The 57,671-nt window shown below is 34.5% G+C and carries 40 protein-coding genes and 1 pseudogene (2 of these 41 cut by a window edge); 33 read left to right on the plus strand and 8 right to left on the minus strand.

Annotated elements, in window-relative coordinates; genetic code table 11:
* The 4 genes from BB050_RS15850 to BB050_RS15865 form a co-directional block, all read right to left on the minus strand.
* On the minus strand, window positions 1-1,129 hold the 5' portion of the coding sequence (locus BB050_RS15850; protein WP_066034225.1) for an amidohydrolase. 659 nt of this gene lie to the left of the window's left edge; only the first 1,129 of its 1,788 coding nucleotides appear in the window; its start codon is at window positions 1,127-1,129; its stop codon lies off the left edge, out of view.
* Window positions 1,130-1,301: 172 nt separating this feature from the next.
* On the minus strand, window positions 1,302-1,991 hold the full coding sequence (locus tag BB050_RS15855; RefSeq protein ID WP_008467690.1) for a hydrolase: 690 nt from the start codon (window positions 1,989-1,991) through the stop codon (window positions 1,302-1,304).
* Between the two features lie 224 nt (window positions 1,992-2,215).
* Window positions 2,216-2,530, minus strand: coding sequence for a hypothetical protein (locus tag BB050_RS15860; RefSeq protein WP_066034226.1), 315 nt, complete (start codon window positions 2,528-2,530; stop codon window positions 2,216-2,218).
* 1,116 nt (window positions 2,531-3,646) lie between these two features.
* Window positions 3,647-4,678 (minus strand): helix-turn-helix domain-containing protein, encoded by a 1,032-nt coding sequence (locus tag BB050_RS15865; protein WP_066034227.1) that lies wholly within the window; start codon window positions 4,676-4,678, stop codon window positions 3,647-3,649.
* Window positions 4,679-4,785: 107 nt separating this feature from the next.
* Here BB050_RS15865 and BB050_RS15870 point away from each other — a divergent pair, with 107 nt between their 5' ends.
* The 3 genes from BB050_RS15870 to BB050_RS15880 all read left to right on the plus strand — a co-directional run bounded on the left by BB050_RS15870 (window position 4,786) and on the right by BB050_RS15880 (window position 9,953).
* The gene (locus BB050_RS15870; protein ID WP_066034228.1) at window positions 4,786-7,176 is read left to right on the plus strand and encodes a TonB-dependent receptor; all 2,391 of its coding nucleotides are present in this window, start codon (window positions 4,786-4,788) and stop codon (window positions 7,174-7,176) included.
* A 26-nt stretch (window positions 7,177-7,202) separates the two neighbouring features.
* A complete protein-coding gene (locus BB050_RS15875) occupies window positions 7,203-8,435 on the plus strand; it encodes a DUF4374 domain-containing protein (RefSeq protein WP_066034229.1) in 1,233 nt (410 codons plus the stop codon).
* An 81-nt stretch (window positions 8,436-8,516) separates the two neighbouring features.
* Window positions 8,517-9,953 (plus strand): PepSY-associated TM helix domain-containing protein, encoded by a 1,437-nt coding sequence (locus BB050_RS15880; RefSeq protein ID WP_206352856.1) that lies wholly within the window; start codon window positions 8,517-8,519, stop codon window positions 9,951-9,953.
* A gap of 81 nt (window positions 9,954-10,034) precedes the next feature.
* Here BB050_RS15880 and BB050_RS15885 read toward each other — a convergent pair whose 3' ends face one another.
* Window positions 10,035-10,973, minus strand: a complete 939-nt coding sequence (locus BB050_RS15885) for an alpha/beta hydrolase (protein ID WP_066034230.1) — start codon at window positions 10,971-10,973, stop codon at window positions 10,035-10,037.
* 407 nt (window positions 10,974-11,380) lie between these two features.
* Here BB050_RS15885 and BB050_RS15890 point away from each other — a divergent pair, with 407 nt between their 5' ends.
* From BB050_RS15890 to BB050_RS15925, 8 genes are all read left to right on the plus strand, one after another.
* Window positions 11,381-12,973, plus strand: coding sequence for an MFS transporter (locus tag BB050_RS15890; protein WP_066034231.1), 1,593 nt, complete (start codon window positions 11,381-11,383; stop codon window positions 12,971-12,973).
* A 96-nt stretch (window positions 12,974-13,069) separates the two neighbouring features.
* Window positions 13,070-13,909 carry a 5-dehydro-4-deoxy-D-glucuronate isomerase gene (gene kduI / locus BB050_RS15895; RefSeq protein ID WP_083219853.1) on the plus strand — a complete coding sequence of 280 codons (840 nt, stop codon included), beginning with the start codon at window positions 13,070-13,072 and terminating at the stop codon, window positions 13,907-13,909.
* Between the two features lies 1 nt (window position 13,910).
* A complete protein-coding gene (locus tag BB050_RS15900; RefSeq protein ID WP_066034233.1) occupies window positions 13,911-14,702 on the plus strand; it encodes a gluconate 5-dehydrogenase in 792 nt (263 codons plus the stop codon).
* A gap of 24 nt (window positions 14,703-14,726) precedes the next feature.
* The gene (gene uxaC / locus BB050_RS15905) at window positions 14,727-16,127 is read left to right on the plus strand and encodes a glucuronate isomerase (RefSeq protein ID WP_066034234.1); all 1,401 of its coding nucleotides are present in this window, start codon (window positions 14,727-14,729) and stop codon (window positions 16,125-16,127) included.
* Between the two features lie 125 nt (window positions 16,128-16,252).
* Window positions 16,253-17,272, plus strand: coding sequence for a sugar kinase (locus tag BB050_RS15910; protein WP_008467674.1), 1,020 nt, complete (start codon window positions 16,253-16,255; stop codon window positions 17,270-17,272).
* A gap of 11 nt (window positions 17,273-17,283) precedes the next feature.
* Window positions 17,284-17,952, plus strand: coding sequence for a bifunctional 4-hydroxy-2-oxoglutarate aldolase/2-dehydro-3-deoxy-phosphogluconate aldolase (locus BB050_RS15915; protein WP_008467672.1), 669 nt, complete (start codon window positions 17,284-17,286; stop codon window positions 17,950-17,952).
* Between the two features lie 219 nt (window positions 17,953-18,171).
* Window positions 18,172-19,620, plus strand: coding sequence for a tagaturonate reductase (locus tag BB050_RS15920; protein WP_066034235.1), 1,449 nt, complete (start codon window positions 18,172-18,174; stop codon window positions 19,618-19,620).
* A gap of 223 nt (window positions 19,621-19,843) precedes the next feature.
* On the plus strand, window positions 19,844-21,466 hold the full coding sequence (locus BB050_RS15925) for a UxaA family hydrolase (RefSeq protein WP_008467667.1): 1,623 nt from the start codon (window positions 19,844-19,846) through the stop codon (window positions 21,464-21,466).
* A 257-nt stretch (window positions 21,467-21,723) separates the two neighbouring features.
* Here BB050_RS15925 and BB050_RS15930 read toward each other — a convergent pair whose 3' ends face one another.
* Complete coding sequence (locus BB050_RS15930; protein ID WP_008467665.1) at window positions 21,724-22,752, minus strand: LacI family DNA-binding transcriptional regulator; 1,029 nt, start codon at window positions 22,750-22,752, stop codon at window positions 21,724-21,726.
* Between the two features lie 288 nt (window positions 22,753-23,040).
* Between BB050_RS15930 and BB050_RS15935 the strand changes: the two genes are divergently transcribed.
* From BB050_RS15935 to BB050_RS15990, 12 genes and pseudogenes are all read left to right on the plus strand, one after another.
* The gene (locus tag BB050_RS15935; RefSeq protein ID WP_066035193.1) at window positions 23,041-24,480 is read left to right on the plus strand and encodes a glycoside hydrolase family 28 protein; all 1,440 of its coding nucleotides are present in this window, start codon (window positions 23,041-23,043) and stop codon (window positions 24,478-24,480) included.
* A gap of 30 nt (window positions 24,481-24,510) precedes the next feature.
* Window positions 24,511-27,612 carry a SusC/RagA family TonB-linked outer membrane protein gene (locus BB050_RS15940; protein WP_066034236.1) on the plus strand — a complete coding sequence of 1,034 codons (3,102 nt, stop codon included), beginning with the start codon at window positions 24,511-24,513 and terminating at the stop codon, window positions 27,610-27,612.
* Between the two features lie 12 nt (window positions 27,613-27,624).
* Window positions 27,625-29,298 (plus strand): RagB/SusD family nutrient uptake outer membrane protein, encoded by a 1,674-nt coding sequence (locus tag BB050_RS15945; protein ID WP_066034237.1) that lies wholly within the window; start codon window positions 27,625-27,627, stop codon window positions 29,296-29,298.
* A gap of 100 nt (window positions 29,299-29,398) precedes the next feature.
* On the plus strand, window positions 29,399-30,337 hold the full coding sequence (locus BB050_RS15950) for an alpha/beta hydrolase (RefSeq protein WP_066034238.1): 939 nt from the start codon (window positions 29,399-29,401) through the stop codon (window positions 30,335-30,337).
* 12 nt (window positions 30,338-30,349) lie between these two features.
* Window positions 30,350-31,315, plus strand: coding sequence for a DUF4861 family protein (locus BB050_RS15955; protein ID WP_066034239.1), 966 nt, complete (start codon window positions 30,350-30,352; stop codon window positions 31,313-31,315).
* Between the two features lie 296 nt (window positions 31,316-31,611).
* On the plus strand, window positions 31,612-32,811 hold the full coding sequence (locus tag BB050_RS15960; protein WP_083219854.1) for a glycoside hydrolase family 88/105 protein: 1,200 nt from the start codon (window positions 31,612-31,614) through the stop codon (window positions 32,809-32,811).
* Window positions 32,812-32,833: 22 nt separating this feature from the next.
* The gene (locus BB050_RS15965) at window positions 32,834-34,057 is read left to right on the plus strand and encodes a glycoside hydrolase family 88/105 protein (RefSeq protein ID WP_066034241.1); all 1,224 of its coding nucleotides are present in this window, start codon (window positions 32,834-32,836) and stop codon (window positions 34,055-34,057) included.
* A gap of 154 nt (window positions 34,058-34,211) precedes the next feature.
* Entirely contained in the window at window positions 34,212-35,801 is a 1,590-nt protein-coding gene (locus BB050_RS15970) for a glycoside hydrolase family 43 protein (protein WP_066034242.1), read from the plus strand.
* Window positions 35,802-35,808: 7 nt separating this feature from the next.
* Complete coding sequence (locus BB050_RS22085; RefSeq protein WP_236940340.1) at window positions 35,809-36,072, plus strand: pectate lyase; 264 nt, start codon at window positions 35,809-35,811, stop codon at window positions 36,070-36,072.
* A gap of 32 nt (window positions 36,073-36,104) precedes the next feature.
* A pseudogene (pelA, locus tag BB050_RS22285) lies at window positions 36,105-37,805 on the plus strand (pectate lyase); the annotation flags it as partial.
* A gap of 393 nt (window positions 37,806-38,198) precedes the next feature.
* A complete protein-coding gene (locus BB050_RS15985) occupies window positions 38,199-39,554 on the plus strand; it encodes a glycoside hydrolase family 28 protein (protein ID WP_066034244.1) in 1,356 nt (451 codons plus the stop codon).
* 306 nt (window positions 39,555-39,860) lie between these two features.
* Entirely contained in the window at window positions 39,861-40,604 is a 744-nt protein-coding gene (locus BB050_RS15990; RefSeq protein ID WP_066034245.1) for a rhamnogalacturonan acetylesterase, read from the plus strand.
* Between the two features lie 1,310 nt (window positions 40,605-41,914).
* Here BB050_RS15990 and BB050_RS15995 read toward each other — a convergent pair.
* The gene (locus BB050_RS15995) at window positions 41,915-43,099 is read right to left on the minus strand and encodes a sensor histidine kinase (RefSeq protein ID WP_066034246.1); all 1,185 of its coding nucleotides are present in this window, start codon (window positions 43,097-43,099) and stop codon (window positions 41,915-41,917) included.
* A 962-nt stretch (window positions 43,100-44,061) separates the two neighbouring features.
* On the opposite strand from BB050_RS15995, the gene BB050_RS16005 reads away from it, so the two are divergent.
* A complete protein-coding gene (locus BB050_RS16005; protein WP_066034248.1) occupies window positions 44,062-44,499 on the plus strand; it encodes a hypothetical protein in 438 nt (145 codons plus the stop codon).
* Window positions 44,500-45,162: 663 nt separating this feature from the next.
* Window positions 45,163-45,339 (plus strand): histone H1, encoded by a 177-nt coding sequence (locus BB050_RS16010; protein WP_008467640.1) that lies wholly within the window; start codon window positions 45,163-45,165, stop codon window positions 45,337-45,339.
* Window positions 45,340-45,559: 220 nt separating this feature from the next.
* Here the strand turns inward: BB050_RS16010 and BB050_RS16015 are convergent, their stop codons facing one another.
* Entirely contained in the window at window positions 45,560-46,600 is a 1,041-nt protein-coding gene (locus BB050_RS16015) for a GntR family transcriptional regulator (protein ID WP_066035194.1), read from the minus strand.
* Window positions 46,601-46,987: 387 nt separating this feature from the next.
* Between BB050_RS16015 and rhaT the strand changes: the two genes are divergently transcribed.
* The 8 genes from rhaT to BB050_RS16055 all read left to right on the plus strand — a co-directional run.
* Window positions 46,988-48,037 carry an L-rhamnose/proton symporter RhaT gene (rhaT, locus tag BB050_RS16020; RefSeq protein ID WP_008467632.1) on the plus strand — a complete coding sequence of 350 codons (1,050 nt, stop codon included), beginning with the start codon at window positions 46,988-46,990 and terminating at the stop codon, window positions 48,035-48,037.
* Window positions 48,038-48,063: 26 nt separating this feature from the next.
* Entirely contained in the window at window positions 48,064-50,208 is a 2,145-nt protein-coding gene (locus BB050_RS16025; RefSeq protein ID WP_066034249.1) for a bifunctional aldolase/short-chain dehydrogenase, read from the plus strand.
* Window positions 50,209-50,525: 317 nt separating this feature from the next.
* Complete coding sequence (locus tag BB050_RS16030; RefSeq protein WP_066034250.1) at window positions 50,526-51,800, plus strand: sugar isomerase; 1,275 nt, start codon at window positions 50,526-50,528, stop codon at window positions 51,798-51,800.
* 51 nt (window positions 51,801-51,851) lie between these two features.
* A complete protein-coding gene (locus BB050_RS16035) occupies window positions 51,852-53,213 on the plus strand; it encodes an FGGY-family carbohydrate kinase (RefSeq protein WP_066034251.1) in 1,362 nt (453 codons plus the stop codon).
* 93 nt (window positions 53,214-53,306) lie between these two features.
* Window positions 53,307-54,047: a (Fe-S)-binding protein gene (locus tag BB050_RS16040; RefSeq protein ID WP_008467628.1), complete on the plus strand. Its 741-nt coding sequence runs from the start codon at window positions 53,307-53,309 to the stop codon at window positions 54,045-54,047.
* Between the two features lie 178 nt (window positions 54,048-54,225).
* Window positions 54,226-55,626, plus strand: coding sequence for a lactate utilization protein B (locus tag BB050_RS16045; protein WP_066034252.1), 1,401 nt, complete (start codon window positions 54,226-54,228; stop codon window positions 55,624-55,626).
* Complete coding sequence (locus BB050_RS16050; RefSeq protein ID WP_066034253.1) at window positions 55,619-56,206, plus strand: LutC/YkgG family protein; 588 nt, start codon at window positions 55,619-55,621, stop codon at window positions 56,204-56,206. The genes BB050_RS16045 and BB050_RS16050 overlap by 8 nt, the downstream gene beginning before the upstream one ends.
* Window positions 56,207-56,438: 232 nt before the next feature.
* Window positions 56,439-57,671: the 5' end (the start) of a hybrid sensor histidine kinase/response regulator transcription factor gene (locus BB050_RS16055; RefSeq protein WP_236940341.1), read on the plus strand. 2,754 nt of this gene lie beyond the right edge of the window; 1,233 of the gene's 3,987 nt are visible here — the first part of the coding sequence; the start codon lies at window positions 56,439-56,441; the stop codon falls past the right edge of the window.

Below are 57,671 nucleotides of genomic sequence, written 5' to 3' on the forward strand. Positions count from 1 at the left end.
TTTCATTGTAAGTAGCGTGAATTCTGAACGGCCATCTATTTTTCACTAATAAAGATAACACTTCTTTTAATTGTCCTTCCATCGCTGGACTTAGTTCTGGTCTTGGTTTGTCAAAGTTTTCAAAATCTCCTGCGCTCATTACCAAATTTTCTCCAGCACCCTGAACGTGATATTCTACTTTATCCGAATGATGATCGTCATCACAGCCTTCGCCAATTTCAACGGTTTGCATCCATTTGGTGTAATCGTTTAATTCTGTACCTGCTTTTTGCGCAAACAAATAATAAGGCATTCTAACAGTTAAATCGCTGTCTTTGCATAAACCATTGGTTACACCATAATCATCAGGAAAATTTTGAAATCCGCCTCCAGCATCCATAATTGCAGTTACGCCAAGACGATTCATTTCGGTCATAAATTGTTTAGTCGAATTTAATTTTTCTTCTTGAGTCAATTCGGGAAGTTTGGCAAGAGTCGAATATAGAATGAAAGCATTTGGTTCTGCCACCAATAATCCTGTTGGATTTCCGTTTGGATCTTTTTCAATCAATCCTGCATTTGGATTTGGCGTGTTGGAATCAATTTTCAAAGCTTCTAAACCTGCTTTGTTCAAATAAGCATGTCCATATAAATGAAGAATAAACGTTGGAACCTCGCCCGTTGCATCATTGATTTCTGCTAAAGTTGGAAGTCTTTTTTCTTCAAATTGATAAGCATTCCACCCACCAACAACACGCACCCATTGTCCTTTTGGCGTTCTTTGTGCCTGTTCTTTCAGCATAGCTAAAGCTCTTTTTAGAGAGCGAACACCATCCCAACGCAATTCTGTATTGTAAAATCTTCCGCCTCGGATAATATGCATATGAGAATCGAATATGCCAGGAATAATCGTTCTTCCTTTGGCATCGATTATTGTTGTTTTTTTGTCTTTTAATTTTAAGATTTCACTGCTTTTGCCCGTTTTTAGGATTTTTCCATCTGCAACAGCCATAGCTTCAACAACTGTATTTTTATTGTCCAGAGTATGAATTATGGCATTATGAACAATGAGTGTAGCTTTTTTATTTTGCCCAAAAACAGGGAGGGAAATGATTAAAAGAAAGACTATTAGTTTGAAAGAGAGTTTCATGATTGTGGTATTTTTGGTTTGGTAGATTTAATTAAAAATTGAGAATTAAAAATTAAAGGTTAAGTAAAATATCTTTAAAAAAGAGATTCAAACTTTTAGTTTTTCACGCAGGTTTAGCGGATCTAGAAGATTTTTTAATTTTTAATTCTCAATTTTTTAATTTCTAAAATTATTAGTGTTTCAACATTTCGTGCGCATATTGAACACCTACACCATAAGCTCCGCCGTATTTTTTAACTAAATCAGTTACAGGTACATAAGTTTCCTGACGAGCCCAGTCACGCTGTAATTCTAATAAATATTGCAATGAGGTTATAGGATGTGCACCAGCCTGAACCATACGAGTTACAGCCATTTCATGAGCTTCTTTAGAAACGTCACCGCTTGCATCTGTAATTACATAAACATCATATCCTTCGTTGATAGCTGATAAAACTGGTCCAACAATACAAACACTTGTCCACAAACCGCCAAATACGATTTTCTTTTTACCAGTTGCAATGATTGCTTTGCGTGCAGGAGCGTCTTCCCAAGTATTCATTGTGGTACGGTCAATATAGTTTGAAGTTTTTTGTGGGTAGAATTCTTCAATTTCTCTAAAAACAGGTCCGCTAAAAGATTTTTCGGCAACAGTTGTAACGATAGTCGGTACTTTGAATATTTTTGAAGCCCCAGCAACTAGAGCCGTGTTGTTGCGCAATTGGTCGATTGGAATGTTGCTTACTGCAAATGCCATTTGGCTTTCGTAATCTATTAAAACTAGACTGTGATTTGTAGGGTCTAAAAGTGACGGACTTGGTTTTTGAGCGAATCCGATAAAAGTTACTAAAGATAAAACTGCTGTAAGGATTAATTTTTTCATGATAATTTGATTTTGTTGTTAAATAAAGGTTTTAAATATTTTGTATTTGATTTTCAGTGTCTTGCATTCAAAATAAATGCCTTGTTTGTAATGTATTGATTTTAAAAGGTTTTTCAGAAAAGGCAATAGTGATCCTAGCGATATATCGTTATTAAAAATTGGATATTCGTTAAATGATATTCGTTAAGCTTTTAATGAATTTTTAAAAGAGAAAAATACGGTACCTAAATTTTTCCTTTTAGATGCAATCGATGAAGGATTTCGGACTTTAATAATCCGCTTCCGCCGCCAAAATGTTCAATTACTTCTACGTCTGGCTGTTGTTGTAAGCAAAATAAAGTAAATGCTTTTTCGACATGGTCTTCGATTCCGGAGCTGAATAGCACAACGTCGATTTTGTGATTCTGAAAATAGTCCTGAGCTTCTATTTCGTTGCTAAATGCGACTGCATTCCAGTCTTCATAAGCATTTACAAGGCGAAGTAAAATGGCCAGAATCGCTTCGTTTTTTCCAAGTAATAAGAATTCAAGTGTTTTCATTTTCTTTTTAGTTTCTGAGGTTCTGAGGTGCTAAGATTCTAAGTTTTTTTATTTTAGAATTTCAGTTTCACAGACCTTGTGATTTTACTTTACAAATTTATTGCTTTCATTATTGCTTCAACTTAATCTAGAATAAGAAAAGATTTTTTAAGTTTCTAAGATGCTAAGATGCTCAGATACTGAGTTTTCTTCTTGTTTTTGATTTCAGTTTTTGACAGAACTTGTAATTTATATTGCAAATGTATTAGTTCCCATTTTGCTTCAACTTAATCTAGAACAAGAAAAGATTTTTTTAAGTTTCCAAGATGCTAAGATGCTCAGATACTGAATTTTCTTCTTGTTTTTGATTTCAGTTTTTGACAGAACTTGTAATTTATATTGCAAATGTATTAGTTCCCATTTTGCTTCAACTTAATCTAGAACAAGAAAAGATTTTTTTAAGTTTCTAAGACACTAAGATGCTCAGATACTGAGTTTTCTTCTTGTTTTTGATTTCAGTTTTTGACAGAACTTGTAATTTATATTGCAAATGTATTAGTTCCCACTTTGCTTCAACTTAATCTAGAATAAGAAAAGATTTTTTTAAGTTTCTAAGATACTAAGATGCTCAGATATTAAGTTTTTCTTGTTTTCGATTTCAGTTTTTAATAGAACTTCTAATCTACATTGCAAATGTATGCGATGAAGACAAAGAGAGCTCTTAATCTAGAATAAGAAATATAATTTTAGAGGCCATCTAGTTTAGAAACTAGTATTTTATTTGACAAATTTACGTTAAATAGAATTTTGTCAATGTTTTGCGGTACAGTAACTTAAGCTTTTAAGTTAAAGTTAAGAATGTTAATTTTTTCACACAATGAGGAAAACCGTAAGGTTATCTATTTTGCGAATTTTAATTTTGGTTTGTAGAAATTTGAAAACGGTGATGGCCTTTACCTTTTTGGGAATCATTTAATTTCTATAAAAAACTGTTTTTGGAGAAACGTTTTTACATTGAAATTTTGACATATTCATTTGATCGTGGGTATTTGTATATAAGTTTGCAATATACATTAATGTCTAATTTTTTTAGGGTTTTAAGATTAAGTCGACGGACGTAATTTTAAGACCCTTTTTTTACCACAATAATGAAAAGCCAATTAGCCAAAATTGAATACTATCGGTATTGATTTTGAACTTTTGAGGCGAGAAACCGTAATAGCTTTTAAATGCTGCCGAAAAATGCGAAACGTCTTTGTAGCCGCATTTATAGGCCGCTTCGCTTACCGTAGCGGTTTTGCTTTGAAACAATTCTTTGGCATGTTCCATTCTCAATTTTATGATATAGCTTTTGACAGTTATGCCAAAACAAGCTTTAAAACCTTTTTTGAGCTTGAATTCGTTTAACGAAATAAGTCTCGAAAGTTCAGGTAGAGTAGGTGTATTTCTATAATCGTTTTCTAATATTTCTTTGGCTTCCAAAAGTTTGCCGTATTCTTCTTGGTTTATATTTTCGGTTTGCAAAGGTTTAATAGTTAGAGCCTCAAGCTGATGAATAAGAAGTTCCTTAATTTTACTTTCGATATAAATTCTTTTTAATAAGCCTTCGCGAGAGCAGTTTTTTATTTCGGATGTTACCCACTGAATTGCAGGTGTAAAAGGAAGGTATTTTGAGGTTAAATAAGTAGATTGTTTATTGAGTATTTTTTTTGAAAATTTCTCATGAAGCTGCCAATCTTCATTAATTATATTATAATAAAATTCTTTGGAAAGAATAATAGACATGTAATTGATGTTTGTGAGGGCTGGTATTGTAAAGAAACCTTTAAAATTATTGGTATAAAAAATATTATGCGTGTTTTTTTTAGAATACTTTTCGCTTTCCAATTGATCAATATGAGTCTCTACATTACTGCTGTAAATAAAATTCATCACAACCGATTCTTCATCAATTTCAAACATTACGGTTCTAGGAGTTGAATAATACATCTGAGTATCAAGGAGAACTAATCCTTCGGTGATGAGATGACGGCTTATAATTTTTTCAGAATTTCCATTTTGAATGTTGATATTTTCTTCTTTTAAAATACTTTTTGGATAATATTTATCTCCAATTTGAATTTTAATGATTGGCGTTTCAGAGGTTAGAAGTGTGGCTTTGATTTTCAAAATATAATCCGTTTTTACAAAATAATAATCCGTTTTTCCCTATCTTTTTTCAAGACGTTGATGGTATTTTTGCAGCAAAGTTATTTATAATTAGTCTAATTAAACATATGTCAACTCAAAAATTTTTATTTGCCACTTTATTTTTTCTAACTACGTTCTTATTATTTTCCCAGCAAAATCAAGGTTTTACGGTAACTGGCAAGGTGGTCGAAAATTCTGGAGAAACAATACCGTTTGCAACAGTCATTATCGAAAAAACTGGTTTGAGTGTTATTTCGGATGAAAACGGAAATTATATTTTAAAAAATGTACCATCAGGAAAACATATGCTGAAAATCTCTGCAATGGGATTTGCGGTTCAGAAAAAACATATTGAAGTCTCAGGTAATTTAGAGGTTTCAATTACAATGGACAGCCAATTGCAAGAGTTAGAAAGTGTAACTGTTCTAGGAAGATCGCAAACTGACAAGGTAAATAAACAAGCTTACAGTGTAACAGCTATTGATGCTAAAAAACTTCATAATTCAACTCTAGATTTATCGCATGCTTTAGACCGTGTTTCTGGTGTTCGCAACCGTGAAGCGGGCGGAGTGGGTTCAAGATCAGAGCTTTCTATCAACGGATTCTCAGGAAATCAGATTAAGGTTTTTATTGACGGAGTTCCGATGGATAATTTTGGATCCTCTTTTCAAATGAATAACATTCCGATCAATCTAGCCGATCGTGTAGAAGTGTACAAAGGCGTTGTGCCAATTTGGCTTGGCGGAGATGCTTTGGGAGGAGCGATAAACATTGTTACGAACAGCAAACCAAGAACTTTTGTAGATGCTTCGTATTCTTTCGGATCTTTTAATACGCATCGTTCAAGCATCAACGCTGGTTATACTGCTAAGAGTGGTTTTACTACAGAAATTAATGCCTTTCAGAACTACTCTGACAATGATTATTGGGTAAATGTTGATGTGGCCGATTTAAATACGGGAGCTTATTTTCCGAATCAGAGAGTGCGACGTTTTCATGATAAATACCGCAACGAAACAGTGATTTTAAATGTCGGAATAACTGGGAAAAAATATGCCGATAAATTGATGATCGGTTTTACGGGAGGGGAAAATAAAGCCGATATACAAACAGGTGCCAGAATGGTTAGCGTGTTCGGACAGATTTATAGAAAAGGCAGCATTGTAATGCCAACTTTAAAATATCAGGTAAAAGATCTGTTTACAAAAGGATTGAACGTAAATGTTACGGGTAATTACAACTTTGGTTACGAACAGAATATCGATACCGTTTTTAGAAGATACAATTGGTTTGGCGATTACAAACAGTATGAAGGGGCTGGGGGAGAAAGAAGCCGAACGCTTCGTAAGTTCTATAACAACAATGGTATAGCAACAGCCAATGCAACTTATACACTTAACGAGAGACATTCTTTTATGGTCAATAACACGTTTAATACGTTCGATCGTAAAGAAAGTGACGAATTGGTTCCAGAATCTTTGGTTTATAAACAGCCTAAGAAAACACAAAAAAATGTTTTAGGTTTGGGGTATAAATTAGATTATAATGATAAATGGAGCACTTCTCTATTCTTAAAAGATTATTCATTAAAAACTACCTATTCAAGAAGTTATAATCCGTCTGGAAACGCTGGAGATATTGCCTATCAGAAATATGTAGACCATACTTCCACAACTGGATATGGGGCTGCTACGAGCTATTATCTGAAACGTAATCTGCAGATAAAGGCTTCTTATGAAAAGACTTATAGATTGCCAACTCCAGAGGAAATATTTGGTAATGTGAATGATAATTTAGAGGGAAATCTTTCCTTAAAACCAGAATCAAGCAACAACTATAATTTAGGAGCAAGTTTTCAGACGAGTTTCCGCGAAAAAAATGCTTTATCATTTGATGTGAACCTTTTGCATAGAAATGCAGTCGATTTTATTCGTCCAACGCTGAATAATAATCAGACGATGACTACCAATGTCAATCAGGGAAAAGTGACCAATTATGGTATCGATGGTGAGATTAGATACTCGTATGGGAGTCGTTTTACGGCTGGTTTTAACGCAACGTACCAGAATATTAGAAACAAAACAATGTACGAGCCAAATCAAAATTATGTGTCTCCATTTTATAATGACCGAATTCCAAACATGCCATACCTTTTTGGAAATGCAGATGCTACAATGTTCTTTAATAATGTTTGGAAAAAAGGAAATAATCTGTCTGTTGGCTATAATCTGCTTTATGTCCATACGTATTATTTGTCTTGGCCAAGTATGGGAAGTAGGGACAGTAAACTAGAAATTCCGCAGCAGTTCAGCCACGATTTAAATGCTGTTTATACCATGGCAAATGGGAAATACAATATTGCTTTTGAATGCAAAAACTTTCTTGACAACAAGCTTTATGACAATTTCTCATTACAAAAACCTAGCAGAGCTTTTTACATCAAGTTGAGATATTATTTCAGCAAATCAAATAATTAAATTTTTAATACAAACACCATAATACAATGAAAAAAAGTACAACATTAGCTTTATTATCAGCGGTTTTAGCCTTTACAGCTTTTTCTTGCAGCAGTGATTCAGATAAATCAGGAGGAGAAACTGGCGGCGGAACTGATACAGGAAAAACGAAATATATTATTACTGCAACAACTGGAGCAGCGGGAATTGCAGATTATTTATTAACTGCAGATGATGTGTCTACAGGTTCTATTACCACCACAGGAAACGGATTGGAGCAGGATGGAACGTACCGTTACTATATTACAGCGCAAAATAACTTCTTTAGTTTGCTTTACGGGCAAGGAAATCCTGGAGCTGTAACAACTTATAATTTAAATGGTGAAGGAAAATTGGTTAAAAAATCTGATTTCCAAGCAGAAACAGTACACGTATTTGCTGCTGTAAACAAAGATATCTTGACGATCAAAGTTCCAAGGAGTGGTGCCTCTATCGCTTCTATGTACAAAATCGACGCTGAAAAATCGCTTATTACTGGCGAAGCACAGCAAGACACTAAAAAATTGGCTGGAAACGGAGAAAGAGCTTTCTTTACTTGGGCGACTCAGGTGGGAGATAAAGTGTATATGCCTTATATGAGTATCAAAGGAGACGGAGTAGACAATTTTGGTACTGCAAATCCAGATAGTACATGGGTTGCGGTTTACAATTATCCAGAATTGAAATTAGAAAAAGTAATCAAAGATAACCGTACAAGTTATTTAGGGGCTTATTTCACAAACGGATTATTCCAAGACGAAAACGGAGACGCTTACGGTTTCTCTGGAGCAATTGCTACTAGCAACGCTGTGATGACTTCTACAAAACCTTCTGCGATTGTGAGAATCAAAAAAGGAACTACAGAATTTGACAAATCTTATTTCTTTAACGTTCAGGAAAAATCTGGTGGATATAAAATTTCTTCTACTACTTATATTTCAAAAGGTAAATTCTTATTGTTAATGTATGGAAATGTGGGTAAAAACAATGGTGCAGTTAAAATGGCAATTGCCGATGTTTACAACCAAACATTTACATGGGTAACAAATGCCCCAGCTACTTTAACTTCTGTGACTAGTCGTTACAATATTACTTCAGAAGATGGAAGTTCTGCAATTGTAGGTATCAATACTCCTGACGGAAACTGGATTTACTCAATCAACGGTACAACTGCCGTTGCGACAAAAGGTATGAAAGTTGAAGGTGGACAAATTACTGCAATCCAAAAATTAAAATACTAATATTTTTTTACCGTAAGTGCTTTTTTAAGAGTACTTACGGTTTTTTTATTTATCCTATTTATCCTATTTATCTATCCAATTATGTTTTCTTCTTCAAAACCAAATAATAAGAAAAAAAGTAAAAAGTCGCTTTTTAAGCGTATTATGGCTTGGCTGCATTTGTGGCTTGGTCTAGCATCTGGAATCATTGTGGTCATTGTCAGTCTTACAGGCTGTATTTATGTTTTTGAAAATGAAATAAAAGATTGTATTGAAGACTGGCGTTTTGTAAAACCTCAGAAAGAAGCATTTTTACTGCCTTCGCAATTAGTCTCGATTGCTGATAAAAAAATGAAAGACAAAAAAGCAACCAGTGTGACTTTTGGCGGAAAAGATGAAGCGGCTATTGTTGGTTATTTTGTGGAGAAAAAAGATGAGAGTGAAAAGGGAGATCGTGGGGAAAAAGGAGAGTATAAAAAAGCAAGAAAAGATTTTGTTAAAAATGAAAACGCAAAAGGGAAATCTGAATTAAAAGCTCAGTCCAATGAAAAAGGCAAAGAAAAAGGAAAGGGCGAAAAACGAAAAGGAGGAAGGAGACAAGGAACTTTTATAAGCGTTTATATGAATCCGTATACAGGAGATATATTAAATATAAAAACCTTTTCAAGAGGAGAATCGCCAGATTTTTTCAGATGGATCTTAAACGGACATCGCGCATTATGGCTTCCGTATGATATTGGAAGACCCATTGTCGGAGTTGCAGTTTTAATCTTTGTTGTTTTGCTGATCTCAGGTATTGTTTTATGGTGGCCCACAAAATGGATTAAGTCCATTATTGATAAAAGCTTTAAAATTAAATGGGATGCCAGCTTTAAACGTGTCAATTATGACATGCACAATGTATTTGGTTTTTACAGCTGCATTTTTCTGTTTTTTATTGCCGTAACAGGCTTAGTTTGGAGTTTCGGATGGTGGAGCAAATCTTTATATTGGGTAACATCTGGAGGAAAACCTTTGGTGGAGAATCGTGAATCTCCAAAATCTGATACCACCCACGTAACAGCATTTAATATTACAACAGCCGATAAAGTTTTAATGAATCTAAAAAAAGAAAATCCTCAGGCAGCCGGAATTATGATCAGTATTCCTGCGAAACCTGCAGATCCGATTGGTGCTTTTGTTTATAAACAGAGACATACCTTTTATAATATGGACCGATATAGTTTTGATCAGCAGACTTTGAAAGAAATTTCGATTAAAACCCCTTTTTCAGGAAAATATATTGAAGCCAATATTCCAGACAAAATCAGACGTATGAATTATGATATTCATGTAGGAAGTGTTCTTGGACTTACGGGAAAAATTATTGCATTTTTGGCTAGTCTGATTTCTGCCAGCTTACCCATTACTGGATTTATTATCTGGTGGGGAAAACAGAAATTTGGCAAAAAGAAACCTGCTGCAAAATCAAAAGTGGCAACTAAAGCAATTTCCGTTCCTAAAGTGAAAAATACAACAGAACAAGAAGTTGCTGTTTAAACATATTAAAATTAGTTTTTTAATTCCTTTTTGTTTTTTTTGATAAAAGGCAAAACTTTTAAAAGTTTTGCCTTTATTTTTTTAATTATATCCGTTTGATTTAAGCCATTCTTCGCAATCTCTAGTCCAAAATTTACTAGTATCAGCAACTCCCAATCCAAATCCGTGGCCACCTTTTTCATATACATGCATCTCGGCTGAAACGCCATTTTTCTTTAATGCCAAATAATAATTAATACTGTTTTCTGGAATTACGACTGTATCATCTGTAGCATGAATTAAGAAAGTGGGCGGGGTTTTAGAAGTGACTTTCTTTTCGTTCGAAAAAGAATCTATTAACTCTTTTGAAGGATTATTTCCAAGCAAATTGGTTTGAGAGCCTTTATGCGTGATTTCGTTTTCCATTGAGATTACAGGATAAATCAAAAGAGAAAAATCAGGACGCGCACTTACTTTGTATGCCGATTCATACACTTTATCATCATAATGAGTTGAAGCAGTCGAAGCCAAATGACCTCCCGCGGAAAAACCTAAAATTCCAATTTTGTTGGGATCAATATTCCATTTTGCTGCATTTTGTCTCACGTAACGAATAGCCTCCTGAGCATCTTGCAGTGGTCCAACACTTTTATTTTTCATAGTGAGATCGGTTGGCATTCTATATTTCAAAACAAAAGCGGCAATACCAATACTATTGAACCATTCTGCCACTTTTGTTCCTTCTTTTTCAAATGCTAAATGCGTGTAACCGCCTCCCGGACAAATTACAACAGCAGTTTGATTTGGCTTTACCTCTTTCGGAATAAAAATACTCAAAGTGGGTACAGAAACTTGGCTTGTGCTCTGCAATTTTCCGTCTTTTAAGATTTCTTTTTCTTTGTAATCGGTTGCTTTTATTTCATCAGGGATTTTGTTCCAAAGCGGTATAGTCTGATTTTGTGCCCTTATAGAAAATAATCCAGAAAAAAGGAAAAAACTCAAGGTAATTGTTCTTAAAGATTGTGTTTTGGTGTGTTTCACTTTAAATTGTAATTATTTGTTTTGTAAATATTTATGTTTTTGTATTTGAAAATGCAACCGATAAACAGAAGAATTTAAAAATACATAAAATTGGTTTGCTTAAAGTTGGCTTTTGGGACAATTTTACCCCAACAAAAGTATAAATTTCACCTATTGGCTTTTAACAAATATATTGTTTAATGTGTAATTTTGTATTCCTTTTTTTATATAATATGTTTATTTTAACGAACTAAATTATTTTTTTACACAATATTATTTGGATTGTACAGATTAAAAACTATATTTGTGCAATCGATTACATTGTTTTTCTTTAAAGGTGTTAATTTATTGATTATGCTATTTTTAGAAAGCAGTAAATATAGTCTTTTAAGATTGCCAAAATTATAAAACTATAATACCCACTTACTATGAATCAAACCGAAACCGTTGCAGTAAATCAGAGTCTCAAAACCACAGGGAAATACCGTTGGAGTATTTGTGCATTATTATTTTTTGCAACTACAATTAATTATTTGGACAGACAAGTACTTTCTTTAACATGGAGTGATTTTATTGCGCCAGAGTTTCACTGGACCAATAACGATTATGGAAATATCACTGCTTTATTTTCTATTTTCTATGCAGTTTCATTATTATTTGCAGGCAGATTTGTAGATTGGTTAGATACTAAAAAAGGATTTCTTTGGGCAATTGGAATTTGGTCTGTTGGAGCTTGTCTTCACGCTTTCTGCGGAATTGCAACTTCAGGAATTATTGCGGGAGAATGGTTTGTGAGTTTTCATGGTTCAAAAGAGATAATCAGTACAATAAGCGATACAGCATTGGTAATTAATGTAAGTGTGGCTTTATTTATTTTTGCGCGTTTCGTTTTAGCAGTTGGAGAAGCAGGAAATTTCCCTGCAGCAATTAAAACAACTGCAGAATATTTTCCTAAAAAAGACAGAGCTTTTGCAACCAGTATTTTTAATGCAGGTGCTACAGTAGGAGCTTTGGCGGCTCCGGTTACAATTCCTTTTATTGCAAAATACTTCGGTTGGGAAATGTCATTTATCATTATTGGAGCTTTGGGATTTGTATGGATGGGATTCTGGATGTTTATGTACGATAAACCAGAAAGACATTCGAAAGTTACACCAGAAGAATTGGCTTATATTCAGCAAGATGATATTGAAGACAGTAAAATCGGTTTTAAACCAGAAGCTGGAGGTAAAGTGTCTTTAGCAGATTGTTTTAAATACAAACAAACTTGGGCTTTTGCATTTGGTAAATTTATGACAGACGGTGTGTGGTGGTTTTTCTTATTCTGGACTCCAGCGTATTTAAGTTCGGTTTACGGAATGGATTCAACAGAAGCGGCATTGCCATTGTTTGTGCTGTATATGATTACCTTATTGTCTATTATTGGAGGATGGCTTCCGACTTATTTCGTAGAGAAAAAAGGAATGAATCCGTATGAAGGAAGAATGAGAGCGATGTTAATTTTTGCTTTTTTCCCATTGTTAGCTTTAATAGCGCAGCCATTAGGATATATTAGTTACTGGGTTCCAGTAATCATCATCGGAATTGCAGGTGCAGCGCACCAATCTTGGTCGGCAAACATCTTTACAACAGTAGGAGATATGTTTCCTAAAAAAGCAATTGCAACTATTACAGGAATCGGAGGTTTAGCAGGTGGAGTTGGTTCAACTATAATTAATAAGGGATCAGGTGTTTTGTTTGATTTTACCCAACGAAACTGGAGCTTGGTAGACGGGCAATCTTTATTAGCAAAATATCCACAATTTTTAAATCCAGAAACTGAGAAAGCATTTTTAAAAGAGAGAGGTGTTGCGAATTTAGCCGAGTTTTTGAAATTATTATCAAAATCTGGGGAGACGGTTGTTGATGGTATAAACTCTGGATATATGATTATTTTCTCTATTTGTGCTGTTTGCTACTTAACAGGTTGGATTGTAATGAAAACATTGGTTCCTAAATATAGTCCAATAACAGATTTATAAAGAGAAGCACACAAAATTGAAATATTTTTTTCATTTCAATTATGGTTATTCCATTTAAAAAATTAATTTTGTGCAATCGATTACATTATTTAAATTATGACAAGATATAGTTCAAGATACGCGTCAAGCCCAGAAGCTGTAAAAAAATATGATACACAGCAATTGAGAGAAGAATTCTTAATTGATGATTTAATGCAGGAAGATGAAGTGGTTTTGGTTTATTCGCATTATGACAGATACATTGCAGGTTCTGCAGTTCCGGTAAAAGGGGATTTAGTTTTAGAAACAATCGATCCTTTAAAAGCGCCATATTTTTTGGAGCGTAGAGAATTAGGAATTATCAATGTTGGCGGAAGCGGTTCTGTGGTAGTAGAAGGAACAACTTATGAGTTAGGTTTTAAAGATGCTCTATATATCGGAGCAGGAAATAAAGAAGTAGTTTTTAAAAGCGATGACAAAAACAATCCTGCGAAGTTCTATTTAAACTCTGCACCAGCGCACACTAGTTATCCAACCAAAAAAGTAAGCTTAGCTGAAGCTAATAAATTGCAGTTGGGAACAATGGAAACGGCAAATCACCGTACCGTAAACCAAATGATTATTGGAAGCGTGGTAACAACTTGCCAATTGCAGATGGGGATGACAGAATTGAAACCAGGAAGTGTTTGGAATACCATGCCAGCTCACGTACATGATCGTAGAATGGAAGTGTATTTCTATCTAGATATTCCACAAGATCAGGCAGTTTGCCACTTTATGGGACAACCGCAAGAAACAAGACACATCTGGATGAACAATCATCAGGCAGTAATTTCCCCACCTTGGTCTATTCACTCAGGTTCTGGTACTAGCAACTATACATTTATCTGGGGAATGGCCGGTGAAAACTTAGATTACGGAGATATGGATGTTTGTAAAATCACTGATTTAAGATAAAATGACAAATTTATTTGATATAAAAGGAAAAGTTGCTCTTATCACAGGAAGCACGCACGGACTGGGAATGGCAATGGCAAAAGGATTAGGTCAGGCGGGTGCTACAATTGTGGTAAACGGAAATTCTTCTCAGGAAAAAATTGATCTTGCAGTAGCAGAATTAAAAGGTGAAGGAATCAATGCGGTAGGCTATAAATTTAATGTAACAGAAGAACAAGAAGTAAAAGAAGCTGTTGCTAAAATTCAAAGCGAAATTGGGCCAATCGATATCTTGATCAATAACGCTGGAATTATTAAAAGAATTCCGCTTCTGGATATGGAAGTTTCAGATTTCAGAGAAGTAGTCGATATTGATCTTGTAAGTCCGTTTATTGTTTCTAAGCATGTAGCAAAAGGAATGATTGAAAGAAGACAAGGAAAAATCATTAACATTTGCTCTATGATGAGCGAATTAGGAAGAAATACAGTTTCTGCTTACGCTGCTGCAAAAGGAGGCTTGAAAATGCTGACGAAAAACATGGCAACAGAATGGGCAAAATACAATGTTCAGATCAACGGAATTGGTCCTGGATATTTTGCCACAGAGCAAACCAAACCTATTAGAGTTGACGGTCATCCGTTTAATGATTTTATCATTAGCAGAACTCCTGCAGCAAAATGGGGAGATCCAAGCGATTTGGCCGGAGCAGCAATATTTTTATCTTCCAAAGCAAGTGATTTTGTAAACGGTCACATTTTATATGTAGATGGTGGAATCCTTGCCACAATCGGAAAACCTTCAAACGAAGAATAATTTTCAAATTATATTTAAAAAGATATGAGCCAGACTTTCATTAACGATAATTTTTTATTAGAAAATAAATATGCTGAAGAGTTGTATCATAATTACTCTAAAAATCAGCCCATTATTGACTACCACAATCACTTAAATCCACAGTTTATTGCTGAAGATAAAATCTTTGATAATATTACGCAAGTTTGGATTAATGGTGATCACTACAAGTGGCGTGCAATGCGTACTTTGGGAATCAACGAGCAGTTTGTAACAGGAAATGGTTCAGATAAAGATAAATTCTTAAACTGGGGAAAAACAGTTCCGTACACTATGCGTAATCCGTTGTATCACTGGACACATTTAGAATTGGCTCGTTATTTTGATATATATGATTTATTGAATGAAAAGTCGGCTGAGAAAATTTATATCGAAACTTCTGAGAAAATAAATTCTCATGCGTACAGCACGCAAAATCTTCTTAAAAAAGTAAACGCTGAATTGGTTTGTACTACAGAAGATCCAATCGACTCTTTAGAATTTCACCAAAAATTCGCAAATAATTCGACTGGAATTAAAATGAGTACGGCTTTCAGACCTGATAAAGCCATCTTAATTGCTAATGATGGTTATAATGCATATCTGGACACATTAGGGGATGTGTCCGGTATTGCAATTAACACGTATGCTGATTTACAGTCTGCTTTACAAAAAAGAATCGAATTCTTTAATGCAAACGGATGTAAATTAAGTGATCATGGATTGAATCAAATTGATTTTGAAAACTTTACAGAAAGTGAAATCAATGCGATTTTCAAAAAGAAAAGAGAAAATGGAGAGTTGTCTCCAGAAGAAGTTTTAAAATTCCATAGTGCTATTTTAGTTTTCTTATCAGAAACCTATCATGAGTTTGGATGGGTACAGCAATTTCACTTAGGTGCATTGCGTAACAACAACGCTCGTATGCACAGAATCTTAGGCCCAGATACAGGGTGGGATTCTATTGGAGATTATCCTCAAGCACAAAAATTATCTGCTTTCTTAAATGCTTTAGACAGTAAAGATAAATTGACCAAAACGATTATCTACAACCTAAATCCTGCTGATAACGAAGTTATGGCAACGATGATTGGAAATTTCAACGACGGAAGCGTTCGCGGAAAGGTGCAATTTGGTTCAGGATGGTGGTTTTTGGATCAGAAAGATGGAATGACAAAACAATTGAATGCGCTTTCAAACATGGGCTTAATTAGCTGTTTCGTTGGAATGTTGACAGATTCAAGAAGTTTCTTATCGTTCCCAAGACACGAATATTTCAGACGTATTTTGTGTAATCTTTTGGGAGACGAAATCAAACGTGGCGAACTTCCAAACGATATGGAATGGATCGGAAAATTAGTTTCTGATATTTCATACAACAACGCTAAAGAATATTTTAAGTTTTAATTTTTCTAACCATTCAGACATTAAGAAAATTAAGTTTTTGCTCTAATAAGTAGTTACTTAAATAATAAAGATAAGTTAAGCTTAATTTTCATAATCTCTTAATGGTAAAATATAAAAAAGATAGTATGAGTAGAGTAGTTGCATTTGGAGAAATCATGCTGCGTTTATCGACAGAAAGACATTTGCGTTTTTCGCAATCTACAGCATTTGGTGCTACTTATGGTGGCGGTGAATTTAACGTATGCGTTTCTTTGGCAAATTATGGTGTAAATGCTGAATTTGTTACCAGACTGCCTGAAAATGAAATTGGTTTTTCTGCATTGAAAGAAATCAGAAAAATGAATGTTGAATCTAAAAACATTGTTTATGGAGGAGAACGTTTAGGAATTTATTTCTTAGAAACAGGTGCAGGAACTCGCGGAAGCAATGTAGTATATGATCGTGCTCACAGCGCCATGTCGACTATACAAAAAGGGCAGGTGGACTGGGAAAAGGTTTTGGAAGGTGCAGAATGGTTTCACTGGAGCGGCATTACGCCAGCAATTTCAGAAAGTGCAGGCGAAGCTTGTTTAGAAGCAATTAAAGTCGCTCACAAAAAAGGAATTAAAATTTCATGCGATTTAAACTATAGATCAAAACTTTGGCAATATGGAAAAACTCCGAGCGAGGTTATGCCAGAAATGCTGAAATATAGCAATGTAATTTTAGGAGATATTGATACAGCGTATTTCATGTTGGGAATTCCAAAAGTGAATCCGAATTATCAGGATGAAAAATCACTTCCAGCTGTTTATGATAAATTGTTCGAATTGATTCCGAGTCTGAAAGTGGCAGCAACAACACTGCGTTATTCTGTTAGCGCTTCGCATCAAAGAATTGGCGGAATTTTATATGACGGAAAAGCGATTTACAGTGCAGCAGTTAAAGAAGTTACGCCAGTTGTAGACCGCGTTGGAAGTGGAGATGCCTTTATGGGCGGATTAATCTACGGTTTGTTGGAATACAATAATAACCAAAGAGCTTTAGATTTTGCAGTTGCAGCTTGTTGTTTAAAACATACAATTGCTGGAGATTACAACTTGGTTACCTTAAAAGAAGTTGAAAATATGATTGATGGTGATGGTTCTGCATTAGTATCAAGATAAGAAATATAAAAATGGCAAAATATTCACGAATTGAAGTAGCTCAGACCATGAAAGAAAACGGGATGGTTCCGTTGTTTTTTCATTCTGATATCGAACTAAGTAAAAAAGTTTTAAAAGCGTGTTATGATGGAGGTTCCAGATTAATGGAATTTACGAGTAGAGGCGATTTTGCTCATGAAGTTTTCGGTGCTTTAAATAAATATGCTCTAGCAGAACTTCCAGGAATGATTTTAGGAGTGGGTTCTGTTACAGATGCAGCATCGGCTTCATTGTATATGAGTTTAGGAGCAAATTTTATTGTGACTCCAGTTTTTAGAGAAGATATAGCTATAGCTTGTAATCGCAGAAAAGTGCTTTGGTCGCCAGGTTGCGGTACTTTGACAGAAATAGCAAGAGCAGAAGAATTAGGTTGCGAAATTGTGAAATTATTTCCAGCTGATACTTACGGACCAGAATTTATTAAAGCGATAAAAGGTCCGTGTCCTTGGACGAATATTATGCCGACAGGAGGGGTTTACCCAACAAAAGAAAGTTTAAGTTCATGGCTGAATGCAGGAGCAACCTGTGTTGGTTTAGGTTCGCAATTAATTTCAAAAGATATATTAGACCAGAAAGACTTCGATGGTTTAACTGCAAAAGTAAAACAGGTTCTTGACATTATAAAAGATATTAGAAAATAGATTAAGGGGTAATCATGCCTGACTCCTTATTTTATAAGTTTTTTAGATTTTTAGAGATTGTAATTGAACATTACGCTTGAAAAATTTAGCTAGCCATTCCTCACAGCCGGCTTTATTTTATCCAATCGGGTGTAATGTTTCTTTTGCAATTTTAAAGGCAGAAATAGAGAGTTAAGGTTATAAATGGTTATTTATAACAGATTAAAGAAGTAAATCAAAATGGAAAAAATAAACAGATCAAACGCAGGACTTACAGAAAAACTTCCAATTAAAATCGTGCAATTTGGAGAAGGAAACTTCTTGAGAGCTTTTGTTGAATATGCCATTCAGAAATTGAATCAAAATGCTGATTTTAATGCTGGTATTGCAGTGGTGCAGCCAATTGACAAAGGTTTGGTAAACATGATCAATGCGCAGGACGGATTGTATACTTTGTTTATGAAAGGAGTTAAAAAAGGTGAGGAAATTCAGGAAAAAGAATTGATTACTAATATTGTAAAAGCAATTGATCCGTATGCTTCTTTTCAAGATTATTTAGCTTTGGCTAAAGAAGAAGAGTTAGCTTTTATTATTTCTAATACAACTGAAGCGGGTATCGAATATATCGCTTCAGATTTGCCAACTATGCAGCCACCGGTTTCTTTCCCTGCAAAACTAACTGTTTTACTTCACGAAAGATTCAAACATTTTAATGGTGCTGCAGATAAAGGATTGACCATTATTCCTTGCGAATTAATCAATTACAACTCTGATACTTTAAAAGAAATTGTTTTCAAATATAGTGCTGACTGGAAATTAGGAGCAGAATTTGAGGCTTGGTTAACCAACAGCTGTTCTTGGCATAATACATTGGTAGACAGAATTGTTCCAGGTTATCCAAAAGATCAAATTGAAGAATACAATGCACAATTAGATTACAAAGATGATTTGATTGTAAGTGCAGAAACTTTCTTTTTATGGGTTATTGAAGGTGATGATAAATTGAAAGCAAAATTGCCGTTTGACAAAACAGATTTAGATGTAAAAATCATTTCTGATATGCAGCCGTACAGAACTCGTAAAGTGAGAATCCTTAACGGAGCACATACTGCAATGGTGCCATTCTCGTTGCTTTACGGAAACGAAACAGTAAAAGAAACTGTAGATAATCCGTTTACAGGAGATTTTATCAATAAAGCTTTGTTTGAAGAAATCAATGAAACTTTAAACATGGATAAAGCAGAATTGGCGAGTTTCTCAGAAGAGATTTTAGACCGTTTCAGAAATCCATTCATCAAGCATTTATTGTCTTCAATCGCTTTAAACTCGATTTCTAAATTTAAAGTTCGCGTATTGCCAAGTTTAACAGGATATGTAGATGTTCACGGAAAACTTCCGGTTCATTTGACTTTTGCTTTTGCAGCTTTAATTCGTTTCTACAAAGGAACTTGGAACGGACAAGATTTACCGGTTAACGATAGCGAAGACATTACAACATTCTTCAACGGACTTTGGAAGTCTGATGATTACGAAAAAATTGCTCGTTTGACATTGCAAAATAAAAATTTCTGGGATGAGGATTTAACAGAAATTCCAGGATTAACAAGAGCGATTACAATTGCACTAGAAGAAATTGATTCAAACGGAATTGAAGCTGGCTTTGCTAAGTTTCAAGAAAGAATAAAATAAATCTGTTGATTTGAAAATAATTAAAATCTAATTCGATCTGCTAAAATCTTTTAGAATCTGCGTGAAATATTTTTGCGCATCGATTTTTCACGCAGATTTATACGGATCAAAGCAGATTTATACAGATTTAAAACTAAGAGTTTGAGTTAGATCGAGAAAAAAGAGATTCGATCAACTGATAAAAATAAAAAAAAACAAAAAGAACAAAGAACAAAGGTTAATTATGGCAACGCAGAAAAAATTAATAAAAGTTCACCCGACCGACAATGTTGCGGTTGCTTTGGTGGATCTTACTGCAGGCGAAGTGATTGATTTTGAAGGACAATCAATTACAGTAGAGTCTGATGTAAAAATGAAACATAAGATTGCAATGGTTCCTTTTAATGTAGGGGATAGAATCATTATGTACGGTGTTTTGGTTGGAAAAGCAAGTGCAAGAATTGAAAAAGGTGGATTGCTTTCTACTGCTAACGTAAAACACGAAAGTGATAAAGTGACAGGAAAAACGGAAACAATTGGCTGGACAGCTCCTAATGTTGATAAATGGAAAGACAGAACGTGGCAGGGCTATCATAGAGAAGATGGACAGGTTGGAACAGAAAATGTATGGTTGTTTTTTCCATTGGTTTTTTGTGAAAATAGAAACATCGAAATCTTAAAAGATATTTTTGAGAAAGAATTGATGAAACCAAAAGAGAACGATTACCAATTATTGTTACGTTCTTTGGTAAAATCAGAAACGGGTGGAGCAGGAAATCAAGAAGCTTCAAACGATGCAAACTTGTTCAATAATATTGAAGTTAAATTCATTACACACCAAGGCGGATGCGGTGGAATTCGTCAGGATTCTCATAGTTTAGCTAAACTTTTGGCAGGTTATGTAAATAATCCAAACGTGGCTGGAGCAACGGTTTTGAGTTTAGGATGCCAAAATCTTCAGATTTCAATTTTCAAAGAAGCTTTAGATGCGATTAATCCAAACAGTAAAAAACCTGTTTTAATTTACGATCAGCAGTCTATCGGGACAATTGAAACGATGTTAAGCAGTGTGGTAAAAGACACTTTCGAAGCGATTAAAAAAGCAAACGAAATTAAGAGAGAGCCAGCTCCATTATCTAAACTAAGAATTGGTTTAGAGTGCGGTGGATCTGACGGATTCTCTGGAATTTCTGCAAACCCAACATTGGGAGTGTTATCAGATCATTTAGTTGCTTTGGGAGGAACTACAATTCTTTCTGAATTTCCTGAATTATGTGGAGTAGAACAGGAATTAGTAAATCGTTGTATAGATGATAAGGACGGAAAACGTTTCTTAGACTTAATGCAATGGTACGAAAAAACAGTTGTTGATGCTGGTTCAGGATTTGATATGAATCCGTCTCCAGGTAACATTAAAGACGGTTTGATTACAGATGCTATGAAATCGGCTGGTGCTGCTAAAAAAGGTGGAACATCACCAATTACAGGTGTTTACGATTATGGAGAATATATTAGCGAACCAGGCTTTACGCTATTATGTACACCAGGAAATGACGTAGAATGTACTACTGCAATGGTAGGTTCTGGAGCGAATATGGTATTGTTTACAACAGGTTTAGGAACTCCAACAGGAAACCCGATTGCTCCTGTTGTAAAGATTTCATCAAACACACAGTTAGCAAACAAAATGTCTGATATTATTGATATTGATACTGGTGGAATTATTACAGGTGAAAAAACTATTGATGAGATGGCTGACGAAATGTTAGAATTCATTATTGACGTTGCCAGTGGTAACATTAAAACAAAAGCAGCTATTTTGAATCAGAACGATTTTATTCCTTGGAAAAGAGGGGTGTCATTGTAATTTTTTAGGTACAAAGTTGCAGAGATGCAAAGTGACAAAGGTTTACATAGAAGACGCACAATATGGTGCGTCTTTTTTTGTGTTAGGTTTATCTATAGAGATGTACAGTAGTTTGTCTCTTGTTTTTAGAGAAAGCTTCGGAGAAGCGAAATATTTATAGCAAAAGGTTAACGGCTACAACATAAAGCTCCAGAGGAGCTTGCAAAAAAAAGCCCATTCTAAAAATGAGCTTATATAACTTATATGGTGAAAAAAAATTAAAAATTAGTTCTCGTAGAAGATTTACGAATATGTAATTCTGGTGCTAGAACAACCTTTTTTTCAATTTTGATCGCATCTGTTTTGTCGACTTGTTCTAAGAAAACGCGGGCAGACATTCTTCCCATTTCAAGCGGTGACTGATCTACAGAAGTAATCGATAATTCCATGAATTTAGTAAACGGCTCGTTACTGAAACCCGCAACACAAAACTCACTTGGAATGCTGATATTTCTTTCTTTTAATTCTTGTATGGCACCCAATGCAGCAAAATCACTCGAAGAAAAAATAGCATCAGGAGGAGTTTGCAATTGTAAAAGTTTGTCAACCGATTCTTTACCTGCGTCAACGCTACTTTTGGTATAAATAACGTATTCTTCTTTAAAATCAAGTCCGCTGTCTAATAAGGCTTGTTTGTATCCCAAAAATCTATTTTTAAAGATGTCCAACGATTGGTCTCCAGAGAAATGAGCAATGTTTCTGCAGCCCTCATCGATTAAATGTTTTGTGGCCAAATAACCACCTTTGAAGTCATTTATAGTTACAGAACTCACTCCGTCAATATGTTTGCTTCTATCAAAAAATATCAGTGGTACATTTTTTTCTAATACATTTCTAAAAGCGCTGTCATTCTCGTCTGAAATTCCGGTAACAGACATCATGATACCGTCGACCTGCGCGTCTACGAGTGTATGAAGATTTTCATTTTCTCTTTTGATGCTTTCATGAGTCTGACAGATAATAACCTGATAACCGTGGGGATAAAGCTCTTCTTCAATTCCTCGAATCACCGAGGCGAAAAAATTGCTATCAATACGCGGCACAATAACTCCGATATTATTACTTCGGCCACTCTTTAAAGCTAGAGCCAATTTATTTTGCTTATAATTCATCGCAGCAGCAGTCTTGATAACTAGCTCACGCGTCGCCTCCTTTATTTTAGGATTATTGTTTAACGCTCTGGAAACTGTTGCAGCTGTGATGTTTAATTTTTCAGCAATATCGTAAATAGTTACTTTTTCACTCATTCAAAAAAAGTTTATCGAATTATTTTTAAACAAAAGTACATTTTTTTTCATTATGCAATGAATATTGTTATCGATTACCATAATTAAAAACTCAAACGTTTTAGATTCTACAATGATAATAAATTATCTAATTTTTTGCATTAAATGTAATTAAAATTTGTAATAAAAATTAAATATATAATTTTTTTCTAAATTAATTTGGTCTCTTAGAACAATTTTTCTACTTTCGTGTAATCGATTACATAAAACATGAAGTTTTTGATATTCAAACAAGAAAAATCTGTGCAAATGATTACAAAGGAGATTGTCGCATTCAAAAAGATTCTTTTTTTAGCCTTTTTAGGGCTTCTGATGCCATCATGTGTAAAACATTCTTCTTCTGTTTCTTCTGAAAATCCATGGCAAAAAATGGATTTGGTTATAAGAAGTATTCCTCAAGTGCATTTTTCAGATAAAGTGTATAACATAAACGATTTTGGCGCTGTTGCTGACGGAAAAACGTTAAACACTTTAGCATTCCAAAAAGCAATACAAGAATGTGCTGCAAATGGTGGTGGTCGAGTTTTAGTTCCAAACGGAAAATATTTGACAGGAGCTATTCATTTAGAAAGCAATGTCAATCTGCATTTAGAAGATCATGCAGAGATTCTTTTTAGTTTAAATCCGAAAGATTATCCTATTGTTCATACTTCGTGGGAAGGTACAGAAGTGATGAATTTTTCTCCGCTTATTTATGCAAAAAACAAAACCAATATCGCGGTTACAGGAAAAGGGACATTAAATGGTCAAGCTGATAGTACTAACTGGTGGATTTGGTCTGGAGGAAAAAACTATGGCTGGAAAAAAGGAATTCCGTCTCAAAATGATCCTACAAATCGTGAAGTTTTGGTAGATATGGCAGAAAAAGGAGTGCCTGTATCAGAAAGAGTTTTTGGCGACGGACGTTATTTAAGACCAAATTTTATTGAGTTTTTTGAATGTAATACTGCTTTAGTAAAAGATATTAAAATTATCAATTCTCCATTTTGGATTTTACATCCAATTAAAACAAACAACATGATTATTGATGGCGTAACGGTTAATAGCCATGGTCCGAACAATGATGGTTGTGATCCAGAATATTCGCAAAATATCGTAATCAGAAACTGCACTTTCAATACAGGTGATGACTGTATTGCGATAAAAGCAGGACGCGATGGTGACGGAAGAAGAGTAGCTATACCAAGTAAAAATATCATTGTGCAAAACTGTAAAATGATTGACGGTCATGGTGGTGTTGTAATTGGAAGCGAAATTTCTGCAGGAGTAAATAATGTTTTTGTAGAAAACTGTGTAATGGACAGTCCGAATTTGGATCGCGCCATTCGTATAAAAACCAATTCAAGGAGAGGCGGAATCATTGAAAATATCTATGTGCGAAACCTTGAAGTGGGAACGGTAAAAGAATGCGTCTTGAAATTAAACATGTTTTATAATGTATACGGATCTCAGACAGGGAATTTTATTCCAACCATTAGAAATGTAAGCTTAGAAAATGTGACTGTAAAAAACGGTGGTAAATACAGCGTTTGGGCAGAAGGCTACGCAGAATCTCCAGTTGAGAATATTACTTTGAAAAATGTAAAGATTCAAAAGGTTGATTCCCTCTATTTATTAAAAAACGTAAAAAACATAAATTTTATAAATACCTACATCAATGAGAAAAAAGTAGAATCTATTACGAACTAAACACTATCAATTAACCAAACTTTAAACCACATGAGTATTAAACAATTATCTAAGAAAAAAGACAAGTACTTTGTATTTTTCTTTTTCCTGAATTTCTTACTGTGCAGTTCTATACATGCACAGACAACCACAATAGAAGGGAAGATTACCGACGCTACTGGTATGTCACTGCCAGGGGTAAACATTAATGAGAAGGGAACAAAAAATGGAACTTCGACAGATTTTGAAGGAAGTTTTAAGATTAATGTATCAAACAGTAAAGCTATTTTAATAATAAGCTATTTAGGATTTCAGACACAAGAAGTAAGCGTTGCTGGAAAATCAAAAATCAATGTGACACTTGCTGAGCAATCCAATTCATTAAACGAAGTTGTTGTGGTCGGATACGGATCTGTAAAAAAGACTGATCTTACTGGATCTGTTAGTACCATTAGTGCAGCAACGATTACAGAAAGAAATACTACAAGTCCATTAGAGGCAATTCAAGGAAGCACGCCAGGAGTTCAAATTTCATCTGCTTCAGGACGTGCAGGAGACGGATACAAAGTGGTGATTAGAGGAAATAACTCATTAGTGGGGTCATCGCCTTTATATATCGTAGACGGCGTTCCAGTTGATAATATTGACTTTTTGAATCCGCAGGATATTTCTAGAATGGACGTTTTAAAAGATGCTTCTTCGGCTGCAATTTATGGTTCTAGAGGAGCGAGTGGTGTTATTATCGTAACTACAAAAAGTGGTGCTAATGTTAAATCTGGAATTAACGTAACTTTTGATACTTCTTACGGAACTAAAACTGCCGCTAGAATGCCAAAAATGATGACTGGAGAAGAGTGGTGGAAATTCCATCAGGTTGCGTATATGAGTGCAACACCTCAAACACAAACGCCAGCGCAATTAGCCGCTTTAGCAGGAAATCAGAGTCCTTTATTGGTTTCTCGTGCCAACAACGGTTATAATTTTGACTGGACAGATGCTGTTCTTAAACCGGGTATGACACAAAACAATTATTTGAATGTTACAGGACGTTCAGATTCTGGTTTGAGCTATAACTTAGGATTTGGCGTTCAAAGCGATGAAGGGCTTATCGAAAATGATTCGACAGATAAATATTCTTTTAAGTTAGGATTGAATCATAAAATCAATGATAAATTTACGACAGGCGCCAATATTACGGTTGCACGTCTTGATACTCAATTAGGAAGTGACTTAGCGATGCAGGATGCTTTTAGATTAAGTCCGCTGATGTCACCTTGGGCTGTTGATGCACAAGGAAATGAAAAAGTGGGAACGCTATTTTTCCTTCCAGGGAAATTAACTTATCCTGACGGTTCATGGGCAATTAATAAAACAAGTACCGTAAACCCTTTAATGGAAATTGCCAATTCTTCTCAGACAGAAAAGACATGGCAAACAGTTGGAAACGTTTTCTTCCAATATCAGCCTTTAAAATGGCTTTCGTTCAAAACAACATTTGCAGCCGGTATCGAAAATACTGTTACCAGTGCTTCTTATAAAGCGCAAACCAATGCAGGTGTAACCTTAAATGGAAAAAATTCGGCATCAATTAAAAACTTCAACAACTTTAATTACACTTGGGATAACCAAATCGATTTGAAACACACCTTTAAAGAAGTGCATGATTTTAGTGTTTTATTATTGCAGAGTTTGTACTCAAATGTTGATGAAACGTCTTATTTATATTCAAACAATCAGCCTTTTGATGTTGGATCAAATAATATGGGATCTGGAGTTCAGACGAGTTATAACATTAGCTCAGGTTATCAAAAGAATACTTTAAGTTCTTATGCAGTTCGTTTAAATTATGCTTTTAAAGACAAATATTTATTGACAGCTTCTACAAGATGGGATGGTTCTTCTGTTCTATCTGAAGGCAATAAATGGCAGAGTTTCCCTTCTGTAGCTTTAGGATGGAAAATCAGCAAAGAATCATTTTTAGCAAACAGTTCTGTTATTTCAGATTTAAAGTTACGCGCAAGTTTAGGTTATACAGGAAATGACAACGTTGCGCCTTATACTTCTCAGGCTTTATTAAATCAGCAGACTTTTTATGCAAATGGAGCCAATGTGGTTTCGGGCTGGCAGTCTGAAAATTTAGCGAATCAAAATTTAACTTGGGAAAAAACACGAGAGTTAAACTTTGGTCTTGATTACGGATTCTTAAACAACAGAATTACAGGTAGCGTAGACGTTTATGACAGACTTTCAGATAAATTAATTTATAAACAAGAATTGCCTCTTGAAACAGGTTATAAAAACACATTTGCTAATGTTGGATCTGTTAGCAATAAAGGAGTAGAGGTTTTGTTAACTACAAAAAATATTAAAAGCAAAAATGTAAATTGGGAAACTACTTTCACATTTACTAAAAACGTAAACAAATTAGAGTCAATTTACAATCAGGATCAAGTAAGTGATATTGGTAATAAATTAATCTTAGGATCTGAATTAAATCCAAACTACAATTATGTTTATGATGGAGTTTGGCAAGAAAGCGAAGCGGCGCAGGCAGCATCTTACGGAATGGCTCCTGGACAGGCAAGACCAAAGGATTTGAACAATGACGGGAAATTCAACCAAGATGATAGAACTGTAATCGGAAACGCAAATCCAGACTGGCAGGGAAGTTTATATTCTAAATTAACTGTTGGCAATTTTGATTTCAATTTCTCTGTTTTAACAAGCCAAGGGCAAACGGTTTTGAGTACTTTCCACCAAAATTTTGCTGATGTAAGTGATAGAGGACGTCAGAAATTGGCAATGGATTATTTTATTCCAACAAATGGAACAGGAATCGCGGCTAATGCAAATAATGAACACCCAAGACCAGGCCCTGTGGCTACTGGAGCAGGAGCTTATTGGACTTCTTTATTTGGGTATTACAGAGACGTTTCTTACGTGAAAATTAAAAATATATCTTTAGGATACACATTGGATTCTGAATTATTGAAAAGGCTTAAAATCAGTAATCTGAGAATTTATGTGAATGTTTTAGACCCATTTGTATTTACAGATTTTGATGGTTATGATCCTGAATGGGCTGGCGCTGCTTTTGGAGTAAACCGTCCAGCATCAGTGACTACGCAATTGGGATTAAGTGTTAAATTTTAATAAAGATATCAAATGAAAAAATTCATCATATTATTAGGAATCATTGTGGGAACTTTAAGTTCTTGCAGTAATTATATAGAAGAGGAAAGTTTGTCAAATGTTCCAGCTGACGGAACTTATAAAACAGCTGCTGGTTTTCAATTATTAATAAACACAAATTATGCTTGGCTTAAAAGCATTTATGGTGGAAATCCGTGGCTTTTTGAGGCAGGAACAGACATGTATGCCGAAGGAAGAACTCCAGAGCCTGCAGGTCTAAGCCAGTATACGCTTTTAATTCCTTCTTCAGACAATGTTGCTGATTTGTACAGACCTTGTTATCAGTTAATTCAATCTGTGAATAAAGCAATTTATTATTCAACAGTAACAGAACAAACTGCCAATTTGAATATGCTATTAGGAGAAGCTAGATTTTTAAGAGCTCAAGCCTATTTCTTATTAGTTCAGACCTATGGAGGTGTGCCAATTGTAAGCGAGAATATTACAACACCAGTTTTATCTTTTACAAGAAACAGCGCAGAAGAAGTATATGCACAAATCATTGCAGATCTCGATTTTGCTTTAGCCAATGTAGGAACTGCTGCTTACAGTACATCTGGTAAAGTAAACAAAAGAGCTGTAAACGATTTATTGGCAAAAGTGTACTTGACAAGAGGGTACGAAACTTTTGCTAAAGCGGACGATTTTTCAAAAGCTGCAGCTTATGCGGATGCTGCAATTGCAGGACAGACTTTAGCAATTGCTTTCGATCAGTTGTTTAAACCAGGAAACGATTTAAATGCTGAAACCATTTTTTCTGTACAATATGACAAGGCTTCGACAAGTACAAGTCCTACAACTTTAGGTAACAACCAGTTTTACTATTTCAGTTCGTATTTAGGAGGAGCAGAAACAGGAGCGCCATTAAGAAGCTACAATTTGTGTCCTACAGATTATGCTTTAGGTTTATACGAGAAAGGAGATGCGAGATGGAACGCGACTTTTATGACTGAAATTGTAGAAGGGCCAGAAACAACAAACGGAGTTACAAAAACAGTTTTATATTATCCGTACTATAGAAGTTCAAATCCAGCTTCTTTAAAAGTAAGACATTTTTACGAGCCAAAATGGTTTACGCCTGCTGATAAGACAGCTTGGATGACTGCTAATGCTTCTAGACTAGCTTCGACATTTGTATATCATCCTTGGGGAGAATATTCTGCAGCTCATACGTTAATTAAAAACTTAGACTGTTATACTATTCCAGTTAAGAAATTTGACGATCCAGATCCAACAACGCCATCAAGTACAGGGCCTGTAAGTACAAGAGATATTATTGTAGCAAGATTGGGAGAAACTTATCTTGTAGCTGCAGAAGCGTATTTAAAAGCTGGAAACCCAGGAACAGGATTAGAACGTTTAAACGAGGTAAGAAGAAGAGCAGGAGTTGCTAATGCCACTTTAGCTCAGTTTAATATCGATTATATCTTAGACGAAAGAGGAAGAGAACTATTAGGAGAGTACAAACGCTGGTTCGACTTAAAACGTACAGGAACTTTGGTAGCAAGAGCTTCAGCTCATAATTATAAAATTAAAGAAGCAAATTTTGTTGGTGTTGACGGCAAGCTTAAAATATTAAGACCAATACCACAATCTGCTTTAGATTTAAATCAAAATAAAGATTTCCCTCAAAATCCTGGTTATTAGTAATTTGTTAGTTTTTTGAGAACTATGTTTTTTGAAGTAGTTAAAAGGGAGTTTGACTATAGGTCGAACTCCTTTCTTAACTAAAAAGTAAAGAGTAAAAATGCGAAAATTGAAATTAATATTAGTGTTGTTTTTTAATGCAATTGTAATGCAAAGCCAGCAGTACAAGGTCGACACGTCGTATACCATTAAAAGCACTTATGCTAAATTAATTAAGAAATATCCATTTATCACGATTCCAGAAATAAAGTCAAATCCAGACGTTAAAGAAACCTTTGATTTGGTTTACAATCAAGAACAAGATCGCGTTTTACATTTTGATGCTTTTGTTAATACCAAAAAGAAAAAAAATCCTGCTGTAATTATGATTCATGGCGGAGGATGGAGATCGGGAAATAAAAATCAAATGCAGTTTATCGGAAAAGGAATTGCAGCAAAAGGCTATTCTTGTTTTTCGATCGAATACCGATTATCATTAGAAGCAAAATATCCAACAGGAGTTGTTGACGTTAAGAATGCGATAAAATTTATCAAAGACAATGCGGAGAAATTTAATGTAGATCCAAACAAAATTGCGGTTTTAGGCTGTTCTTCGGGAGGGCAAATGGCAGCTTTGATTGGTACAACAAATACTAATCCGCTTTTTGAAGATAAAAATTTTAAAAGCCGTTCTTCTTCAAAAGTTCATGCCATAATTGATGTCGACGGTGTTTTGGCATTCAAACATCCAGAATCGTCTGAGGGAGATATGGCAGCATTTTGGCTGGGAGGAAAATCAGATGAGATTCCCCAAAATTGGAAAAATGCTTCAGCACTGAGTCATACGGACAAAAATACACCGCCGGTATTATACATCTGCAGCAGTATTCCGAGATTTCATGCAGGAAGAGACGACATGATTCAGATTTTGAACCAATATAAAATCTATAATGAAGTGCAGACTATTCCAGATTCGCCACATTCATTTTGGTTTTATGAGCCTTGGTTTACGCAGACAATCTCGTACAGCGTACGATTTTTAGATAAAATTTTTAAATAATTTAGAATACAAATGAAAGCAAAAATCACCACAGCAGTTTTATTTTTCGCAGGTTTAACAGCCATAAATGCGCAGAAATATGATATCAAAACCAATAAAACGTATGCCGAAATATCTGCAAAAACAGATGGGAAATGGGAAGGAAGAAAGTACAAAGGCGGTACGGTGTTTAAAAATGTGGACCGATTAAAGTTGGCTCCAGAGCATACTGACCATTCTTTTGACATTCGTTATGAAGGACCGGGCTGGGAAAACAACAGAATTGGATACCGTTTGTATTTGGATTGGAGAAATGCTATTGATATCTTCGGAAAAAAGACATCAGAAAATATTCTGCCAAAAGTAGGGCAGGACGGTTTCGATTCGTATCATGAAATGAGCGATTGGGGAGCAGATATTTTAAAAGCAGGAAAAGGAATCGGAATTGGTTCTATCGACCGTTATTTAAACAATGAAAAATTACACTTTCGTGAAGTTGATTCAACCATTGCAACAGTGGCTAATAAAGCTAAGGAGTCTACAGTAAAAGTAAATTATTATGGATGGAAAACAGCTTCAGATAAAATCGATTTTGTTTCAGAATTGACCATTAAACCAGATCAATTGTATACGCAACATACGATTAAAGCTTCGCAAGCAATCAAAGGAATCTGTACTGGAATCGTTAAACAAAAAACAGCTGAATTGCTTAAAAAAGAAAGCAAAAACAAAAAATGGGCATATCTGGCAACTTACGGAGAACAATCTTTGGTTCCAGATAAGTTAGGAATGGCAATTTTTTATGAAATTAGTACTATCGAAAACATAGCAGATACAGATTTAGATTATCTTTTAGTTTTTAAACCAACTACAAAAGCGGTGACTTTTTACCTTTTAGGAGCTTGGGAACAAGAAGTAAACGGAATCAAAACAAAAGAAGAATTTGCTCAATATTTAGATAGACAATTGGAAGTGCTGAACAAAAAAGGCAAAATGTAAATTGTTTTTTGGCACTCCCGATATTATTGGAATAGAAGATTAAAATGATTTAAAAAATCTGCTCAATCTGCCGAATCTGCGTGAGAATAATTCTAACACATAGAAACATAGAATTTATTGTATTTTAAAAGAGTATCAAAAGAAGCTCGCTTCTTACACATACATACTATGTTTTTTATTGCAAGCGAAACACCTTTTATTAAGTTTTTTAAACTATGTATCTATGTGTTAAAAAAAACAGCTAGAGAATAATCCAAATAGTACTTTTATCCCAATAGCTAGCTAAAAAAATAAATATGATGTATAAAAAAACAGTCCTACTATTATTTCTGCTTTCCAATGTTTTTGCAATGGCACAAAATCAGACTGAAGCATCAGACAATATAATTCCGTACGATTTAAAATGGTCAGAACGAACAGCTCTTTCTATTTTAAGCAAGTATCCGAATGCATGGCAGTTGGACGGAAATGATAAACCAAAATGGGATTATAAAATGGGTTTTGTATTGTCGGGTTTTGAAAAATTATATCAGAAGACCAACAATAAAAAATACCTGAATTACATTCAAGAGTATGTTGATGGAATGATTGACAGCACGGGAAACATTAAAAAATATGATAGTAAGGAATACAATATCGATTGTTTGAATCCAGGGAAACTGTTGTTTAATTTATACGATGTTACAAAAGATTCGCGCTATCTGCAGATTATCGGTAAACTGAGAAATCAGTTAGAAAGCCAGCCGAGAACACCAAGTGGAGGATTTTGGCACAAACAGATTTACCCAAACCAAATGTGGATTGACGGTTTGTATATGGCTGAACCTTTTTATGCACAGTTTACGGTTAAATACGAAAAAGGAAAAAGCTTAGATGATATCGCTAAACAATTTGAACTCGTTCAAAAACATATTGTAGACCCAAAAACAGGTTTGGTTTACCAAGCTTGGGATGAAAGTAAAGAGATCGCTTGGGCAGATAAACAGACAGGAACTTCGCCAACAATTTGGGGCAGAGGAATTGGCTGGTATATGGTAGCGTTGGTTGAAACGTTAGACTATTTCCCAAAATCACATCCAAAATATAAAGTTTTGGTAGGGTACTTGAATCAGATAGCAAAAAATGTGAATCAGTTTAAAAGTGAAAATGGGTTATGGTATCAAGTTGCTGATAAACCAGAATTGTACGGAAATTATGTAGAACCATCAGCCTCTGGAATGATTATTTACGCTTTTGCAAAAGGAGCAAATAAAGGCTATTTGACGTCAAGCTATAAAACAACTGCTAAAAAATCATTTGACAGTTTTGTAAAAGAATTTGTGAAAGTAGATAAAAAAGGAGAAGTCAATGTCTTGAATGTTTCATCAAATGTAGGTTTGGGCGGAAAACCATTCCGTGACGGAACAAACAATTATTATTTGTCTTCCAAAACAAAAGAAAATGGTGCAATTGGCCTAGGAGCATTTTTATTAGCATCAATTGAATTAGAAAAATAGTTGAATTTAAATATATGTTGAAATGAAAAATAGTAGAAAGCACAATTACTTCATGTCGGCTCTGATGGTCTTTGTTATGACTATTACGAGTTGTAAAGTAACCTCACAGGAACCTGCAAAAGATATCGTGATTGGAAAAAATGCGAAATGGTCTGATAAAATGGCTTTGACCTTGATGAAACGCCATCCAGAATCGTATATGATTGACGATGCTAAAAAGCCAAAGTGGGATTACGTTCATGCTTTAGTGCTGCATTCAATAGAAGAATTGTATAAAAAGAATCCTGACGCGAGATACAAAAATTACGTAAGAAGTTATGTGGATCAGTTTGTGCAAACAGACGGAAGCATTACTACGTATGAGTTCGATAAATACAATATTGATTTAGTATTGCCAGGACGTCTTCTTTTTGATGTATATGAAACTTCAAAAGATGAAAAATATTTAAAAGCATTACAGCTAATTCGCAAACAGCTTGCAGAGCAGCCAAGAACTCAAAGCGGCGGATTCTGGCACAAACAAATCTATCCAAACCAAATGTGGTTAGATGGTTTATACATGGGAGAGCCATTCTATGCAGAATACACAGCAAAATTTGAAAACGGGAAAAGTTTTGATGATATCGCAAAACAATTTGAAATAATTCAATCAAAAGCTACAGATCCAAAAACTGGATTATTGTACCACGGTTGGGACGAAAGCAAACAAATGCCTTGGGCAAATAAAGAAACAGGGAACTCTCCAAATTTTTGGTCTAGATCTTTAGGCTGGTACGTAATGGCTTTGGTTGATGTTTTAGATTATATGCCAAAAGACCATCCAAAAAGAAAAGACTTGATCAAATATTTAAACAATGCTTCTGAAGCGATTCTTAAATTTCAAGATAGCAAATCAGGTTTGTGGTATCAGGTTACAGACAAAGGCGGTCAAAAAGACAACTATTTAGAAGCTTCTGGTTCGGCTATGTTTGCGTATGCATATGCAAAAGGAGTAAACAAAGGTTATTTGCCAGCTAAATTTAAAAAAGCAGCCAACAAAGCTTTTGACGGATTAACTACAGTTTTAATCAAAAAAGTAGACGAAGATGGCGGAATCACTTTAACCAACTGCTGTCAAGTGGCAGGTTTAGGAGGAAATCCTTACCGTGACGGATCTTACGAATATTACGTAAACGAAAGAAAAAAAGACAACGATCCTAAAGCAACAGGGCCTTTTATTTTGGCAGCTATTGAGTTGAACAGATAATTGATAATTGTCAATTGTTAATTATCAATTGCAATGCCTTGTCTTGCTGAGCGGAGTCGAAGCATCGCAAAGTAACTCCTCAAAGAAAAGCAAATTTAGAACCCGACAGGTTTTTAGAACCTGTCGGCTTTAAATAAAAAAAGTATAGTTAAAAATGAAAAACATAAAAATCATCCTATTCCTCTTCTGCATTATTCCTTTTCAAAAGAATACAGCACAAGTCTGGACACCAGATAATGGAGACGGAACCTACACCAATCCTGTTATTCATGCTGATTATTCAGATCCGGATGTTGTTCGCGTAGGCGATGATTATTATATGACAGCTTCATCTTTTAACTGTATTCCGGGCTTGCCAATTTTACATTCAAAAGACTTGGTAAACTGGAAAATTATTGGTCATGCTTTGGTAAAACAGCCACCGTTTGAAACTTACGATAGCGTACAGCACGGAAACGGAGTTTGGGCGCCAAGCATTACCTTTCATAAAAATGAATTCTATATTTATTACCCAGATCCCGATTTCGGAATCTATATGATAAAAGCCAAAAAAGCAGAAGGGCCTTGGTCTGAACCGCTTTTGGTTAAAGAAGGAAAAGGATTGATCGATCCTAGTCCGCTTTGGGATACAGACGGAAAAGCGTATCTGACTCATGCCTTTGCAGGAAGCCGAGCGCAAATTAAAAGTTTGTTAGTGGTTTGCACCATGAATCCAGAAGGAACCGTTGTGAATAATGACGAAGTAATGGTGATTGACGGACATAAAGGCGAAGAAACTATTGAAGGCCCAAAATTTTACAAGCGAAATGGATATTACTATATTTTTGCTCCCGCAGGTGGCGTTCCAACAGGATGGCAGACGGTTTTAAGATCGAAAAATGTTTTCGGACCTTATGAAAAAAAGAAGGTTCTAGAACAAGGTTCGACCGCTATAAATGGTCCGCATCAAGGTGCTTGGGTTACGACACAGACAGGAGAAGATTGGTTTTTCCATTTTCAAGATAAAGGCGCTTACGGACGTATAGTTCATCTTCAGCCAATGAAATGGGTAAACGACTGGCCGGTTATGGGAGAAGATTTTGATAAAAACGGAATTGGCGAACCCGTAACAACTTACAGAAAGCCAAATGTCGGCAAAAAATATCCTATAGAAGTTCCGGCAACTTCAGATGAATTTAATGAACCTAAATTGGGATTGCAATGGCAATGGCAGGCCAACAAACAAACCAATTTCGGATTTCCGACAAGTTTAGGATATCTAAATTTGTTTTGCAACACTACAACAGCAAACATTTTTAATGCGCCAAATGTATTGCTGCAAAAATTTCCAGCAGAAGAGTTTACCGCTACAACAAAACTTACTTTTAATTCTAGACTGAAAGGCGAATCAACAGGTTTGATTGTAATGGGATTAGATTACAGTTTTCTATGTTTTAAAAATGTTGATGGAAAACTATACTTGAATCAGAAAACGGGAACTTTTGACAAAACGGTTTCAGAAACGGGAACAAAACCAATTTTAATAGAAAGCAATACGATTTACCTTAGAGTTCAAATAAAGAAAGATGGAATGTGCAGTTTCTTTTACAGCTTAGACGATAAAAATTATCAGTCTATCGGAAATGATTTCAAATCTAGAGAAGGAAAATGGATTGGTGCCAAAGTTGGACTTTTCGCTTTAGGCGAAGAAATAAAAAATGATTCTGGAAATGTTGAAGTAAATTGGTTTAGAGTAACGAAATAAGAAGGAAATGATGCAGTTAAAAAAACAAATAATACTTTTTTTGTGCCTTTGCAGTTTTGCTGTAAATGCTCAGAATACTTACAAAAGATGGCCTGACATTATTCGTAAGAGTGATGCCGCTTGGTTTGCAACAGCTGATGCAAAAAGAATAGCCGAAAACGTATTGCTCTACCAAAGAGATATTGGAGGCTGGCCAAAGAATATTCAGATGCAAGATGAACTGACCGAAAAGCAGAAAAAAGATGTAATGGCACTCAAAAAACGGCCGTAGAAACGACAACAGACAACGGAGCAACTTGTCAGGAAATGCTTTTTATGTCTAGAATGTACGTGCAGGTAAAAGACGAACGTTACAGAGAATCTTTCTTAAAAGGATTGAATTATCTGCTTGAAGCGCAATATGCAAATGGAGGCTGGCCACAGTTTTATCCGTTAAAAAAAGGCTATTATACTCATATTACCTACAATGACGATTCGATGGTGAATATCATGAATGTCATAAAAGCAGTAGCAGAGGAATCGGATTATTACAGTATAAAACCATCAAAAGAAGTTGTAGAAAAATGCAAAAAAGCTTTTGATAAAGGAATCGACTGCATTTTAAAAACGCAATACAAACAAAACGGAGTTCTTACCGCATGGTGCGCACAGCATGATGAAGTTACATTGGCTCCCGCAAATGCCAGAGCTTTTGAATTGGCTTCGCTAAGCGGTTACGAATCGGCAAAAATAGTCCTGCTTTTAATGTCGATTGACAAGCCTTCAAGAGAAATGGTAACGGCTGTAAAAAGTGCTGTGGAGTGGTTCGAAAAGACTAAAATCACCAATTTAGAAGAAAAAAGAGTCTTAAATGACGCTGGAAAAATCGTAGACAAAAAAATGATTCCAACAGCCAATGCCAAACCCATTTGGGCAAGGTTTATGGATCTGGAAACCAATGAACCTTTCTTTTGCGACCGCGACGGAATCAAGAAAAAATCATTGGATCAAATAGGAGCAGAAAGAAGAAATGGCTATTCTTGGTATACAGACGCACCGCAGGAAGTATTGAAAAAATTTCCAGAATGGGCAGTTAAAAACGGTACTAAAGTAGGCGCTTCCGAAAAGAAAAATGTAAACTATATTACCGTAGCACAAGACGGTTCAGGCGATTACACCAAAATTCAGGATGCCGTTTATGCAACTCCTGCTTTTCCGTATGAGAAAGTGACAATATTTGTAAAAAACGGAACCTATAACGAGAAAGTCCGAATTCCAGAATGGAATACCAACGTGGTTTTGCAAGGCGAAAGCAAAGAAAACACCATCATTACCTTTGATGATAATTTTTCGAAAATTGCACTGGGAAGAAACAGCACCTTTTATACGTACACACTTTTGGTTGAAGGAGACGATTTTTCGGCATCAAACCTAACCATTAAAAATACTTCGGGAGAACACGGACAGGCTATTGCATTGTCGGTTACAGCAAATCGCGCCAAAATAACAAACTGTAATCTTTTAGGTAATCAAGACACTTTATACTTATCAGGAAAAGAGGCCAAACAGTATTTTAAAGACTGTTATATCGAAGGCACAACCGATTTTATTTTTGGAGGCGCAACAGCTTTGTTTGAGAATTGTACCATTCACAGCATCAAAAGTTCGTATATCACAGCTGCTTCAACTCCAAAAGGAACGCCGTTTGGATTCGTTTTTAAGAATTGTAAACTCACAGCAAATCCAGAAGCAAAAGAGGTTTATTTAGGAAGACCATGGCGCATTTATGCCAAAACGGTTTTTATTAATTGCGAAATGGGCAGCCAAATTAAGCCAGAAGGCTGGGAAAACTGGTCGAAACCCGAAGCGGAAAAAAATGCCTTTTATGCCGAATACAATTGTACAGGCGAAGGTTTCCAACCAGCAAAAAGAGTAAAATGGTCACATCAGCTTTCCAAAAAAGAAGCGGCGCAATATTCTATTGAGAACATTCTTAAGGATAAGGCTGGAGCGTGGTATTTTTAGTATTCAGTCGCAGTCTCAGTTTACAGCGCAAACTGCAATACTATGCGGTTAATTTTACCGCAAAGCACACAAAGAATACGCAAAGTTCACAAAGGTTTAATATTAAGGAGACAAAGTGACAAAGGTTTTTTCGTAGAGACGCACTTCAGTGAGTCTAAACAAAGAGAATCTACAAAGAATTTTAAATTTAGTTGCAAAGATTCAAAGGAACAAAGTGACAAAGGTTTTCCGTAGAGACGCACCTCAGTGCGTCTTCACAAAGAGAATCGACAAAACTTTGTGCCCTTTTGATATAGAACATAACGAAAATAAAGAAAAAAACTTAGCGAACTTTGCGTAACCTTCGCGCACTTTGCGGTAAAAAAAAACGACTACAAATTCAATATTAAAAGAATGAATATAAAATACCTTCTCTTACTACTAATCACCAGCACCTGTTTTGCACAAAACGCAGATTTTCCGTCAGCAAAAGTCGATTCTATTGTAAAGAACATAAAGCTTCCAGAAATTCCTTCTTTTCAAATCAATATCTTAAAATTAGGAGCAAAGGGAGATTCTGTTTCAGACAATAAAAAAGCTTTTGATAAAGCAATGGCATTGTGTAAAAAGAACCACGGCGGAACTATTATTGTTCCAAAAGGAACCTATAAAATAAACGGACCGATTCATTTGGTAAGCAATGTGAATCTTAAGCTGGAAAAAGGAGCCAAAATAAAATTCAGCGACAATCCAAAAGACTATTTGCCAATGGTTTTAACAAGCTGGGAAGGAACGATGCTATACAATTACAGTCCGCTTATATATGCTAACAACTGCACCAATATTGCCATTTCTGGCGAAGGAACTATTGATGGAGGAGGAGGAAAGACATGGAAAACCTTTAAAGCAAAAGAAAACGAAGGCAAAAACCGTAGCCGTGATATGAATCATAACAACACTCCATTAAGCGAAAGAAAATTTGGAGAAGGCTACTTTTTAAGACCGCAGATGATTCAGTTTTTAAACTGCAAAAACATTTTAGTCGAAAATATCAGAATCGAAAACTCGCCATTCTGGTGTCTGCATCTTTTAAAATCAGAAAGCATAACCATTCGGGGCATAAGCTATAAATCACTAAATCATAATAACGACGGAATCGATCCCGAATACGCAAAAGACGTTTTAATCGAAAATGTAACTTTTGATAACGGAGACGATAATGTTGCCATAAAAGCAGGAAGAGACCATGAAGGAAGAGCCAATACAGCAACGCCAAGCCAAAATATTGTTATTAGAAACTGCAATTTTAAAGGACTGCACGGCGTCGTAATCGGCAGCGAAATGTCAGCTGGCGTGCAGAATGTTTTTGTAGAAAATTGCAAAACAGCAGGTTATTTAAAAAGAGGCATTTATTTAAAAACCAATGCAGATCGTGGCGGATATATCAAAAATATATTTGTTAGAAATATTCAATTAGACCAAGTAGAAGACTGCCTTTACATTACAGCAAACTATCACGGAGAAGGAAAAGGCTATCAATCGGATATATCAAATGTATATTTCTCAAATATCACCTGTAACAAAGCATCAGAATCGGGAATTGTAATTCAAGGATTCACAGACAAAAAAATCAAGAACATAGCATTAAAAAACATAGAAATAAAAGAAGCTAAAAATGCACTGTCAAACGAAAATGCAGAAAACGTCTTGATGACAGATGTTTTTATAGGCAAAAGAGCAACAGTGCCGACAGCAGTTTCGAAAAATTAGAGACAAAGTTACAAAGTAACAAAGAGACAAAGTTTTTAGTGCAAAGATTTTCACGTAGAGACGTACCGCAGTGCGTCTACTTTGCAGTTGATTTTTACCGCAAAGCACACAAAGAAAACGCAAAGTTCGCAAAGTTTTTTTATTCTTTATGTGCTTTGCCAAAGAGGGCACAAAGCTTTGTTTCTTTGCCTTCTTTATTAAACCTTTGTGCACTTTGCGTATCCTTAGCGCACTTTGCGTTAGAAAAAAACTTCACGGTAGAAAAAACTGTGTAGTAAAAAATGTAGCAATAAACAACAAAAAAAAATGAAAAAATACATCATCCTAACATTCCTCATCACCACAGTTTGTTTCGCACAAAAAACATCCCTGTATTGCATTGGCGACTCCACAATGGCCAATAAAAAAGACCCAGAAAAAAATCCAGAACACGGCTGGGCGCAGGTATTGCAGCCCTTTTTCAACGAAAACGTAACCGTAATCAACAAAGCCGTAAACGGACGAAGCACCAGAAGCTTCATCAACGAAAAACGCTGGGATTCTATTTACAATAAACTGAAAAAAGGAGATTATGTTTTTATCGAATTCGGGCACAACGACCAGAAAATAGAAGATTCTGCGCGTTATACAAACCCGCATACCGCTTACAGATACAACTTGATTCGTTTTGTAAAAGAAAGCAGAGAAAAAGGCGCAATTCCAGTATTATTAACCTCAATTAGCAGACGTAACTTTAACGAAAAAGGCGTTTTAGTCCCAACACATGGCGATTACCCTTTAGAAACCCGATTGGTTGCCCAAGAATATAATGTGCCTTTTATAGATTTAGAATATTACACCGAACTATTGGAACAATCTTACGGCCCAGAAAAATCAAAACAGCTTCATCTTCATTTCAAAGCGGGAGAAAATGCTTTTTACGATAAAGATAAAGCTGATGACACGCACCTTTCATTATTAGGAGCCAATAAAATTGCTGAAATTGTAATTAACCAAATTAAGCTCTCGAAAGACCCTTCGTTAAAGAATCTAAAAAATGGAATCAGGTAATGATTTCCTAGCTTATCAATTAAAAATTAAAAATTAAAAATTAAAATTATCAATTACCAACCTTCAACCATCAACCATTAACCATCAACAATTACCAATTAACATTTAACATTTAACATTTAACAATTAACAATTAACTATCAACAATTATCAATTATCAACTCATAACTCATAATTCATAATTCATAACTAAAAAAAACTTTTGTCCTAAAATACAATTATAAAAACTTTTAGGAGCAATTTAGATATTCCGTTTAGAAGATATTTGCAACTGTAAAATAATAATCTGGTTGTGAAATTCTCAGGTGATTGTTTACATTTTTTACAAGCCATAACACGAAGGAGAAAATTTCTTATTTTCTCCTTTTTTTATGCAATTATCATTTATACAGGTGTTTACTGTAAAAATGGCAATTTCAATTGCAATAATCCCCCTAAAACCAAATAGGTAAGTATTTTATTATATATTTTATAACATGTTGCAAAATAAAAGGTTTCATTTTATAAAATGAAACCTAATTAACTGTTTATCAGTAGTATGTGTAAAAGAAAAAATTTAACTTTATACTAATAAAATCTCTTTTACGCCTTTAGACTAACACAATAGCCTAGAAAGCTTAGGCTCTTCCTCCTTTGCCAATAGTTATTAGAATATACTTTACTTCTTCTAAAAGCCTTTAAGTAAAAATACACGTTAATTTTTCGAAATTTTTTAGCAGTTGAGAGTGGCTCGAGTAGCCGCTTTAAGGAGATTTCCTAAATCTTTTTTATCTCTATAATGTTGAATTGACAAGAGTAAGATCCAAAATAAATGACTTTTAAATATATTTTGTTTTGCGCCTGTATAGTGATATTTTATTTTTTTTCTGCTGGTTCAAATAGTCCAGATCAGTCTTTTGTTTTGGTAATGCATTGATTTATATAGGAATAGATGGAATTGTAGATGTTTTTTTTAATCAAATTGTTTCAAATTTGAAACAAATATGTCTTAATCTATTATTCTAAAACCTTTTACAGGCAAAATAAACTTCTTAATAGCAGGAATTTTGCACTAATATTTTCTAGTATCAATTTTATGTAAAACCAACGGTTAAAAAAGGTACAATACGAACACTTATTATTAGCAATTTGATTCTGTGTGAGTTGTTGTATTTTTTTTAATTAAAAAAACGATTTATGAAAACAAAAATTACATTCGTTTTGTTGTTATTGTTGTTTATGATGGGAGGTAGCGCGTTTGCGCAGGTGCAGATTAATGCCCCTACGTCCTATCAGCCTGTAAGTCTCAATCAGGGCGGTGCCCCAGGCACTTACAAGGTCGACATTGTAAACAATAATGCAGCAGCATTGAACGGAGCAACATTTTCGCTGGCATTGCCCGCGGGCATGGAGTATGTGGCAGGAACCATAACGGGGATTCGAATGGTAAAAATCGATCCGCTTGGAAAATTGTTTTGGAGCGTAATCTCTCCGTTATGATTTTTAATGATGCCATGAACTACACTCAAACCAAGACCGCATCCATAATTGACAGGTTTGGTTGAAAAAAAAGGTTCGAATATTTTTTCTTTTATGGAGTCAGGAATCCCTGTTCCGTTGTCTTCAATTTTTAAATACAAATTAGCATCATCATCATCAACTATTATTTTAATAATGCTCTTTTCAGGTGATGCATAAATGGCATTTATAAGAAGATTAAAGAGAACTTGGGTAATTTGAACAGAATCTACTTTCGCCATAATATTATCGTTCTTGAAAACTAATTCATGCCTGATTGATTTTTTCTGAAAATTGGATTTTAGGAAGGAAAGAGCAAAAACGATGATTGGTTTTAGCTCCTGCAATTCTAATTTTTGTGGCATTTCACAAGAAAAGAACATTAGTTTTTTGACAATTTCGCGCGAGTAAATAACGGAATTGATAATTATAGAAATATCAGCACCAATTTCAGGATCTGAATTTTGTTCCTTTATCAGTTCAGCAAAACCTAGAATATTGCCCAACGGCGTATTCAGTTCATGAGCTATTCCTGCAGTCATTTCGCCTAATAAAGAAAGGCGCTCCATGCGTTCTATAGTTTGCCGCAATGCAGCTTTTCTTTCTAAGGTTTGATACTTGTCAACATAATTTCCTATTTCTATTGCAATAGTATCAAGAAGCTTTTGTTCATCATCACTAAAATCACTCAAATTATATTTTTTTGATGGATAATGCACTTTAATATGGCCATAGTTTGTTTTATTTACAATGATAGTGCTGGACTGAAACACCGATAATTCCATAATCTCAGATGTCGACAAATGATAATCTTTAATATGAAGTTCGACCACACATTCTGTACTATAACGCCATGCATTTTTTGTACTTACAATTATGTCGTAAAATGTTTGAATATTTATTGAATTCGATTTAGAGATGGTTTTAGAAATATCATATAGACAAGTAAGCTCTTTTATTTTTTCTCTTAAATTCTCCTCAGTTGACCGTAAATACATTGTAAGAAATTATTTATAATAATTTTAAATTAATTTCAAAAATAATTAAATAATCTTAACCAATAAATAAAAGCTTGCTTAATGTTAACTATTTGAAAACAAAATAAATAGATGTATTTTTTATGTCTTATTTTGTTGTTTTTATGTCTTATTGGAGCATTGATTGATAATAAAATTATATATAGAAAAATCGTACTTTTTGTTTGCTTTCAAAAAGTGGTTTTACAAAGTAAAAATTAAAAAGTCTTATTATGATATTTTAAAAACTTTTAGGTCTACTCAAGAGAAAATCTTAAAGATAATTTTGTGTTCAGACTAATCTGAGACAAAATCATGAATACCACAAACTTTTTTTTAGAGTTTCCTCTAAATTTTTCTGAAATAAGGAAATTGAACAAGATGTATTTCGAGCATTTGTTTAAGCAACGTGTTATTTTTACTTCAATATTGATTTTACTACTTCTCATTTTTTCTGATTTCATCAATATTAATTTCGAAGATGACTTTTTTCTCTGGTTGATAAGAAGTCTGGGCATAATTGTTTTTTTTGTCGTTTTCGAAAATTCCTTTGTAGATGCCGTTTCAGGAATTACTTTTCAGATAGCAAAGCGATTATTGAGATTTAAGAATCTAAATAGCAGATATAAGTTTGTATTTACTAATTCTAAGCTCTGCATTAGATTTCCTTTAGGAAGATTAACGCATAAATGGACGACAATTGAAAAAGCAATTCTGACTAAAAACTTTTTGTTTTTATACATAAAAGAGCAAAACAATTATATTATTTCTATTTCCAGAAAAGATTGTAGAAAAATGGAAGAGCTGTTGACTTTTGTTGAACAGAATGTCATACACATCATAAAAGTTTAAAATTAACCTTATAGTGTCAGTTTTATGGCATATTAGGGTTATTACTAATTTTTTACCGATGTAAGTTTGTAATATTTTTAAAAATAGGAGAGATGCAGAAGGAAAAAGTTTTAGTATTTGACAGCAAGGGAATTTTCTTAAGGATGTTCAAAAGAAGGTTTAAAGAAGAGTTCGATTTTCTGGAAAATTCTTTTTTTGACAAAACGGTAACCACAGAATCTGATCGGATTGTTTTTGTAATACATAATCATAACGAATTGCTTAATTTTCTGTCGCAGGAGAAAAGAGGATCCAACGTTTTAGTTTGCTTATTTAATTTACAGTTCTATAGAAGTTTATCGTTTTTGGAAGGAACAAATAATTTTATTTTGTTTGATGAATCAAAAACTAGAACTGAAATTTTAAAGGAATTAAAGGCCTTTTTTGATAATAAATTGGATTCTAATACAATTAAAAAAAGTTTATTACCGCCAAATGTTTCTTACCGAAAGTTTCAGGAATATTACAAGGCAATGTACTTTTTGATGTAATTTATTTTATTTTTTATATTTTTTCACTCGTACACTTAATAGAAATGGTACTTTCAAAGCAGGATAAATGTTGTTTTTATCCTGCTTTTTCATTGTTTGATTAATTCTTAGAAAAAACAGCTTTCTGCAAAACTAAATGTTGAAATAAAGTATTTTCAAATAATAACTGGTTTAATAAAAGTCTTAATTTTAAAAACACCTTTTTAGATCTTGCAGATAAGATGTAAAAGTGTGATTAAGCAATTTTAGATTTTGAAAATCTGAATATAGAGTCTATAAAAACTAAGATTAATAAAAGCATTATTGACGTATTTGTTATAAAGAATATGTACCTCAATAAAACTCTTATTGAGTAAATTTTCCTTTTTTGAGGATTTTTTACGCTCCAAAAATTAACAAATAGAAGAGGTATAAGCCATCTTTTTGAATAAAGTTACTTTTAATTTTATACTTTCTACGGAGTACTAAAACAGTTGTTATAAAAACACTTTTAAAGTAAGTGTTTGATTGTTAATGTGTTGTGTTTGCTGACATTTTAGAAAAAATGGAAGTCAATTTATTGTAAAGAAAATGAATGAAAAACTGCATTAAATTTAACAGCAAAATTGTTGTAACTATCACACAAACTTTTATTTTTGTGGCTTAATTTAACAATATATAAGCATGAAAGATTTATTAGTAAAAATCAACGCCGAAATTGAAACATTCAAAGCTGAAGCTGAATCTTTGACTGAAAAAGGAATTAAAGCTGCTGGACCAAGAGCACGTAAATCGACTTTGGAAATTGAAAAACTTTTAAAAGAGTTTAGAAAAGTTTCTATCGAAGAATCAAAAAAATAATACAACTAAACCCCGCTATAAAGCGGGGTTTTTTTATGTCTTTTTTTTTTTTTAGCCACAAAGCCACTAAGGCACAAAGTTTTTTTGTTAAAGATATATACTTTTTTGCGCACGATCTGAACGATAGCGAACGGACGAAGTAATTCAAATTGAATTATAAGAATTCGTGAATTTGTAACGAAAAAACTTAGAACCTTAGCATCTTAGAACCTCAGAATCTTTAAATAGAATTCCTGTCAATAAAATTAAAAGGAACTTTTACCTGTGCTTTTTCTTTGTTCAGAATCATTCGCGCCGCTGTTTCTCCCATAATATTAAAATCGGTAGACATAACGGTAATACCCAATAATTCTTTTAGCGGAGTGTCGTTATAAGAAATCACGCCAATCTCTTTTCCTAAAACAAATTCTTCATCACGAATCTGCTTCATTAAATTTACTAGATCAGACTCTTCAATGGTGATAAATAAATCTCCTTTTTTAAGAATCATATCATCATAAACTTCACTTAAGATTTCAAAGTTAATTTCATGTTCCACGCAGAATTTTCTAAATCCGTGTAAAATTCGTCTAGGATAAGGGTAAACTGCTTTATCTGGGTATACTAGAATTAATCGTTTGTATTTTGCAATTTTAGAAAGACCTTCTTTTAAGGCATTATAAATATCATTTTCAAAATCCTGATAAATCTTAATGACATCATCACCCGTTCCTAATTTAATGTTATCTAAAATAACCAGTTTTTCTTGCGGAATTTTTTTTATGGCGCTTACCACATCATCAGTAAAACTTAAATGCCTTAATTCGTCTGTCTTAAAGTGCGTTGTAATTACATAATAATCGTAAGCTCCTTCAAACTTATCTAAGATATTCAAAAATAAAGTTTCGTCGCAGTGGTAAATTTGAAGATCAACATGAGCGTTGGCTCCTAGAGTATCAATAAATGAACTATAGGTTTTCATTTTGTAAGAACTCAATTTGTTGGTCAAAAACAAAATATTGACTTTAGATTCTAATTTTGTTCGAGTAATATAGTAGCCTTTTCCTCTAATCGAAGAAATGATTTTTCTTTCTTTTAAAATGTTATAAGCTTTCTCAACAGTATCACGAGACATATAAAACTCTTCGCTGAAACTATTTATAGAAGGAATTTTTTGATTGATTTTTAAATTTCCGTTAGCGATGTTCTGAAGTATAGAGTCAACAATCTGCTTGTATTTAGGAACTCGAGAATCTTCATCTATTTTAATAAGTTTAATCATGTTCATTTTTCAGGAAATCTGTCTCGTATTTCAACGTGACTCTTTTTTAATTCTAAATAATTTAAAAAAATCTCTTCTATAAAAAGAATCTGTTAAGCAGAATCATTTTCATAATGAAAAAGAGAAATTGACAAGGCTTGTAATCTTTTTTTTATGATTTCTGAATTTTAACCCAAATGAAGAATTAATAATTACGAAATCGATTGCTAAAATAGCCATTTTAAATTTATTTACCCAATAATTGCAAGCCCTTATTTCTAATAATCTTTAGTTTTAACAAAAAATATGAAATCCGTAAAGGATAGTACAGGACAGTTTTCTTTTTGACATTCTCTTATTTTACAAAACCAAATACTAACAAACCTAACCTAAACCAAAAACAATAATATGGAATCATTATTAGGAATCATTTTTCATTCTATCGGAGGATTTTCTTCGGGTAGTTTTTATATGCCTTTTAAAAAAGTGAAAGATTGGGCTTGGGAAAGCTATTGGCTTGTGGGCGGATTTTTCTCTTGGCTGATTGTTCCGCCAATTGCAGCTTACTTAACGATTCCAAATTTTACTGAAATTATTGCAGCAGCTTCTCCATCAATAAAAACTTTCACTTTTACAATGGGTTTAATCTGGGGAATAGGCGGTTTAACTTATGGTTTGGGCGTTCGCTACTTAGGAATGTCTTTAGGAAACTCCATTACTTTAGGATTTTGTTCTGCATTTGGAGCTTTAGTACCATCAATTTATTATGATATCGTTCCGACTGAAGGGAAAATATCATTCTCTCATATGCTTTCTAATTCTGGCGGACAGCTGGTTTTAATAGGAGTTGTAGTATATCTGATTGGAATTGCAATCTCAGGAAAAGCAGGAATGCTGAAAGAGAAAGATTTTGCCACTGGCCATGAAGATAAGGACAAAGACTTCAATCTGGTAAAGGGTCTAATTGTGGCCGTGATTTCAGGAATTTTAAGCTCATTCTTCAATTATGGAATCGAAGCTGGGAAATCAATGGCAGAACATGCTGTAATAAATGGTGCAAATCCGTTATTTCAAAACAATGTGACTTATGTTGTGCTGCTTTGGGGAGGACTTACAACCAACTTTATCTGGTGTCTTTATTTGAATTTTAAAAACAAATCAATTAAAAATTATACCGACAAATCTACTCCAATAACAAAAAACGTTTTGTTTTCTGCTCTTGCTGGAACCATGTGGTTTTTACAGTTTTTCTTTTACGGAATGGGAGAAAGCAAACTTGGAAATGGTGCCAGTTCATGGATTCTTCATATGGCAACCATCATTTTAACGGCAAATTTTTGGGGATTTTATTTGAAAGAATGGAAAGGAGTTTCTAAAAAAACATTAAGAACTTTTTTCTGGGGAATTGGGCTTATTATGCTTGCAATCGTTTTGGTAGGAATTGGTAACTCATTATAAATACAAGAAATAATTTAAAATACTATATGTCGAATACAAACACAATTAATAATATGAATTTTAAGCATGTAAGCTACCTTTGGGATGAGGCTAAGGCGGCAGCATTAGCAGGTGATGAAGTAGCGCTTTTTATTTATCGTTCTAACTTGCTAGGGGCTGATTTAAGATTGACCAACTATGGCGGTGGAAACACTTCTGTAAAAATTACAGACAAAGATCCTCTTACTGGAGAATCTTCTGAAGTAATGTGGATTAAAGGTTCTGGCGGTGACATTGGAACGTTGACAAAATCAGGTTGTGCAGCTTTGTATTTGGACAGACTTCGTAATCTTGAAAATGTTTACAGAGGCATTGAGTTTGAAGATGAAATGGTAGAATTATTCAACCACTGTATTTTCGATTTAGCTTCAAAAGCGCCTTCTATCGATACGCCTTTACATGGTTTTCTTCCATTCAAACATATTGATCACTTACATCCAGACGCGGCAATTGCAATCGCTGCTGCAAAAGATGGAAAGAAAATCACAGAAGAATTATTCAACGGAGAAATTGGCTGGGTTGGATGGCAGCGTCCAGGATTTGATCTTGGTCTTCAGTTGAGAGCTTGTTTAGAAGAAGCAGAAAAAAAAGGTAAAAAACTACGCGGCATCATGTTAGGTTCTCATGGTTTATTTACTTGGGGCGATACTGCGTTTGATAGTTATATCAATACGCTGGAAGTAATCGAGAAATGTGCTTCTTACTTAGAAGATAATTATGGAAAAACGCGTCCAGTTTTTGGAGGAAAGAAAATTGACAGTCTTCAAGAGGCAGATCGTAAATTGAAAGCAGCAAAAGTAGCTCCGATTTTAAGAGGTTTCTGTTCATCAGAGCGCCAAATGATTGGTCATTATACAGACGATGCAAGAGTTTTAGAATTCATTAATTCTAATGATCTTTCAAAATTAGCCCCATTAGGAACTTCTTGTCCAGATCACTTCTTGAGAACTAAAATAAGTCCTTTGGTTTTAGAATTAGATCCAAACGAAGATTTATCTGATGTTGCAGCTGTAAAAGCAAAGTTAGCTCCAGCTTTTGAAGCTTATCGTGCGATGTACAAAGACTATTACAATGCATGTAAGAAATCAAATTCACCAGCAATGCGTGATCCTAACCCAGTGGTTATTTTATATCCGGGAGTGGGTATGTTCACATTTGCTAAAGATAAAACAATGGCGCGTTTAGCATCTGAATATTACATCAATGCGGTAAACGTAATGAAAGGCGCTGAAGCCGTTTCAGAATATACGTCATTGCCACACCAAGAAGCTTTTGATATTGAATATTGGTTATTGGAAGAAGCAAAATTACAGCGTATGCCAAAACCAAAAGCATTGTCTGGAAGAGTAGCTCTTATAACTGGTTCTGCGGGCGGAATTGGTAAAGCTATCGCGAAAAAATTTGCTCAAGAAGGAGCTTGCGTGGTAATTAACGATATCAATGAAGAGCGTTTGGAAGGTGCTTCTGCAGAGTTTGTAAAAGCATTCGGAAAAGATGCTGTTTCGAGCACTTTATTGAATGTTACTGATGAAGTAAGTACAGAAAAAGCATTGGACGAAGCTTGTTTAGCTTTTGGAGGTGTTGATATTGTCGTGAATAATGCTGGAATCAGCATTTCAAAATCTATCGCAGAACATACTCTTGAAGAGTGGGATAGATTATACGATATCTTGGTAAAAGGACAATTTATTGTTTCTAAAGCCGGAATCGAAGTAATGCGTAAACAAGGTTTTGGAGGAGATATCGTAAATATCGTTTCTAAAAATGCTGTTGTGGCTGGTCCGAACAATCCTGGTTATGGTTCAGCAAAAGCGGCTCAAGCGCATTTAACACGTTTAATGGCTGCAGAACTTGGAGCTGACAAAATTCGTGTGAATACAGTAAATCCTGATGCTGTAATTTCAGATTCAAACATTTGGTCTGGAGGATGGGCAGAAGGTCGTGCAAAAGCATACGGAATTACAGTTGAAGAACTTCCGGCTTACTATGCAAAACGTACGTTATTAAATGAAATCATATTGCCTGATGATATCGCAAATGCTTGTTTCGCTTTTGTTGGAGGTTTCCTAAATAAATCTACAGGAAACGCCTTAAACGTAGACGGCGGCGTTGCAATGGGCTTTTATAGATAAAGATTGTTTAGGTTTTTATATAAGTTTGTTTAAGCAAAAGTGGTTTTTTGTGGTCTAGCGTTCGAATTCTTTCGAACGTTAGATTTTTTTAGCATATAACAATTCGCTTTAACAAACAAAACTTAACAAAAAAGTGAAGTACAACCAGAGTTTGGCTACTGTGAAATTTATAAGTTCAAAAAATATTTAAAATACACTAAGATTTAGAAGGCGAATCCGTAAAATCCGTGTCCGAAATTTCGGCACTGCGTGTTAAAAAAATATACTAGACATATAAAATTTATATATTGTAAACTCTATTAAAAATATCAATAACTATGATAATCTCATCAAACCACATTGATTCTCATAACGGGGATTTAATTAAAAAACACGAAAATAAGCTAATTTTTACGGCATCAGAAATAAATGATACAGAAGCGATTATTCAAAAATTAATCGATTTTCAAATTGCAATTCCATCTTGGGCCTTAGGAACTGGAGGAACACGTTTTGGACGTTTCGCTGGTGGAGGAGAGCCTCGTTCATTAGAAGAGAAAATTGAAGATGTTGGTTTGCTTCATAAGCTTAACAGTGCGTCTGGTGCGATTTCACTTCACATTCCGTGGGATATTCCAACAAATTATAATGAAATAAAAACATTAGCGGCACAGCACGGATTGAAATTTGATGCGATGAATTCGAACACATTTCAAGATCAAGCAAACGCTGAGCATACTTATAAATACGGTTCTTTGCAAAACGTAAATAAAGCAGTTCGCAAACAGGCAATTGCTCACAATATAGAAGTAATTAAACACGGAATCGAATTAGGATCTGAATCTTTAACAGTTTGGCTGGCAGACGGTTCTAATTTTCCAGGACAATTAAATTTTAGAAAAGCGTATCAAAATACATTAGAAAGTTTAGAGGAAATCTACGATGCATTACCTTCAAATTGGAAATTATTCTTAGAATACAAATGTGCTGAACCTAACTTTTATTCAACAACTGTTGCAGATTGGGGACAATCTTATTCGTATGTGAAAAAATTAGGAGACAAAGCGCAGACTTTGGTTGACTTAGGACATCATTTACCAAATGCCAATATCGAGCAGATTGTTTCTTTATTATTGATGGAAAACAAATTAGGAGGTTTCCATTTTAATGATTCAAAATATGGAGACGACGATTTAACAGCAGGCGCATTAAAACCATATCAATTATTCTTGATTTTTAATGAATTGGTAGAAGGAATGGACGCAAGAGGAATGAATCATGCTAAAGATTTAGGCTGGATGATTGATGCTTCTCACAATATCAAAGATCCATTAGAAGATTTATTGCAATCTGTTGAAGCGATTATGATTGCTTACGCACAAGCACTTTCTGTTGATAGAAAAGCATTAGAACAAGCTCAAGAAGAAAATGACGTGGTAAAAGCGCAGGAAATTCTTCAGAATGCTTTCCGTACAGATGTTCGCGCATTGGTAGCTGAAGCTCGTCTTCGTTCTGGCGCAGCATTAAATCCAGTAGCGTTATATCGTTCGCTTCAAGTTAGAGAAAATCTAATTGACGAAAGAGGTTTAAAAACAGTAGCAACGGGCTTATAATTATCAATTATCAATTGACAATTGATAATTAACAATTTACAATTAAAAAAAATGAATGTAGTTGCGATTTTTGATATTGGCAAAACAAACAAAAAGGTTTTTTTATTTAACGAAAATTACAAAATTGTCTGGGAGAAATCGGTTAATCTTGATGAGACCACAGATGAAGATGGTTTTCCTTGCGAAGATATCGAATTACTGAAAAACTGGATTTTAGATCGATTATCTGAAATAAAAGAGCTGACAGATTATGTTTTAAAAGCCATCAATTTCAGCACTTACGGAGCCAGTTTTGTTTATATAGACAAAAACGGAAAAGTTTTAACTCCTCTGTATAATTATCTGAAAGATTATCCAGAGGATTTAAAATCTGATTTTTATAAAAAATACAAAGGAGAAAAAAAGTTTGCTGTAAAAACAGCTTCTCCAGTTTTGGGCAGTTTAAATTCGGGAATGCAGATTTACCGATTAAAAGAAGAAAAACCAGAAATTTTCGAAAAAGTGAAATACTGCTTGCATCTGCCGCAGTTTTTAAGCTTTCTTTTAACGAATGAGGCATACGCTGATATTACAAGTATTGGTTGTCATACTAATTTATGGAATTTCAAAAAAATGAAATATCATAAATGGCTGAAAGAAGAAGGTATTTTAGATAAAATTCCGCCGATACATTATGGTAAAGACGTTATCAAGAATGCTGATAATCTTGCCATTGGAGTTGGGCTTCACGATAGTTCATCAGCGATTATTCCGTACACAATCAATTTTACAGAACCTTTCGTTTTATTGTCAACAGGAACTTGGAGTATTTCTCTAAATCCCTTCAATACTAAACCGTTAACTTTTGACGAATTACAAAACGATTGCCTTTGCTATATGCAATACACAAACAAGCCAGTAAAAGCGGCACGTTTGTTTGCAGGAAATGAACATGAAGTGCAAACCAAACGTTTGGCAAAGCATTTTAATGTTCCAGTTGATACATACAAAGAAGTTTATTTTAATAAGAAAATTGTAGCCAATTTAAGAGCTCTTAATTATCAGATTATCTATCCTAAAAAATACGATTTTGATATTCTAAAAGAATGTCCTTTTCAAAAAAGAGAGCTTTCATATTACAAAGATTACGAAACAGCCTATCATCAATTGATGCTGGATTTGGTAGAACAACAAGTTTTTTCTACCAATTTGGTAATTCATAACAGTCCGGTAAAAAAGATCTTTGTGGATGGCGGTTTCAGTAAAAATTCGATTTACATGAATTTATTGGCAGAAGCTTTTCCAGATGTTGAGGTTTATGCAGCTTCGATGGCACAGGCAAGTGCATTGGGAGCGGCATTGGCCATTCATCAAAACTGGAATCCAAAACCAATTCAGAACGATTTAATTGACTTGAAATTCTATAAACATTAGGTTAAAACGGTCTGTATGTTGTAAATTTGCTGAGAAACGTATTTTTTACATTTACAGTACACGCCTAATGAACAACACACTAAATACTACAATATGAAAATTGGACTTTTTATACCTTGTTATGTCGACCAATTTTATCCAAAAGTAGGAATTGCAACCTACGAATTACTCCAAAAATTAGGTTGTGATGTCGAATTTCCGATGGGACAAACCTGCTGCGGACAGCCAATGGCCAATAGCGGTTACGCACATTTAACAAAAGGCTGCGATGCCAATTTTATTGCCAATTTTTCTGGATTTGATTATATAGTCTGTCCTTCTGGAAGTTGTGTTTTGCATGTGAAAGACCATTTGCATGACGAAAAACAAGAAGAGAAAGCGACAGCAATTCGAAATACAGTTTACGAACTTACCGAATTTATTACCGACGTTTTAAAAATCGATCACATTGACGGAAGATTTCCTTATAAAGTAGGAATGCACGTAAGCTGTCACGGTCAACGCGGATTAAAGCTTTCGCAAATGTCTGAATTAAACGCACCATTTTTCTCTAAACCAGAACAATTATTGCACAGTATAAAAGACCTTGATTTGGTTGCTCTAACCAGAAAAGATGAATGCTGTGGTTTTGGAGGAACTTTCTGTGTGACTGAAGAAGCCGTTTCGGTAAAAATGGGGCAAGATCGTATTAAAGATCACGAAAGTCATGATGTGGATTATATTACAGGTGGAGATATGTCTTGCCTAATGCACTTGGACGGAATTCTAAAAAGGCAGAAAAGCAGAATTAAAACCATTCACATTGCTGAAATATTAAATTCACTCGAAAATTAATTTTTTCTACCATTAAGAAATTAAGTTCATAAAGCTTGGTTAAATATTTCTTAGTAAAAAAATAAGAGATTTAAGAGATTTTAAAAAACTTAATTTTCTTTTAATCATAAAGAAATTAAGTTCATAAAGTTTAGCTTAATTTATTTAATATCTTAATGGTAAAAACAACTTTTATAAGATGTCATCAGAAAAAACAATACCGCACAACGAAGCCGCAGCAAAGTTCAATAAAGACGTAGAGCGTGTCAATTGGCACGATGAAACGCTTTGGTTTGTGCGTGCTAAAAGAGATAAATCAGCGCACCAAATAGCAGATTGGGAACTACTTCGTGAAACGGCTTCTCAAATTAAATTTAATGTGCTTTCTAACATTCACGATTATTTAGTCGAATTTGAAGCGAATGCCCAACGAAACGGAATAATTGTGCATTGGGCTGCCGATGCAAAAGAACACAACGAAATTGTACATTCGATCTTGGCGAAACATGATGTAAAGCAGATGGTAAAATCCAAATCGATGCTTACAGAAGAATGCCATTTGAATGATTATTTAGCCGAAAAGGGAATAGAAGTAATTGATTCAGATTTAGGAGAATATATCGTACAGCTTCGTAAAGAACCGCCAAGTCATATTGTACTTCCTGCGATTCACTTAAAGAAAGAAGATGTAAGTGAGACTTTTCACGAACATTTAGGTACAGAAAAAGGAAATTTCAATCCGCAATATTTGACAGAATCAGCTCGCCAGAGTTTGAGAAATACTTTTTTGACTAGAAAAGTAGCTTTAACAGGAGTCAATTTTGCTGTTGCAGAAACAGGAGAATTTGTGGTTTGCACCAATGAAGGAAATGCCGATATGGGCGCGCATTTAGCAGATGTTCATATCGCCTGCATGGGATTTGAAAAACTGATTCCGAAAAGAGAACATTTAGGTGTTTTCTTGAGATTATTAGCAAGAAGCGCAACTGGACAGCCAATTACGACTTTTTCAAGCCATTTCAAGAAGCCAAGAGACGGAAAAGAAATGCACATTGTAATTGTGGACAACGGAAGAAGCACGCAATTAGGAAGAGAAGATTTTAGAAATTCGCTGAAATGCATTCGTTGTGGCGCGTGCATGAACACTTGTCCGGTTTACAGACGAAGCGGCGGACATAGTTATCACAATGCGGTTGCGGGACCAATTGGTTCTATCTTGGCACCAAACTTAGATATGAGCAAAAATGCCGATCTGCCTTTTGCTAGTACGCTTTGCGGTTCGTGCACCAATGTTTGTCCAGTAAAAATTGATATTCATGATCAATTGTACAAATGGCGTCAGGTTTTGGTAAAAGAAGGGCATACGCCAAAAGCCAAAACCATTGCGATGAAAACAATGGCGACCGTTTTGGCCAATCCGATAGTTTTTAATATTGCCGGTAAATCAGGGCGATTTGTAATGAAGAATATTCCAGGAATGGTCAATAATAAAATGAACAAATGGTATGATCAGCGAGAAATGCCAGATGTTCCAGAAGAATCTTTTAGAGAATGGTACAAGAAAAATTCGAGAGAATCTAAAGCAAAAGGGGATGAGTAGTAAAGGCGAAATTTTAAAAAGAATAAAACTGAATCAACCCGATTTGGTTTCAGAACTGCCAGATCTTACAGTTTTAGGTTCAGAACAATTTGATATATTAGAAACCTATAAAACGGTTTTAAAAGGCATAGGTGGCGATTCTGTAGAAGTTGCTGATTATAATGAAATCATCAACTATATAAAATCCAATTACAATCTTGAGAAAAGGCTGATTACAACCCTTCCAGAACTTTCAGAGATTGCTTCTTTAGACTGGAAAACAGTAGATCCGCATTCACTTCAGGATGTTGAATTAACGGTTGTAAAAGCACATTTTGGAGTAGCAGAAAACAGCGGACTTTGGGTAACTGATGATATTTTAGGACAGCGTGTTGCTCCTTTCATTGCGCAATATTTAGCTATTATTGTTCATAAAAAAGATCTTGTGCCAACAATGCAGCAAGCGTATCAAAGAATTGGAAACATGGAATATGGTTTTGGAACTTTTATTGCAGGTCCGTCAAAAACAGCAGATATTGAGCAATCTCTCGTTCTTGGCGCTCACGGTGCTAGAGGATTAATTGTGTTTTTATTGGATTAGGTTTTTTCATCTTATTGCAAGGTGAAAATATTCGCATAAAAATAAAGCTCAGTAGGGAATAGTTTATTAAAAAGAAAAGACTAAACATAGAATGCAGGAATGTTTGCCATTTCTGCATTCTTTTTTTAAAATTTTCCTAAAATTAGCTTATAATTGTACTCTTTACACGAATATAAGAAAGTACATTTTGAAGCGTTTAGTTCTACATCTTCTACTGTTAATTGGATTTTCTTTGGTAGGATATTCGCAGGATTATCCCATCAAATTTCTTGACATATCAGACGGTTTGTCTAACAATTCCATTACCACAATTTATCAGGATAAGGAAGGCTATATGTGGTTTGGAACCTATGACGGTTTAAATCGATATGACGGATATAATTTTAAAGTTTTTAGAAACCGAATCAACGATAAAAAATCTCTTTTATTCAATACCATTTATAATATAGAGGGTGACTCTAGAAATAATATCTGGGTAGGAGGAACTAGCGGAATTTGTATTTACGATAAAACAAAAGCATCATTTCATACGGTTCAATATACGCTGTGGGATGATAAGCCCAAAGTGCTTCAAGATATTATACATCAGATGCGCTCCGTGTCAGATAATTTGGTTTTGGTTGCTTCGCAGAAATTAGGATTATTGGCTTTTGAAAATGGTTCTTTCACAGGAAAACATATCCCGCTCAACGCATTAGGAAATAAGATTACCATTTCTAATTATGATGCTATTGCAATTCAGGAAAATAAAGAAAAATCAGGATGTTGGGTATACGTGCGCAATGTTGGAGTTTGCTCTTACAATTATAAAGCAAAAGACTTAAAAATTATTTTTCCACTTTCAATAGGAGTAAAGGCCATTAAACTTTCTTCTGATGGAAATCTTCTGTTAGGAACAGACGAAGGTTTGTTTTTAATGAATACCAAAACAGGTTCTGTTTCAGAAAATTATTTCACTAATAAATGCAGCGTTACAGATGTTCTAGTAGATAAAAAAGGAAAAATTTGGGTTACAACAGATGGTTGTGGCATTTTCTACATTAATCCGAATACTAAAAAGCTTCTTTCTTATAACGAACAATTAGCCAAAAGCAATTCGGTTTGGAGTTTATACGAAGACCAATCAGGCAATAAATGGTTTGGTTCGCTTCGTGGCGGAATCAGTATGCTGAGTGATACACCAAAGTATTTTAAAAGTGTTCGTTATAATGCCAAAGATCCGGCAGACAATTTTATTTTATCTTTTTGCGAAGATGAAAATAAGAATGTTTGGGTCGGTACAGACGGTGCAGGCTTAAAATATTGGGATAGAAAAAACAACAATTATACAAATTATGGAAATTCGCTGTCTAGTCCTTTTATAACAGGAATAGTTCGTGATAATACTAACGATATCTGGATTTCAACTTGGGCTGGAGGAATCAATAAAATAAACAAGAGTACGAATAACGTTAAAAAATATTCT

Origin of the sequence: Flavobacterium anhuiense, assembly GCF_001705175.1 — a bacterium.
GTDB lineage: Bacteria > Bacteroidota > Bacteroidia > Flavobacteriales > Flavobacteriaceae > Flavobacterium > Flavobacterium anhuiense.

What these genes read in the sequence shown, in the direction of transcription:
- BB050_RS15855 (WP_008467690.1), bottom strand. Translation starts at nt 1,991, where the DNA reads ATGAAAAAATTAATCCTTACAGCAGTTTTATCTTTAGTAACTTTTATC.
- BB050_RS15860 (WP_066034226.1), bottom strand. Translation starts at nt 2,530, where the DNA reads ATGAAAACACTTGAATTCTTATTACTTGGAAAAAACGAAGCGATTCTG.
- BB050_RS15870 (WP_066034228.1), top strand. Translation starts at nt 4,786, where the DNA reads ATGTCAACTCAAAAATTTTTATTTGCCACTTTATTTTTTCTAACTACG.
- BB050_RS15875 (WP_066034229.1), top strand. Translation starts at nt 7,203, where the DNA reads ATGAAAAAAAGTACAACATTAGCTTTATTATCAGCGGTTTTAGCCTTT.
- BB050_RS15880 (WP_206352856.1), top strand. Translation starts at nt 8,517, where the DNA reads ATGTTTTCTTCTTCAAAACCAAATAATAAGAAAAAAAGTAAAAAGTCG.
- BB050_RS15890 (WP_066034231.1), top strand. Translation starts at nt 11,381, where the DNA reads ATGAATCAAACCGAAACCGTTGCAGTAAATCAGAGTCTCAAAACCACA.
- kduI (WP_083219853.1), top strand. Translation starts at nt 13,070, where the DNA reads ATGACAAGATATAGTTCAAGATACGCGTCAAGCCCAGAAGCTGTAAAA.
- BB050_RS15900 (WP_066034233.1), top strand. Translation starts at nt 13,911, where the DNA reads ATGACAAATTTATTTGATATAAAAGGAAAAGTTGCTCTTATCACAGGA.
- uxaC (WP_066034234.1), top strand. Translation starts at nt 14,727, where the DNA reads ATGAGCCAGACTTTCATTAACGATAATTTTTTATTAGAAAATAAATAT.
- BB050_RS15910 (WP_008467674.1), top strand. Translation starts at nt 16,253, where the DNA reads ATGAGTAGAGTAGTTGCATTTGGAGAAATCATGCTGCGTTTATCGACA.
- BB050_RS15915 (WP_008467672.1), top strand. Translation starts at nt 17,284, where the DNA reads ATGGCAAAATATTCACGAATTGAAGTAGCTCAGACCATGAAAGAAAAC.
- BB050_RS15920 (WP_066034235.1), top strand. Translation starts at nt 18,172, where the DNA reads ATGGAAAAAATAAACAGATCAAACGCAGGACTTACAGAAAAACTTCCA.
- BB050_RS15925 (WP_008467667.1), top strand. Translation starts at nt 19,844, where the DNA reads ATGGCAACGCAGAAAAAATTAATAAAAGTTCACCCGACCGACAATGTT.
- BB050_RS15930 (WP_008467665.1), bottom strand. Translation starts at nt 22,752, where the DNA reads ATGAGTGAAAAAGTAACTATTTACGATATTGCTGAAAAATTAAACATC.
- BB050_RS15935 (WP_066035193.1), top strand. Translation starts at nt 23,041, where the DNA reads ATGATTACAAAGGAGATTGTCGCATTCAAAAAGATTCTTTTTTTAGCC.
- BB050_RS15940 (WP_066034236.1), top strand. Translation starts at nt 24,511, where the DNA reads ATGAGTATTAAACAATTATCTAAGAAAAAAGACAAGTACTTTGTATTT.
- BB050_RS15945 (WP_066034237.1), top strand. Translation starts at nt 27,625, where the DNA reads ATGAAAAAATTCATCATATTATTAGGAATCATTGTGGGAACTTTAAGT.
- BB050_RS15950 (WP_066034238.1), top strand. Translation starts at nt 29,399, where the DNA reads ATGCGAAAATTGAAATTAATATTAGTGTTGTTTTTTAATGCAATTGTA.
- BB050_RS15955 (WP_066034239.1), top strand. Translation starts at nt 30,350, where the DNA reads ATGAAAGCAAAAATCACCACAGCAGTTTTATTTTTCGCAGGTTTAACA.
- BB050_RS15960 (WP_083219854.1), top strand. Translation starts at nt 31,612, where the DNA reads ATGATGTATAAAAAAACAGTCCTACTATTATTTCTGCTTTCCAATGTT.
- BB050_RS15965 (WP_066034241.1), top strand. Translation starts at nt 32,834, where the DNA reads ATGAAAAATAGTAGAAAGCACAATTACTTCATGTCGGCTCTGATGGTC.
- BB050_RS15970 (WP_066034242.1), top strand. Translation starts at nt 34,212, where the DNA reads ATGAAAAACATAAAAATCATCCTATTCCTCTTCTGCATTATTCCTTTT.
- BB050_RS22085 (WP_236940340.1), top strand. Translation starts at nt 35,809, where the DNA reads ATGATGCAGTTAAAAAAACAAATAATACTTTTTTTGTGCCTTTGCAGT.
- BB050_RS15985 (WP_066034244.1), top strand. Translation starts at nt 38,199, where the DNA reads ATGAATATAAAATACCTTCTCTTACTACTAATCACCAGCACCTGTTTT.
- BB050_RS15990 (WP_066034245.1), top strand. Translation starts at nt 39,861, where the DNA reads ATGAAAAAATACATCATCCTAACATTCCTCATCACCACAGTTTGTTTC.
- BB050_RS15995 (WP_066034246.1), bottom strand. Translation starts at nt 43,099, where the DNA reads ATGTATTTACGGTCAACTGAGGAGAATTTAAGAGAAAAAATAAAAGAG.
- BB050_RS16005 (WP_066034248.1), top strand. Translation starts at nt 44,062, where the DNA reads ATGCAGAAGGAAAAAGTTTTAGTATTTGACAGCAAGGGAATTTTCTTA.
- BB050_RS16010 (WP_008467640.1), top strand. Translation starts at nt 45,163, where the DNA reads ATGAAAGATTTATTAGTAAAAATCAACGCCGAAATTGAAACATTCAAA.
- BB050_RS16015 (WP_066035194.1), bottom strand. Translation starts at nt 46,600, where the DNA reads ATGATTAAACTTATTAAAATAGATGAAGATTCTCGAGTTCCTAAATAC.
- rhaT (WP_008467632.1), top strand. Translation starts at nt 46,988, where the DNA reads ATGGAATCATTATTAGGAATCATTTTTCATTCTATCGGAGGATTTTCT.
- BB050_RS16025 (WP_066034249.1), top strand. Translation starts at nt 48,064, where the DNA reads ATGTCGAATACAAACACAATTAATAATATGAATTTTAAGCATGTAAGC.
- BB050_RS16030 (WP_066034250.1), top strand. Translation starts at nt 50,526, where the DNA reads ATGATAATCTCATCAAACCACATTGATTCTCATAACGGGGATTTAATT.
- BB050_RS16035 (WP_066034251.1), top strand. Translation starts at nt 51,852, where the DNA reads ATGAATGTAGTTGCGATTTTTGATATTGGCAAAACAAACAAAAAGGTT.
- BB050_RS16040 (WP_008467628.1), top strand. Translation starts at nt 53,307, where the DNA reads ATGAAAATTGGACTTTTTATACCTTGTTATGTCGACCAATTTTATCCA.
- BB050_RS16045 (WP_066034252.1), top strand. Translation starts at nt 54,226, where the DNA reads ATGTCATCAGAAAAAACAATACCGCACAACGAAGCCGCAGCAAAGTTC.
- BB050_RS16050 (WP_066034253.1), top strand. Translation starts at nt 55,619, where the DNA reads ATGAGTAGTAAAGGCGAAATTTTAAAAAGAATAAAACTGAATCAACCC.